Below are 57,671 nucleotides of genomic sequence, written 5' to 3'. Positions count from 1 at the left end.
ATCTGTAGTTCGTCTACAAGAAGTTTCTTTCGGATACACAGTTCCTAAGAAATGGCTAGAAAAAACACCATTTGGTTCACTATCAATTACAGCAAGTGGATTCAACCTTTGGTATGATGCTTACAACACTCCTGACGGAGCAAACTTTGACCCTAACGTAGCCGGTGTTGGTATTGGTAACGGACGTGGATTTGACTACATCAACGGTCCTTCATCAAGAAGATACGGACTTAGCGTTAAAGCATCATTCTAATTATAATCTCTTAATTTAGTTATGAAAACAATCTATAAAATCTTTTTACTTGCGTTAATCTCGAGTGGATCATTATTCTACTCTTGTGAGACAACCGAGTTGGAACAACTTGTAAGTCCGAACGCAATCTCGCCAGAACAGGCAGACCCAGATCTGTTACTTAACACCATTCAGCGTGCTTTTGTAACAAACGCTATCACGTTTAACGATAGATCTGCAGAATTGACACGTATCGACTACATGTTTGGACGTGACTACTTCAACAACTACAACTCTTCTACCTTTGATGGTGTATGGAGTCGTACCTACAGCAGCATCTTCGCTAACGTTCGTATTATTGAGCAACAAAACGAAGCTAACGGTGGAGGACTTGAATTTCACTTGGGAGTTTCTAAAGCTATCGAAGCTTATACATTGATGATGTTAGTAGACTTCTTAGGTGATATTCCACTTTCAGAAGCTCTTAACCCAGATGAGTTCCCTAATCCAACCCTAGATGACGACGCTACAGTTTACGCTGCTGCTCGTGCTCGCTTGGATGAGTCTAAAGCATTCTTATCTGGTGCTAGCGTTGGATCAGCTACTGACTTCTTTTACGAAGGAGACACAGACAACTGGACTCGTTTGGTTAACACATTGATCATGCGTCATTCATTGACTACTGGAAACCTAGCTGAATTCAACACGATCGCTTCTAGCGGTAACTTTATCGCTGATAGCTCTCAAGACTTTGAGTTCAAATATGGTACTCAGTTATTGAACCCGAACACTCGTCACCCAGACTATAATGCAGACTACACTGTATCTGGTGCTAACATTTACCAGTCAATGTGGTTGATGCGTCTTATGCAAGATGCTGATGCTGCTGATGGTTCTGATGATGACCCACGTATTCGTTACTATTTCTTCCGTCAGGCAGATTGTACTCCTGGTGCATCTTGTCAGCCTGAAGGAAATGGTGAGACACTTTCTTGTTCTCTTGAATCTGCTCCACCACAATACGCTGGTATCCCTTACTGCTTCTTAGAAGATGGATACTGGGGTCGTAACCACGGTGATGATGACGGTACTCCTCCAGATAACTTTACACGTACTGCTGTAGGTGTATATCCTGCTGGTGGATTATTTGATGACAACAGTTTTGGAGGACTTAACCAAGATGTTGGTGGACTAGGAGAAGGAATTGAGCCTATCATTCTTGCTTCTTACGTTGACTTCTGGAGAGCTGAAGTAGCTCTTGCTGGTGGATCTCCAACAGCTGCTGCTGGATTTGTTGAAGCTGGTTTAACTAAGTCTATCGCTAAAGTTCAATCTTTCGGTGCACTTGATACAAACCGCGACACGTCTTTCGAGCCAGACGCGACTACAGTATCTGACTTTATCGCTGCTAAATCAGGGATGATTACTGATACTTCTGACGACTCTTGGAATGCTCTTGCTGAGCAGTACTTCGTTACTATGTTTGGTGGTGCTGGTGATGCCTACAACTTCTACAGAAGAACAGGTTACCCAACTACACTTGATCCAAACGTAGAGCCAGATCCAGGTGTGTTCCCAAGAACTTTCTTGTACCCATCTGTAGAGGTTATTGCGAATCCAAACGTTACTCAACGACAAGACAACGCAACGCAGGTATTCTGGGATACTCAACCAGCTGGACCAGCTTTCCCACCTGCTAACTAATTGAAAAAAAATTGATAAGAATGAAAAATCTATTAAAATTTGCCGCACTAGGAGCTGTACTCGTTATGGGTACAACTTCTTGTGAGGAAGACTCAAACAATACGATTGATCAGGTATTTGACGGTGTAACTAATGGTGCTGTTCTTAGAACTATCGCTATTACTTCAAATGAACTTCCTTTAGGTTCTACTGACGCTGTATTCTCTGTTGAGATCGAAGAGCAAGACAATCAAGGTGGAGCACTTCTAGAAAGTGTTGACGCTTACTTGACTTTTGCTGATGGTTCTGCTGACGAAGGTGATTCTTCTGCAGCTACCACTGAGGAAGTATTTATCCGTAACATTCCAGCTAGCGAGTTCTCTCCAGGACCATTCGGTCTTCCAAGAACTACTTACACGCTTACTTTAACTGAAATGTTAGCGGCAGTAGGATTAACTGGTGATGCGATTTTTGGTGGTGACACCTTTACTACTCGTTTCGCACTTAACCTAACTGACGGACGTGTATTCTCTGTAAACAACGCTGGTGGTATCATTACCGGTGGTTTCTTTGCTTCTCCATTCCAGTACACTACTCCAGTAGTATGTCCTGTAGGTGAAGAAGAGTTCCTAGGACCATACCAAATCACAAACGGTGTTCCTGGAGTACTTGACTTCAACGTATTTGAAGAAGGAGTAATCGTAGAGATGTATTTCCCAGAAGGTGGTACTTCTGTAGATCGTGCTTTCGACTACGTATACCTTCCTGATGCTGGTGTAGGACAAGATCCTGTAGATTTCGCAATGCAGTTTATCTGTAACACAGTTGTGATTCCTCCAGGACAGAACTCTGGACTGCAGTGTTCTTCTGGTCTAACTATTGGCCCATCTCCAAACGGAGACTTGGGTGAGTACACAACTGGAGATGACTCTGTATTCATCATCCGCTTTACTGATAATGAAGGAAGCGATTGTGGTGAAGGACCAAGAGACGTGTTCGCTACACTTACTAAACAATAAGATTCTCACTTATTATATAGAAAAAGCTGCCTTTCGAGGCAGCTTTTTTATTTTTGCCCTATGGAAGAACAAGTCAGTCGTATCTACGGTATTCACGCTTTAGAAGAAGCGCTACAAGCCTCAATGAATATTTCTAAAGTATTTGCTCAAACCAATCAGCAACATCCAAAAGTAAAGGCCTTACTTAACGAATGCGCAAAACAAGGTGCGACGATCTCTTATGTTCCCATGGAGAAACTTCAAAAACTCTCCAAAGGACGCAATCACCAAGGAATCGTTGCTAACATTGCTCCGGTTTCTTTTGTGACCTTAGAAGAAATGGTCACTATGGCCAATGAGGCTTCTACCCCTCCCCTTTTCATCTTATTAGATCAGATCAGTGATGTCCGAAACTTTGGCGCTATTATTAGATCTGCGGTGGCAGCCGGCGCCCATGGTATCATCATTCAGAAAAAAGGTGGCGCACCTGTAAATGCAGATGCCGTTAAAACCTCTGCAGGTACTTTATTCAAAATCCCAATTTGTAAGGTTGATCATATCAAAGATGCCCTGTTCTATTTTCAAGCTGAAGGCATCCCATTGATTGCCGCTACCGAGAAGGGCGAACAATCGCTATACAATACTGATCTTAAAAATGGTTTTGCGCTAGTTATGGGTTCAGAAGGTCGTGGTATTAACCCTTCTGTACTTAAGATGATCGACACGCAAATACACATTCCTATTGCTGCAGAAGTAGATTCATTGAATGTAGCAGTTGCCAGTGCGGTCATTCTGTTTGAAGCCAAACGTCAACGCCTGTCTTAAACTTACTCACTGTCCTTTGAGGACGGCTTAAAATTGTATTTGATCTCGATCTTTTGCGGTTGATGATCTGTTTCATCCTCCGGCTCTGGTTCCGGCTCATCGGGTACAAAATTACCCTGTTCATCAAAACGTCTCATGAATGGATCCTTTGAAGGATCAAATTCTGGATGCTCCCAGGGGTAGTGATATTCTTGGGTCACTCCGCTTTTAACAACTCCAGCGAATACAAAACCCACAAAGAATCCGGATAAATGACCTTCCCAGGAGATCTTTGGATCGATCGGAAACACATACCACAAGAGTCCACCGTATAAGAATACCACTATTAGGGATAAAGCTATAAGTCTGTAGTAACCACTAAAGACTCCTTTAAAGAATAGAAAACTCACAAGCATGTAGACGATACCACTAGCGCCTATATGAAAAGCAGGTCTACCGATCAGCCAGGTCCCTAGTCCAGAAAGTATGGCGCCGTAAAGCAAGACCTTCCAGGCTGCTTTTGGATAAAAGTAAAACAGAAACCACAGCAGTGCTACTAGAGAAATACTGTTGTTGGTCAAGTGACTGAGGTCTTTGTGGATGAAAGGAGTAAACACAATTCCCTTTAAGCCTTCAAAAGTTCTTGGATAAACACCCCAGCTGCGCAAGTTTAGATCAAACCGGAGATCCGCCCATAGTGCAATCCACAACAACATGACCAAACCCACCGAAATAGCGATTCGGCGAAATTCAAAAACAGAAGGATATTCGATTTTTTGCATGCGCAACTAAAGTATCAAAAATTCGGCCAAGTGTTCTGACCTGATTATTTGGCAGTTTACGCAACCCTCTAGCCCCTCCGCAGTCTTAAAAGAAAAGATCACTATAAAAACACGCATCAACCGATTAACAATGCTATTCTTAGCGCTGCTCGCCTCAGCCTGCAGCAAGACAGATAACCTTGAGGGATCTGAACAACAAGCAGAAACCGGCCCGAGCAAGCAGGCTTCAATTCGCGTATCCCAACAAATTGAAAACAAACTGCCTTTTGAAAAACTGCTGACTCCGCTAGACGAAGACGAGTTCACCGGAGATTACTGGGTAAAACAGATCACACCCAGCATATTTGGTTATGACACCTTTGATCCTGACGGTGGCGGAGTTATGCTCACCTTACTCAACGATGCCATGGCATCAGGGATTACTGCAGAGGCTGTCAAATTAAATGAAATGCAACGCGCATTTGACGCCGTCTATTTGGCAGAACTCGGATTCGACATTCCGACAACTTTCATTATTGAATTCTTTTCAGAGAGAGCGTACTTCCCATATGAAGAATACACCGGATTGGCTTGCGGTGGCGAGAACATAACTCTTGGTTTTCCCTTAGGCGCTACTGGCCGCTTTGATGTCGCAAACGATTCCATTTTCACTTTGCGGTTTCTCGATGACGTTACCAACAGTTGTTCGGGGCAGCAAGTAGACGTTGAATTGCTCTTTACAAAACTCTAAGGAATTTGCTAAAAATAGTAGCAGTGCTTTTGGTTTAAAATCTTGTATTTTTAGGCCATGAATGCACCTTTGGCAGAACGGATCCGACCCAGAACGCTGGACAACTATATCAGTCAGCAACACTTAGTAGGGCCTGAAGGGTCACTGACCAATCAGATCAAACAAGGCATACTGCCCTCTTTGATCCTCTGGGGACCACCGGGAACGGGTAAGACAACTTTAGCTACCATCATTGCCAATACGGTAGAACGTCCCTTTTTTAAACTCAGTGCAATTAGCAGTGGTGTTAAAGATGTCCGAGAGGTGATCAATCGGGCTAAAAAAGAAGATGGACTTTTCACTACCAAAAACCCTTTGCTGTTCATAGATGAGATTCATCGCTTCAGTAAGTCTCAACAAGATTCTCTTTTAGAAGCCGTTGAAAAAGGTTGGGTTACCCTAATTGGCGCCACAACAGAAAATCCAAGTTTTGAGGTAATTCCCGCATTATTGTCACGCTGTCAGGTCTATGTGCTCAATGCCTTCTCTAAAAACGATTTAGAGGCACTTTTAAAGCGCGCAATTGCTCAGGATGACATACTGAGTAAAAAAGATATAAAACTGCAGGAAACAGAAGCTATGTTACGCATTTCTGGAGGTGACGCCAGAAAATTGCTCAATATCCTCGAATTGGTTGTTGCCACGGCAGATTCTGATAGTGTAACTATCACTGATGATCTGGTCACCCAAAAGGTACAACAGAACGTAGTGCGCTATGACAAAACCGGAGAACAGCATTATGATATTGTTTCTGCCTTTATTAAATCGATACGAGGAAGTGATCCTAACGCAGCAGTCTATTGGCTGGCCCGGATGATCGAAGGCGGCGAAGATGTAAAATTCATTGCGCGCAGACTTTTGATCCTAGCCTCTGAGGATATTGGCAATGCGAATCCGCAGGCGTTAATGGTTGCCAACAATACTTTTCAAGCCGTAAGTGTTATTGGTTATCCGGAAGCTCGAATCATACTTTCTCAATGCGCCATTTATTTAGCAACCTCAGCAAAGAGCAATGCCTCTTACGTGGCCATAAATGAAGCACAAGCGGCGGTAAAGGCGCAAGGTGATTTACCCGTACCTTTATCCATTCGCAATGCTCCTACTAAATTGATGAAAGAATTGGGTTATTCAGAAGGTTATCAATACGCCCATAATTATGAAGGCAATTTTGTACCGCATCAATTCTTACCGGAAGAACTCAGCAATTACAACTTTTACCGACCTGGGAATAACAAAAGAGAACGCGCCCTTAAAGACTACCTGAGTCAGCTTTGGAAAGACAAGTACAAATTCTAGCTTAGGATTTTACGAGCTCAAACACTGCCAGAGGCGCATTGTTCCTTCCAACAAGCACGAGTGTTTTGCCCGTCCCTTTGTGGTTTATTGCTGTTATGGATTTGGCGTCACCTTCTACGTAAAAAGTTGATGGCCCGCCACTAGCTTTGAACGAATCGTCTTGCCACTGCAATACCAATCCGGTTCCCATATCCATACGCGGGGTTTCTACCTCTGTATTGTAAATATTACCCACTGCCACAAACGCCGGAGAACCTTCCGTATCAACATCCAAAGTAATCCCGCCTAAAATAGGAGCAGTTTGTGCATAAGCTGGCAATTCGGTGAGATCGTGTCCACCAGAACTATTACTGAGTAGCACCATTGAGTGAAACTGATTGACCTCTCGTTGGTAGGCGCTGTTCAATTTGGCGCCGTAAATGTCTTGCAATGAAGCGTTCGCAAAGGCGGCATAAGTTTCAAATTTCTGAGCGATGAAGGGCATTTGCTGAGAAGAGCACTCTCTACCTCTAACCGGAACATCCCGACCGTTGTATTTACTACTCAAAACCAGATCAAAGGTTCCGTTATCATCAAAATCATATCCGTAAACCTTAAGTGGGGAACTCGCAGTAGCCTTGTACTTGCTATTCACGCCAAGATTGCCGAGGATGTAATCAGGTTTCCCGTCTTTATTGAGATCGGCTTGGTTGATGGAGAACCACCATCCTTTTTGGTCGGCCAGACCAGCTACGCCTTGATAGGCCTCAAAACTGCCTTGATTGTTGCGATACATTTTCACCGCATCCCATTCGGTAGCCAAGATAAGATCGGACCAACCGTCATTGTCAAAGTCAGTCACCAATAGATCGTTTACTAATCCTAGACCCGCAGCATCTGGAAATGCAGCACTTCCCGCCGGTGAAAATTGTCCACTACCGTCGTTCTTTAGCAAATAACTCGGCGCGGCTTGTGGGTATTGCTGTGGAAGCATACGATTCCCGACCATCAAATCCATATCGCCATCCTGGTCAAAATCTATTGCTGCAACAGCATGTCCACTTTGTTTAAAAGACGCTAAACCTGAGTTCTCACTTTTGGTAAAACCGCCCTGACCGTCATTGAGGTACAAGCGGTCGGTGTATTTAATGGATCCCTGAGCAAAAGCGTTTCCACCACTGACCACATACAGATCCATATCTGCATCACCATCGGCATCAAAGAAAACTGCTTTCATATCCTCAGCATCCGCATCTGTAGTAAAAGCTGGAACACGCACGCGGCTAAAACCGCTCTCCGTTTGTTTGAACAAATAAGCGCTCTGCCCTGCAGCACCGCCTACAAAGACATCTTCCAATCCGTCACCGTTAATATCCGCTGTGGCCATAAAAGGTCCCATGGTTGACTGTTTATAAGGCAGAAGTACCTCTAAGCTAAAGTCGTTGTAATCGTTTTCTTTATGCTCAAAATCCAAGCCCATTGCTGAAGCTGTGGCCTTAAGCATAGCCTTTGACGGATTTACATTACGGCCAGAATCTGTAGCATCTGCCTCTTTAAAGGTCAATGTGCTATTGGCTGTAATATTGTTTCTTATTTCTTGCTTTCCACTAGGCCAAACCACTTTTACCTCAGCAACTTCTGAATCTTTTCCTATTCCAAAAGAAGCAGTATTGGTCGTTGCAGAGAGGTATCCACGTACACGCTTGGCCTCAATGAGCTGGGTGTTGCCCGATTTTTGTGTCAAAAAGATCTGCGGAAAGGCTTCGGAAAGCTTCCCTTCTGTTTTGACTGTTATAAAATTATTCAGGCTGCGCTCCACGGCAGTGTTCTTATAAACAAACGCAGCTTCATCAATATTGTTCACTATCAGTTCCAGATCCCCGTCATTATCCAAATCTGCGTAAACGGCACCGTTGGAAAATGACGGATTGGCCAATCCCCACTGATAGGCTTGGTTCTCAAAGGCCAGATCTCCTTTGTTCCAAAACATAATGTTAGAGAGCTTCTCTGAGGGCATGGCGTCATAGAGTTGCTTCTTCACTTCAACAGGGACCTGCCCAGCATAAGCGCGTTGTACCTCGGCCACTTGACGGCGCAAATCGTTATCTAAAGCATACCGTCGGTAACCGTTGGTCACATAAATGTCTTTATTTCCGTCCAAATCGTAGTCCGTCATCAAGCCAGCCCAAGACCAATCTGTTTTGGCCATTTTGGTCTGTTGCGCCACATTGATGAACTTGGCGTCACCTTGATTGAGCTGTACCGAATTGTACATATACTGATACGGCATATCGTAAGTATCCACCAGCAAAGAAAAACGAGCTTCATTCATTGAGGCCATAAGGGTTTTAGATCTGATGTGATCACTAGAGGCCATATCGAGTACAAAGATGTCCTTGAGGCCATCGTTATTGAGATCGCCTATATCCACACCCATCCCATAAAAAGAGACTTGCTTGGTAGTTTCTTTAACCTGATTCTTAAAAGTTCCATCACCTTGATTGATGTAAAGCGCATCGGGCACGTAGTAATCGTTGGCAACGTAAATATCCAGCCAGCCATCTTGATTGATATCGCTAACGCTGAGTCCCAGTCCAAAAGAGGCGTTGAGAACACCAGCGCGTTTGGTCACATCCGTGAAACGCCCTCCATCATTGCGATACAAATGCGTACTGCTGTTGTATAGATTGGCGTCGCTTTTATCAATAGTCGCGAAGAAGCGCTGCGGATCCAAACCGTAAAATTCATTTTCATTGGAGACTACGCAGTCCAGGTCACCGTCCTTATCATAATCAAAGAAAGCCGCTTGAGTGCTGATCCCTCGGTCATTCAATCCGTAGGCTTTGGCGGACTCTTCGAACTCAAAATTTCCTTTATTGATGAACAGTAAATTCTCGCGGTCTTCCTTTTGCTTTGGCCCTCCTTGACTCACATAAATGTCGAGCAAACCATCGTTGTTGACATCGGCCACGGTCACTCCATTGGCCCAAACTTTCCCTTCATTGATCTTAGCGGCTTCACTGACATCTTCAAATTTCAGATCCCCGAGATTCTTGTAGAGTTTGTTGGGCTGCTGATTACCAGCAAAGAAAATGTCTTCTAGACCGTCACCGTTCAGATCAGCAACAGCTACTCCAGCTCCGTTATAGAAATAGTCGAAGTTGAATAGGTTCTCCATGGTAGAAACGTCATCTACCAAAGTATTGGAGAAATTGATCCCGGTCTGATCGACCGATAAAAGCTCAAATAAGGCTTTGCGCGCCTCTTTGGCTTCATCTTTGGGCTTTTTCGTACTTGCTTTAGCCGTTCGTTCTTCTTCTTTATTGGAGTCCTCACAAGCGACAATCATGACGCTGAGCACTGCCAAAAACAGCATTCCAATTCTGGTCATGGTCTATTGTTTAGGTTTGAACAACATGGTCACAGTCTGATCCATTCCCTCTATGGCGCGTTCTATCTTGAAGTTATCGCCTTCAACATATCCCTTGCCATTAAACTGCTTGGTTTTGATGTCATATACACCGTCTTCTTGTGATGCATAGGATTTTCCAATGACTTCTCCCTTGTACATGATCACATAAACATCGTCTTTGAAAAGAAGTTCATAGTCGTTATATACCAATGCCTTTTCTTTGATCTCCTCGACTTCTTCAATCACAGTGGAACCTGTAGCAGGGGTTGCATCCGTTTGTGTTTCAACGGTTTCAGCAACTTGCTCTTTTTCTTCTACAACTTCAATCTCAAGTGGTGGTGGAGGTGGGTCTAATTGATCTACAGTATCTTCAACAACTTGCTCTTCTTCTGTGGGCTCAGGAAGTGCAAATTGATTTACATTGAGCTCTGCAATAGAGATAAAGGCTTCTCTAACGGCGCCGTGAAACGCTTTACGGTAATCTTTGTCCTTGCTTTTTCCTTCTGCGGAGGTGAACAAGGTATTTCCTTCACAATCGTTGATGTTGATCACAATCTTGGAATGCATGAAGTTTTCCATCCCTTGCACATCGGCGTATAATCCTTTGCAGGGTTGCTCTTTCAAATAAAGCGGCAATTCATTCCCGATATACGCATTAAAACCGTGCTTCTTGAACAAAAAGCGAACCAGTGAATTCACTTGGTACTGATCCTTCCCTTTCAGGAATTCAAATTGGTCAGGTACAAAGATGTAATGGTAATCGTGAATGCTGCTTTGTGCAGTGGAAAGCGAAGTGAAAAGAACCGCTGCAATCAGCGCGAGGAAGCGTAATTTCATTCCGAAGATAATTTAAGATTTAGCCCTAATTGCAAAGATACATTTTTTGCCCTTGCAACATTGCCATATCTCAAAATGTTATCGACTGTAAAATAGAAGTTAACGGGGCCAATATCGGCGGCAAATCCCGCCCCCAAATTGCTGGCAGAATACTCATCGACTGTATAAGCAACCTTAGCTGACAAAAAACCTGTAAGTCTGCGATAATAAAAGGCAGACAAGGCCATATGAGGTCTTCTCGGTCTGATCACGCTGAAGAACTGCAATCCGAGTCTCTCGCGCCAGCGCGTGCTTTCTTTGTTTAAGCAGTTACAATCTTCTCCTTCTCCAAAGGTTCCAAAACCATAGGAAATGGCCGCATTGACCTTTGTAGGTCGCATTTGCAGATAGGCTGTGGTCAACGTATCTCTAGGGAATGCCTCGTCCAGATCATCAGTCAATCTGCGGTAGTAATCTACCGTGCGTTGTCCATCACTCAAGGGAGGAAAAATAAACTCGATCCCGTTAAGCACGTAATCGCCTCGAGCCGTATAACGCTTAACATCATTGCTGTGATAGACAAAGCCCAGATCCAAAATACTGGCGTCAAAGGTCCAGTTTCGGTTCCAGTCATAACTGATCCCCAAATCAACACCTACGCCTAAGTTTCCGCCAAGCATGGCGCGTTTAGCAACTTCACGCCCTGGGCTTCCCGCCTCTGATATTGCATCAATTCCGGAAGTTCTTAACTCGAGATCCGCATTGGTCACAATATGTTCGTAGATATTTACCGTTCCCGGGGTTTCTGTGGTGACAAAGGTTCCTTGGTTCCCGGTGGAACTTGCATGGGCAATATTGGAATACAACTTGGCGCGTGCTCCTACTCTTAAATTTTTATTGAACTGTCTGCTGATCCCGACATGATAAACCATCAGAACCTCAGAGGTCACACTGAGTTGTCCCAAATCAAAACTTCTGCCGATATAATTGCGGTTACCCTCCCAAGCTAAATCGGCTAAGTCTTCTGGAAAGTAAGCCAAGACATCCAATTCTTGATAAAGTCCAGCAGACCAATAATCCCCTTTTTTATTGCGCCAACCCGCACTGAGAATCTCCAACTGTTGATTCACAGTAAAAAAGTCTCTAAAACTCATTCCCGCAATGGCTTCTGTTATTCGTTGATTGATATCAACGGATGATTCTTGAAAGATGTCAAAAGCACTAACACCACTGGAACCTCCGTGCAAGTAAACCTGAGATAGTCCAGGCAGTCCTGCATGAAAATCCTGGGGCATATCCGCCGCCGGATTCACCAAAAGGGATTGAGGAATGTCCTCATACCCAAAAACAATCGTTTTGTTTTGGGCAAGCATCCCTGTTCCCATCAGCAGGACAAAAAGAAAAGCCAGTAAGTTGCGCATAGTCTAGTACTCCAAGAAGTAAGCAGATTTAGATTGTAGGTTCAAAGTTCCGTCCAGGGCTTCTACCGTTTCTGGACTCGACACACTGATCACCACGCGCGACGAGCTGGTTAAGGGGCCCAGTTCGGCAGCTGTGTCAAAGACTTCGAGGTGTTCAGTAATTACGGGGGCGGCTACAGTTCCCGCTGCAATTGGAATATCAAACTGATATTGTACTTCATTGGTCAAGGTCATAAATTCAACCTCGAGCTGAAAATCGCGGGGAATGCTATTGGTTAGTCTAAAGAAAACCTCTGCACGTACCAGAGATTCCTGAATAAAACTGTCGTCTAAAAATCGAACATTCGTGGTGTCAGTCACCTTGAATGCTTCCCCCAGTTCACCACTGGATTCGAACATAGAAGTATCTACCGTGAAGTACACGAGATCCAGTTCATATTCCGGACTAAGGGTGATTTGATCTGCTTGCTCAAAATCTGTATCCTTGATACAGGAGCTCAAACAAAAGACCAAAGCGAGAAGAAAAAGGGCTTTCAGTCGCATATTTTAGATTTGGGTTGGCTAAATATACAACGTTTTTAAAAAGGTCGTATTGCCTTAAAGGTAGTTTTTAATCGATGGAAGGTCATCGACTACAATACGTTGAGGATCAACTTGCTGCTTTCTATAATTAAAAAACACGGTATGTAAGCCTACCGCCTCAGCTCCGAGAATATCAGCCTCAAAACTGTCCCCGATCATTACAGCATGCTCCGCAGTTACTCCTGCCAGTTCTAAGGCGTGGTAAAAAACTTTGGGGTTTGGTTTTTTAACCCCGACGTCTTCTGAGGTCGTTACGGTACTAAAGAAGTGTGCAATCCCAGAGTTCTGCAATTTCTTGTGCTGCACTCCGTGAAATCCATTGGTAATCAAATGCAATTTGTATTTATCCTTAAGGTATTCCAAAAGATCTTCCGTACCGTCAAACAAGTAATTGTCCTTAGGCAACTCCTCAATATATTGAACCGCCATGGCATCTATGGTCTCCAAAGGATAACTCAGCTCAAATTTAGCAAAGGCATCGTTGAGCCGGCCGCGTCTTAAACCTTGCTTGTCTATTTGTTCCTCCCGATAGAGGCGCCAGTATTGTAGATTGATCGGTTCGTATACCTCCAAAAAATCAGCGAGCTTCAACGGAATAGAAAAAGTCTTAAACACGCGCTCAAAGGCCAAGCCTGAGTTCTTATCAAAGTCCCAAAGGGTGTGATCCAGGTCAAGGAAGATGTCCGTAATTTGCTCTTTATTCATGCGTTAAATGCTGGGTGTAAAGGGTTCTCCAAAATCGATTGTCAAAACTCAATGCAAAGGTATCATTGCGCATCAGCATTACCAAAGAACCACCGACATTCATCAAACCAGATTTATATTCCTTGACCAAAGTCTCAATTTCTTCTGTGGTAAGATTCTCCAGAGCTGTTTGAGCAATGGAATACGGCACCAATCGCAGCGGAGTTTGCACCTCAAAATCGAGATCGTAAAAATAAAACGGTCTGCTGGTCCCTGCTCTAAAACCCGGAGTATCACTGTATCCCATGGAATAATTCTCATCCACTTCTAGATCTACCAAAGCTCTGAGAATATCAGGGATGTTCAGCACTCCTGAGGCATTTATACTGCAGGCCACAGGTCTGTTGGTAATGGCCTCCAAACGGCGTTTCTCTTCTTTGAGCTGTTTGAGATCTGTCAATGCGCGGTGCGATATACGCAAACCTACTGGGGCGTAATCTGCTGCGGATTTGATCAATCTTCGGTACGCCTTTTTGTGATGCGAGATGTTGTAATCGTCTCTGGAATAATCTCCCACTTGAAAGAAACAACGGTAATTAACCTGATGCTCCTTGCCTACCTCAGCCAACCAATCAAAGGTGTTGTGCGGATCCTTGCTGAGCAACAGCAGCACCCGTGTCCGGTGCGCAATGGCCCTAAATCGGAAGCGAAAAAGATCAGAGAAGTATCCGAAGAAACTCCTCAAAAAGCCTTTACTCTTATACTCAAAGGCCTGAGGCACATCAATTAGGTTTTGAATCTCAAATTCTGGTAGTTGATACTTAATTTCTGGATAGGTTTCTCGCAGTGCTTCTAAAAACTTATGGGCCCAAATATCCACCACAGCTTGGTTCAAAAAATTTGAAGTCGCAGCCAAACTCTCTGCCGCTGGGTAGCGCCCCATAGCATCTTTTACATGTGGCAAATACTCCTCGTAACGGCTGAGCAAATAAAAGCTAGCCGCAAAAATATCAAAGGGCAAACTACTGTCTGGGGAGGTCGCAAAAAAGCCAACGGTCTGTTCCCAAGGACGCACTCGGATCTCAATATCTGTGATTCCTTGCTGAAACAGCAATTCACGACTTTTAATATAAAAGGTGTTGTTTCCCTGCCCGCTAGGCCCGTACCAGATCTTTGGCCCTCCATGAGCCACAAAGACAGGAATCTCTGTGGTAAAAGCAATAGGCATACCCAAGAGCCTCGTACAAATATGTTTAAAAACATAAGTGAGTCTCGGCGTGTTCTTAGGGCTGTAAATTAGCAGTGAATCCAAGGGCTACAACAGGTGTTTGTCTGCAAAGCTAAAGTACGCTTTTTCAGTCACAATGAGGTGATCCAAAACGGTGATATCAATTGCCTTAGCAGCTTTGACGATCTTTTGCGTTAAGGTAATATCGGCCTGACTAGGTTTTAAGGTTCCCGAGGGATGATTGTGTACCAAGATCATCCCAACGGCCTTGGCTAAAAGGGCTTTTTTAAGTATGATCCGTACATCGACCAAAGTCCCGGTATAGCCGCCGCTACTGATCCTTGCTCGTGACAAAACCCCATGCGCATTGTTTAGAAAGAGCACCCAAAACTCTTCGTGATCCAAATGCCCAAGCAAGGGCTCCATACAGGTGTAGGCAGCAGCACTGCTGTTGATTCGCTTAGTTTTTTCTGCGGAGCTGTCTCGGCATCGCCGACCCAATTCAAAGGCGGCTACTATGGTTGTGGCCTTAGCCAAACCAATACCAGAGATCTCTAAGAGCTCCATCACTTCTGTTCTGGACAGCCGATCCAAACGATGATCTGCAGCTTTTAAAAGTTCACGCGCAAGCCCTAAGGCGGATAAGTCCTTATTTCCGGAACGCAGCAGAATAGCCAACAGTTCTTCTGCAGTCAAATGAGACGCTCCAGCGCTCATTAAACGCTCCCTGGGTCGCTCCCTATTTGGATTTTGTTTCAGGGAATCTTTCTGAGATGAATTTGTCAAACTTTAGGTATCTTGTGGGAAGAAACCACCTAAATGCAAGCTAATGAATTCTTTGTTTGAGGCAGAAGCCTATCAGGAAATAAAGGCACGAATTGATAAATTAACACCAGAAGCTGCCAATCAATGGGGCAAGATGAACTCAGCTCAAATGATGCATCATTGCCAGTTTCCCTTAAAGACCGCTTTAAAATCAGAATACCAAAAACCCAAGGTTTCCTTGATGGCGAGATTCTTTAAAAAATCACTCTACAGTGACAAGGCCTGGCGCAAGAATTTACCAACGCCCAAACGTTTTAAAGTCTTGGAGGAGAAAGATTTCAATGCAGAAAAGCAAACGCTCAACGAGCTTATTGACGCCTTTTACAACCGCAGAGACAATCAAGAGTGGAATCCACACCCGATGTTTGGCCACTTTACCCATGAACAGTGGGGAAAGATGCAATACAAGCATCTAGACCACCATTTGAAGTCTTTTGGAGTGTAGTACCTGAGAAGGCTGTTAGTATTGCGACTTTAATCTTTCAAAATCCAAGCCTCCGTAGTTACCGGAACTCATCAGCAATAAATTCTTGGCGCTGAGATCTTGACCAAATAGAAACTCTTGAAAAGCCTCAGGGTCTGTAAATATCTTGAGGTCACTACGCTGGAAGGCTTCTTCTATCTGAGCAGCCGATACTGGAGCCAGTTTCTTGATCACCACCGCGTGCGGACTGTAAAAGACCGCTGCCTCATCTGCGGCGTCCAACGCCCCTTTGTATTGGGCTAAAAATTCCGGAGTCAAACTGCTGTAGGTGTGCAATTCCACGCAGGCCAATAAGGTTCTGTCTGGATACTGTCCTTTTAAGGCTTTGGTGGTAGCCTCTACTTTAGAAGGCGAATGGGCAAAGTCTTTATAAGCGACTGCGGATTTGGATTTTGCAACCAACTCCAGGCGTTTACTCGCTCCTTTAAAAGTGGAAATGGCTTCGTAAAAATCTTCTGCATCCACACCCATCAATTGACAGATCCAACGGGCTCCTTCTAAATTGCTTAAGTTATGCTTTCCAAAGATCTGCAAAGGCATAGGCCCGTCTGGAGTATGCAACAGCGTTTCTCCGTCCTCAACCTCATAATTAGGAGTGCGGTATGGATACTTTTTAATGGGCTGACTGCAGGCTTCAACAACAGCTTTGACCTGCTCGTCTTCTTCATTATACACAATAGCACCACCAGGGGTGATCTGCTCTAAAAAGATGGCAAACTGCTCCACGTAATTCTCAAAGGTTGGAAATACGTTGATGTGATCCCAAGCAATACCGCTTAGCAAAGCGATATTGGGTTTATACAAGTGAAATTTGGGTCTCAAATCTAAAGCAGATGAAAGATACTCATCGCCTTCTAAGACCATAAAATCATTGTCAGGGTTGAGCGACACCATTCGGTCAAAGCCTTCCAGTTGCGCGCCTACCATAAAATCAACCTCTTTGTCCACATAGTCCAAAACATGCAAGATCATAGAAGTAATGGAGGTCTTTCCGTGAGATCCACCAATGACCACACGGGTCTTAAGTTTGGACTGCTCGTAGAGAAATTCGGGATAGGAATAGATCGAAAGGCCGAGTTCTTTGGCTCTTAAGAGCTCCGGATTGTCTCCTTTAGCATGCATCCCCAAAATAACCGCTTCAATATCGGCAGTAATTCGATCGGAATTCCAACCAAAAGAGTCTGGTAAGAGACCAGCGGCTTTCAATCGTGAATAAGAAGGTTCAAAGATCTCGTCGTCACTTCCGGTCACCTGATCACCTTGATGGTGTAGGGCTAGTGCGAGGTTGTGCATGGCGCTTCCGCCAATTGCTATAAAATGTACGCGCATCGGTTAAAATAAAAAGTAAAGATAAGAATCAGCAGCAACTCATTTGCCCTATGGCAACAGCTTCTTTTTTGGCCTCTTTGAAGTCGGGTCTGGAAGCTAGTGCCTTGTCGATCCACGTTTGTGCTTGCCCTTTGTCTCCCAAGTTTCTGTAGATCTGTGCCAACCGATAATAGGCCCAGTCTTTAGGTACGCCATCTTTGACAGTATAGTTCTCAATATACTTGACCAAACAGTTGATCCCCAGTTCTGGGTTGATATTATAAGTAGCCGCTATTTTCCCGATCTGATAGTGCAAACGGTTGTTGTCGTGAGCTGCCAAACAAGCCTGAGTGGTTTCTATGGCCTTCTCCCCTTCTCCGTGAGCCTCATAAAGATCAATAAGCTTGTTGTATGTCAATTCTGAACCACCAACCTCTATGGCCTTTTTATAGGCCGATTCGGCGTCTTTGAAATCTTCATTATACTCAGCGATATATCCCTTGGCCAACCAGCCATCTACGGGAGACAGTGCCAATAATTCATTGGCGTACTTCTGAGCTTTACGTTCGCTACCCCCAACTATTCCGGGCAATTGCATAAAGAATTCCACCAAGGCCCAACGCACCTCAATGTGTTTAGGGTCTAATTCCGCAGCGGTTAAAAAAGCAGATTTTATATCGCCCAACATGCCCAAAGCCTTGAACTTACTCACCGATAAGGCTTTCATCCCCATAGCTCCACCGTATTTATAATGATATTCTGCGTGTTTTGGTTTTGCAAGGGCTAGCTTTTCATAAACCACAATACTCTCATCCCATTTTTCTTGATATCCTAAAGCATCCCCGTAGAGTTCTTGGGCTTCCAGATTGTTAGGGTCTGATTGAAGGTAATTGTATAGGATTCTTTCTGATTGGGCGTAGTTCTTTTGTTCTATGAGCTTTTTAGCCTCTGTTAAAGAAGCCTGAGCATAAGTCAGGGTCGCACTAAAAATGAACAAAAGGAAAAGGGCGGTCTTTCGCATAGCAAAACAAATCTATTATAAGTTTTTAAAACCTCAGCTGTTTTTTACGTCACTTTAACGCCAGATCATTGTGGCGGAAACGATCTCAAGAGTTTTGCTGCTACTTTCAAATAGTGTTCCGCTTTTTGTTCAGGAGTGGATGTAGTAAAGTATTTCCGAACCGAAACCCCTTGCCAGATCAACTCGTCTTTAACAGGATCTACAAAGTCTAAAGTGAGTGTTTGAAGGATCTTATTTCCTCCTACGGGGATACTTCCACTGCCGCCAACGGCGATACCTTCGCCTCCGCTGCCAATACCAATTCCTATGGAATTTGCAGGAACGATCTCTTCTACCGCATAGAAATTGATCATAAAATCAGCAGCTTCACTTTCAATAAAACCTTGACTTTGCAACAAACTATCCACGCTGCGTTTTACACGACGGTTGTCTAATTCACTGAGTCCAGAATCTAGACTGGTAAACCATTTATAGGTCTTGTAGTTGGTAAAATTCGTAGCGGGATCAAAGTCAACCCGAGCCGTAGGGCCGCAACCCACAAGGAGTAAAAAAACCAATACAAAGCAGGGAACTACTCGACGGTTGAAGTATTTAACATTTTCCATAGCGCATCTTTTAAAGGCATCAAGCCCGTTTGCGCTACTGAAGATATGAAAAGATAAGGTACATCTGTAAATTGCTGATCCAATTCCTCTTGCATCTCTGCCTTGAGTTCATCGTCCAGCATATCGGATTTAGAAATGGCAATAAGGCGCTCTTTGTCTAACAGCTCCGGATTGTATCTGCGGAGCTCATCCAACAAGATCTCGTATTGCTTGTAGATATCGTCTGCATCCGCAGGAACTAAAAACAGCAAAACGGAATTGCGCTCAATATGACGTAAAAAACGGTGTCCGATCCCCTTGCCCTCTGCAGCTCCCTCAATGATTCCAGGGATATCTGCCATGACAAAGGTTTGGTAATCGCGGTATTCCACAATTCCCAAATTCGGCTTTAGGGTGGTGAATTCGTAGGCTGCAATCTTAGGCTTAGCAGCGGTAATTACAGAGAGCAAAGTAGATTTACCAGCGTTGGGGAAGCCGACCAAACCAACATCGGCTAAAACTTTAAGCTCAAGAGTAATATTCTTCTCCTCGCCTTCTAAACCGGGTTGAGCATAACGCGGGGTTTGGCGTGTAGCACTCTTAAAATGCCAGTTTCCAAGACCGCCTTTACCGCCTTCTGCAATGACCAATTCTTCATTGGCTTCTGTAAGCTCATGCAGGATCTCTTGATCTTCGGTCCTGCGAATCACCGTACCGCGCGGCACCTCAATGATCACATCTTTACCATTAGCTCCAGTGGAACGTTGTTTTCCGCCATTCTCACCGTGATCTGCTTTAAAATGCCTTTTGAATTTGAGGTGATAGAGCGTCCAAAAGTTCGGGTTTGCTCTAATGATCACGTGTCCGCCACGTCCGCCGTCACCGCCATCAGGACCTCCTTTGGCAATGTACTTTTCGCGGTGTAAATGCGCGCTTCCCTTACCACCTTTACCAGAAGTAACGTGTATCTTCACATAGTCTACAAAGTTGCCTTCTGTCATGGCTCTTGTTTTTTACTGCGGATTATAACTGATCGATCACAGACGTCAAGCGCCCAGTGATCTCGTCAATAGAACCAACACCGTCAATGGCGTGGAATTTATCTTGATTTTGATAGTACCCCTTTAAAACAGCAGTTTTTTCATTGTACTCTTCAAATCGGTTACGGATCTTAGACTCGTCCTGATCATCAGCACGGCCGCTGGTTTTTCCGCGTTCTAACAAACGCTCCACCAAGATCTCCGTATCTACCTCAAGAGCAACACATCCACTCACTGCAGAATTCATGCTTTCCAATAATTCATCTAAAGCAGCCGCTTGCGCTTCTGTTCTAGGGAATCCATCAAAAATAAAGCCTTTGGCCTGCGGGTTCTTCTCTACCTCTGCACGGAGCATATCAATGGTCAAAGAATCAGGCACTAAATCTCCACGATCCATATAGGCCTGTGCAGCTTGTCCGAGCTCTGTGTTATTCTTCATATTGTAACGGAATACATCTCCAGTAGAGATGTGTACCAGCTCGTAACGATCTTTGATCAATGCGGCTTGTGTTCCTTTTCCGGCTCCTGGAGGGCCAAACAATACGAGATTTGTCATTTGTTCTGCTTTTAAAATGTAAATGTCTTTTAAGTTTCTGCCCAAGCCGTTGTAGTCCAAACCGTATCCAACTATGAAACGGTCTTCAATCTCCATCCCCACATAGTCTAAGTGAAAGGATTTGAGATAAGCATCGGGTTTATAGAAAAGCGAGGCGATCGAATAACTGGCCACCTGCTCCTGGTTTAGTATTTGAACAATGGCCTCGATGGTGTTGCCGGAATCCACTATGTCTTCCACCACAATAACGTGACGGTCTTTCAATGAAGGTTCCGCGCCCATTACCGTAGAGATGTCTCCAGAACTGCTGAGTCCATCATAGCTCGCCACTTTAATAAAGCTGAGCTCACAAGGATAACTGAAGCGTTTGATCAAATCCGCAGCAAAGAAAAAGGCACCGTTAAGTACCACCAAAAAAACAGGATTCTTGGTTTTGTAATCATCCGCAACGCGCACAGCCACACCATTTACAGCATGCTGCACATCGGTTGCCGTTAAGTACTTTTCAAATTGCTTGTCTCCTAGAGTGATCAAAACGCTTGAGGCCTTTTAAATTCGGGGCAAAGATACGCTTTTAAGCTTTATTAGCAGTGAGTATTATGGTTCAATTCAAAAGCCTTATTTTTGTCTCTTATTTGGTATAATAATGACCGATTATTTCTCTACAAACTTCACTTTAGGTATTCTAGGCGGAGGACAACTGGGCAAAATGCTCCTGTACGACACCCGCAAATTCGACATCAAAACAAAAGTATTGGACCCCAGCGCTGAGGCGCCTTGCCGCATTTCTTGCGACACTTTTGTTCAAGGCGATCTGATGGATTTTGACACAGTTTACAACTTCGGAAAAGATGTGGACGTGCTTACCATTGAGATTGAAGGTGTGAATTTGGACGCTCTGGAAAAGCTAGAATCAGAAGGCGTTAAAACCTATCCGCAAGCAGCGACTCTGAGAAATATTCAGAACAAAGGCGTGCAAAAGGATTTTTATGCTAAGCATGAAATTCCAACAGCACCCTACCAGCGTTTTGAATCTACTGGGGAAGCAAAAGCATGGGTAGCAGCCAACAATTGGGAGCTGCCTTTTGTGTGGAAAAGCTGCGTAGGTGGTTATGACGGTATGGGAGTAAAGATTGTTCGTGAACTCAGCGATTTGGACGGCTTGGCCGATGTGCCTTGCATAGCTGAAAAGATGATCCCTTTCAAAAATGAACTCGCTGTGATCGTTGCGCGTTCTGCTAACGGAGAAGCTGTGAGCTATCCGGTAGTGGAGATGGAATTTCATCCGGAGGCCAACCAAGTAGAGTATGTGATTTGCCCTGCTCGTATTGACGATGCCGTTGCACAGAAGGCGCGTGAAGTTGCCCTAAAAGCATCCGCAGCCTTTAGTCATGTTGGGCTATTAGCTGTAGAACTCTTCCAAACAGAAGACGATCAGATCTTGGTTAATGAAGTGGCACCGCGTCCGCACAACAGCGGTCATTACAGCATTGAAGCCAGCTTTACCAATCAGTTTGAACAACACCTGCGTGCCGTGCTCGGTTTGCCTTTAGGGAATACAGACAGCAAGGTTGGTGGGATAATGGTTAACTTGGTAGGAGCCGAAGGGCATACCGGCCAGGTTCGCTATGAAAATATTGCAGAGATCATGAGTTTGCCAGGGGTAACGCCTCACATTTATGGCAAAAAGATGACCCGCCCTTTTAGAAAGATGGGCCATGTGACCATCACCAACGAGAATCTGGCAGAGGCCAGACGCATCGCTCAAGAAGTAAAAGAAAAAATACGCGTAATTAGTAGTCATGAGTAAAGTAGGAATCATAATGGGCAGCACCAGTGACCTGCCAGTAATGCAAGAAGCCATTGATATCTTGGCTGGATTTGATATTCAAACTGAGGTGGATATTGTATCGGCACACAGAACACCAGACAAACTTTTTGACTATGGAAAACACGCCCACGAGCGTGGCTTTTCAGTGATCATTGCCGGAGCTGGAGGTGCAGCGCACTTACCCGGGATGATCGCTTCTTTATCACCATTGCCTGTAATTGGCGTTCCTGTGAAATCAAGAAACTCCATTGACGGTTGGGATTCTGTGCTTTCCATCTTGCAAATGCCTGGCGGAGTGCCTGTTGCAACTGTAGCTCTAGACGGAGCCAAGAATGCAGGTATCCTTGCCGCACAGATCATTGGAGCTCACGACAAATGTGTGTTGGATAAGATCATCGCTTACAAAGAAGGCTTGAAGATAAAAGTAGAAGAAGGCGCCAAATCCTTGAAGGAAAAATAATCCATGAGTACAGTAAATCCATTGTTGCAGCCTTTTGACGCTGCTCCTTTTGATCAAATAAAACCCGAACATTTTAGCCCAGCCATTAAAACCTTGATCGCAGAAACGCATCAGGAGGTTAAGGCCATTACCGACCAAACGGAAGCTCCCACCTTTTTAAATACTGTGGTAGCTTTAGAACGTACCGGTCAGCAATTGGGTAAGGTGAGTTCTATTTTCTTCAACCTGAACAGCGCAGAGACCAATGAGCAGATTCAAGCAATAGCCCAAGAGATCTCTCCGCTTCTATCGGCTTTTAAAAACGATTTACTGCTTAACGAAGCTTTATTTAAAAGAGTAAAAGCGGTTTACGACAATAAAGCACAATTGGAATTGACTGCGGAGGACGCCATGCTTTTGGAGCGCCAATATCAAGGTTTTGCTCGTAATGGGGCAAACCTGAATGAAGCCGATCAGCAGGAACTCAGAAAAATTGACGCAGAACTCGCTCAAAAGACCTTGAAGTTTGGCGAGCATGTTTTAGCAGAGACCAACACATATGAGTTACACCTCACTGAAGAATCAGACCTGAACGGTTTACCAGAAACAGCCAAGGCCATGGCTGCCGCAGAGGCTAAAAACCGCGATAAAGACGGCTGGGTGATTACCCTGCAGTACCCGAGCTATATTCCGTTTATGACCTATGCGGACAACAGAGAGTTGCGTAAAGAATTATCCTTGGCCTTTGGTGCTAAGGCTTTCAAAGGCAATGAAAACGACAACCAACAATTGGTGTTGGATATTGCCAATTTGCGCCACAAACGCGCTCAATTGTTGGGCTATGACACCCACGCTCACTTTGTATTGGAAGACCGTATGGCCAAAACGCCAGCCGCGGTGACTAGTTTTTTAGAGGACCTAAAAGACAAGGCCAAACCAGCGGCGCAAGGGGAATACGATCGTTTGGAGCAATTTGCGAAAGAGCTGGACGGCATTGACCAATTGCAAAAATGGGACGGTGCCTATTACGGAGAAAAACTCAAGAAAAAACTCTTTGACTTTGATGAGGAAGAACTCAAGCCTTATTTTGAATTAGACAAGGTTATAGCCGGTTCTTTTGAAGTAGCTTCTCGTTTGTTCGATCTGAATTTTGAACCGATTGATGACGTCCCGGTTTATCATAAAGACGTAAAAACCTACAAGGTCACAGACAGCAAAGGGAATTATATTTCTTTGTTCTACGCGGATTTCCACCCGAGACCTGGAAAGCGCGGCGGAGCTTGGATGACCAGTTACCGTCCGCAGCAAACGGTAAATGGCAATAATGAAAGACCGCACGTATCCATAGTGTGTAATTTCACACCCTCAACAGCAGATAAGCCATCGCTTTTGACCTTTAACGAGGTGACTACCCTATTCCATGAATTTGGACATGCCTTGCACGGAATGCTTGCCAATACCACCTACAGCAGCTTGTCTGGAACCAGCGTGCTTTGGGACTTTGTAGAACTGCCCAGTCAGCTCATGGAGAACTGGTGTTACGAGCAAGAGGCCTTATCGCTTTTTGCAAAGCATTACGAGACCGGTGAAGACATTCCGATGGAACTTATTAAAAAGATCAAGGCCAGCGCTACCTTCAATGAAGGGATGCAGACCTTACGTCAATTGAGCTTTGGAATGCTAGACATGGCTTGGCACAGTGCAGATCCATCTGCTATTGAAGATGTAAAAGCTTTTGAAGAGGCTGCATTTGCTTCCACTAAACTTTATCCTGCTACTACGCAGACCTGCATGAGTACTTCTTTCAGTCATATTTTTCAAGGCGGATACTCTGCAGGCTATTACAGTTATAAGTGGGCAGAGGTTTTGGATGCTGATGCGTTCAGTTACTTTAAGGCTGAAGGAATCTTTGATCGAACCGTGGCAGATAAGTTCAAAGACTTTGTACTTTCCCAAGGAGGCACCCAAGATCCGATGGAGCTTTATGTAAAGTTCCGCGGTCAAAAACCAGACCCTAAGGCGCTTTTGGAGCGCGCCGGTTTACTTTAAATCAACAAAAAAAGGAATACACGTTTATTCCTTGGTTTTATTAATTTTCAATAATTATTGAAAGTTTAAAATATTTTTATATCTTTACACCGTGGAATTCAAAGAAGCAAAACAGAAATTTATCAGTACCTGGGGATCCTTAGGAACCCTTTGGGGAATCAATAAGGCCATGGCACAGATCCATGCCCTGCTGTTTATTGCTCCGGAGCCACTTTCTATGGAAGAGATCATGGAAGAACTGGAAATCTCCCGTGGAAACGCCAGCATGAATTTACGCGGACTCATTGATTGGGGTATTGTTTACAAGGTCACCAAACCTGGAGAACGTAAAGAGTTCTTTGCTAGTGAGAAAGACGTAAACGAGCTGGCGCGACAAATTGCCAAGGAGCGCAGTCGCCGAGAAATTGAGCCTACTATTAAGGTCTTGAAAGAGATCTCAAGCATTGAGTCTAATGGTAGCGCAGCTAATGAGGAGTTCATTAAGCAAACCAAAGCCATGCATGAATTGACCGAGAATGCCAATGCCCTTTTGGGACGCATAGTAAGCACAGAACAAAACTGGGTAACCAAAACGATCATCAAACTATTCAAATAAATTTTTTTCAATATATGTTTCAATATTTATTGAAAGTTTAAAATAAACAAAATGAAAACCACCTTATACTACGTTTTAATTGCTGCTGGAATTGGACAAATTTTTACTGCTTTGATCTACCCGTACATCAGACATAAAGTATTTGACTGGTACAACGATATCAAACAGCTCAAACCCTTGAACCAAGAAATAGCAAAGACTTATGGACACTATATTCAAGGACTTAATTTCTCTTTTGGATTATTGACAATACTGTTAATCGACCCTCTGCTTACGCCGTCTTTATTGAGTTTGGGTATTTCATTGATCATTGGGTCTTATTGGATTGGTAAAATCATCACTCAAATTGCTTACTATCCGATGTACAATATTCCACAAACCAAATTGTTCAAAATAGGAAGCTATGGCATGAACGGACTGTTCATCTTATTCGCTTTGGGTTATATCGCTTTAATTATCCACCATCTAATGCAACTATTATGAGAAACTTAATATTTCCGATAAACATCACGCTCATAATTTTCACTGTTGCAGGCTACCTGATCTTTTTGTGGCCAGGAATTATCTGTCACCTGCTTTTAGGGGGTTTTCAATTGAGTTGTATGCTGGGCTATTTAATCACACGTAAGGACAATACACAATTAGAAAATTTGCAGGTGTATATCTATGCAGGGATCACGCTTCCGCTCGTTTTAGCAGCAGTGATTTCATGGAATGAAGACCTCTTAACTATGATGGTAGTAGGTTCTGTTCCTTTGGCGATCTACTTCTCTGCTATCATTTATCAGATCGAAAAAAAATACAATCAAGCTGAAAACTGAACGTCATGGAACGATACTATCATTGGATATTCAAATACGCTTTTGGCCTTAATGTGCTTATGTTCGCGCTTGGGGCAGCGGGATACCTTTTACTTTTTCCAGGAGTTATAATTCACGTCCTTTTAGGAGGGGTTCAGGTGCTTTTGTTTCTGCATGCCATCTTAAAATTCAAGGATTATTCAAGAAGCTTACAAAGACAATTGGTTTTTTACTCCATACCCTGCGCAGCCGTACTGATAAACTCCTTTCTTATCCCGGGTCATCAAACGGTGGTATTCACGGTTTTGGCTTCAATACCCTTAGCGATCTTTTTTATCATCATTTAAAACAACTTCAAACACACTATCATGGAATTGAAGAATCTTAATATTACCATAGCTGGCGGCACCGGCTTTTTAGGTCAAGTGCTCATTGAATATTTCAAGACTCGCGTAAAGCATATTTACGTGCTAAGTAGAAAATTTAGACCCAACAACAAACAGGTTACCTATTTGATCTGGGACGGCGAGAATCAAGGTGATTGGACTCAAGCGTTGGCCTCAAGCGATGTATTGATCAATCTTGCGGGCAAGTCCGTGGACTGCCGTTATACAGCCGCTAACAAAAAAGCCATCATTGATTCCCGTGTGGACAGCACTAAGGCATTGGGTATAGCTATGCACAATTGCGAAACACCTCCAACGATATGGATCAATGCTTCAACTGGAACCATTTATGAGCACTCTGAATCTACTCCTATGGATGAAGAGCACGGACGATTGGGCAATACCTTCTCAGAAGAGGTAGCCAAGAAGTGGGAACGCGCTTTCTTTGACTTTTATCGCCGAGAAGTGCGTCAGGTCGCCGTGCGCATCGCAATAGTTTTAGGTAAGAAAGGAGGGGCTTTACAACCTATAAAAGCGATTAGCAAGTTGGGTTTTGGCGGCCAACAAGGCAATGGCAATCAACAGATCAGTTGGATGCATGAGGAGGATTTTGCCCGTGCTATCGCCTTTATAATAACTCATCCGGAGCAAGAAGGCATTTTCAATTTGGCTGCTCCCCTGCCCATACGCAATAGACACTTTATGCAGAACCTGAGAGCTGTACTCAAAGTGCCCTTGGGAATCAACTTGCCCAAACCGCTTTTAGAACTTGGCGCGCTACTGATCAAAACCGAGACGGAACTGATCTTAAAGAGCCGTTATGTACAACCAAAGCGCTTGTTAAATGCTGGTTTTAAACACAAATACACCAGCCCAGAACTCGCTTTAAAAGACCTATTATCATGACCAAAATAGAACTCACCACAGAAATTAAAGGAAGTATTGACACGGTCTTTGACCTATCGAGAGATATCAGTTTTCACATGGAATCGGCAAGTCATACGGGAGAAAAGGCCATTGAAGGCGTTACCTCTGGGCTCATCAACCTCAACGAGACTGTTCGTTGGAGGGGCAAGCATTTTGGCCTTTGGCTGCCCCATACCTCCAAGATCGTTATAATGGAGAAACCCCACTGTTTTGTGGATCTGATGATCCGCGGGCATTTCACTTACTTTGTGCACAAACACGAGTTTCAGCAGCGCGGAGATTGCGTTATCATGAAAGATGAACTCCTCTATAAAGTACCCTACGGTTGGTTTGGCAAGCTGTTCGACAAACTCCTGCTTAAGAATCATCTGAGACAATTTCTGAAACACAGAAACGCTCAGATCAAAAGTCGAATTGAAAACGAGGCCTTAAACTCTTTAGTTGATGACGAATTTCTTCGCCACGCTTCCGCCTCGGCTTGATTCAAAAACGGCAATATAAACTCCACTTTTAAGACTGCCTAAGGATAAGGTTCCCTGCGGATTGTCAATAGTAGCAGTAGTGATCTGCTGTCCGATCACATTAAAAACGCTCAATTTCTGAAACTCGCCTTGCGTACCGAGTTGGTAGCTCAATTGACTGTTACTTACGCCAATCTGAACCGCTTGTCTGCCAAAATCTCTCGTTGACAAAAGATCATTTTTGGCAGATTCTAAAATGTATTCCAACCCGAGCTTTGCAAATTTTAATGCGTGATTGGCCGTTCCAGAAACACTGTAAGTATCTCCTGAGGTGTGGATGTTTGGGTTTCTACCACTAAAGGAAGCCTCAAAAGGAAAGGCAACGTCAAAGCCGTTCTGCGCCCAACTAAAATGATCCGAACAGCCGTAGTTACAAATGGAAGTTCCATAGGAAATAGCGTGTTCTCCACTGGCGTTATAGGTATCCATAAGATCGAACATAAAATCGTTTAGTTCGCTACTTATGTAAGGATCGGTCATGAGATATATGTCATTGGCAGAACCGTTGTAATTGGTCATATCCATTTGCACATAGGCATAAACATCAGTCCCAGCATTGTTGTATTCTTGTGCGATCTCAAAGGAACCTACTAATCCTATTTCTTCTGCGGCAAAGGCCATGAATTCAACCGTACGCTTAGGACGGTAATCCATTTCTAGCAAGACACGGAAAACCTCCATGATTGTTGCAATACCTGAAGCATTATCATCGGCGCCGGGAGCATTGTCTCTATCTGGAGCAGTCGAATCGATATGCCCTCCGAGGATCACATACTCATCAGCCAGAGAAGCTCCAGGAATAGTAACCACTAAAGATGGCATGGGAGTTCCGGTATGATTAACAATACGCACGCTAATATCGTCACGTCCTGCCGCGGTAATCTCTGCTTCTAGTTCTGTCTTGAGGTCATAAACAGCATCTGTCGCGGCACCTCTATTGTGGTAGCGTGTACCGTAACTCTGCAAATTGAGGATACGGGCTTCAATATTCGCCGCAGAGGCCAAAGGCAAGGCTTGTTCAACTAAGCTAGATTCTGTCAGGGTGTAGGTGAAGCTACTTTTAGCTGCGGCTTGAAGCGGCTTGAGTTCTGACAAAGCTGCGGTGCGGCTTGGCATATAAACATAACCCGGACCGTGCGTTAAGATATTGTCGTGCAGCTTGTGCGCCGCAAAAGGACTCATATAAACAGCGGCTTGCCCAGAAACAGCACGTACTATAGTAATATCATCAGGAAATTCTTCGTAAAGTTCTTGGGCACTACCCAAATCCATGGTGGCGTAAAAAAAGTTGCTTTCTACTTGGCCAAACAGCGCAGACGCCGGTAGGGCCAGCAACAAAGCCAGCAGGGTAATTCTCTTAATCACAGCGTAGGTTTGCCTCAAAAGTACACAAATTGTACGATTTTACTTCCGACAAATTGCGCAAAACCAGCATAAAACCCTGTTAACGGGAAATGCTGCCCTGTTAAAGTTCTAGAACTTTTATATTTTTGGTAAAATCTACAAGGAGCCTTTTTATGGCGGACAATCAAATAGATGCAACCCAATGGGTCGCTCGATATTCAGACTACCTCTTTAATTACACCATTGCTCGGGTCAATGACCGCGACTTGGCTAAGGACCTCATCAGTGAGACCTTTTTAGCCGGCCTGAAGTCTATGGAGAATTTTAAAGGGGATGCCACGGAACGTACCTGGCTGGTCTCTATCCTCAAAAGAAAGATCATTGATCATTACCGCAAGATCAATTCAAACAAGGGAAAAGCAGAAGTTCGTATCAATTATGACGACAGCGAAACTGAAAGCGATTGGCTGGAAGAACGCATTGCAGACAAGTACGACCGAACCGCAGAAGATCAAATTGAAAATGAAGAATTGGGTACCGCCATTTATGATTGCATGGATGGATTGAATGATAAACAACGTACAATCTTCCGAATGAAAACGATGGAAAATTTTGATACCGAAGCAATTTGTAATGCTTTTGATATTACTCCGTCTAATCTATGGGTGATCATCCACAGAGCCAGAAAGGCTATGGCAGATTGCTTAGAAAATAATTGGTTATAGGAAATGGGAAAAATTAAACTTGAATGCCATGAAGCCAATCATATTTGTGACAAATCACAATATAAGGAAGCGACCTTTTGGGAAAAGGTCCGCTTGAACATTCACTTGATTTACTGCCGTGCTTGTCGCGAGTACACCAGACGCAACACCAAACTCACAAAGACGTATCAGGACCCACGGGTGAATACTGTGAGCAAGGAAGAAAAAGCGGATCTGCAAGAATTGCTCAACAAGCAATTGGCAGACAAATAGCTTAGAAAATTACCACATAAAGATATAGGAGACCTGCAACAGGGATCGCTTCTATCCAGAAAGCCGCCAAATAGGGCGGCTGTTCTGTTTTACTCCGCAGCAAACCGAGCACCGTCAATAGTGCTATCAGCAACCAATAGATATTGGAGTACCAAACAAAATCGTCTTTAAAACCTTCTAAGATCGCAGCTAAAAGAACTGCGGCAATGCCAAGATAACGGCTCTTTTGAACTCCAAACGCTTGCGGCAAAGTCTTTAGGTCGAGCCCATCCACCTGCAGATCTCGAATCTCAAAGGGAATGGTCAAGGCGAACACCGTTAAAAAGAGTTGCACAAACAACAGATAGCCGTCAGCAGTGGGTAACACGCCCGCATGCCACAATGGAATAACCACAGCAGTTGCCGCCCAAACCAGTGCAACTACAAAGATCTTTATCCCTGCCAAGGTTCTGAGTGTTTTAGCCTGAGGCAACATGGGCACCACATAAGCCATTGTAAGCAAGGACAATAATCCAAAGCCCGCCAAAGTGTTAAAGGGTAAAAAGAGTCCGCAGCCAATCAAAGCCAAAAAACAGACCAAGGAAAAGATCTGAATGGTTTTGAGTTCTGTTGGAAGACTTTTGTGATACCATCGTGCCCGCTCTGCATATTTGACAAAATTGTATCCGCTTACCGCTGCCAAAAAAGTAAAGAGCATCAAAACTGGGCTGAATTCCAAGCCCAGAAAAACCGTAGCAGCCCATTGCAACGCACAGACAGCTAGAGCAACGTGTACGCTACTTTTAAGGTAAAAATCAAACAGAGCTCTTAGAACGGCCATAGGGTAAGCTAAATTAATGAACAATTCGCTTTAAAACTGTCAATAAATAAATTTTCCACTACGGTCAAAACTGCTGTTTTTATAACCGATATGTCGTATTTTTGTGTACAAATTTTTACAACCCAATGAACACGGATTCTTTTGCGCTAAGACACATCGGTCCAAGACCATCGGACCTCCAAAGCATGCTAGCCACCATCGGTGCGGATAGCCTAGAACAATTGATCTCGGAAACCATTCCTGCAGAGATACGCCTGAATCAGAAATTACACCTGGACAAACCCATGAGCGAGGTGGAATTTGCCGATCATATCAACGCCCTTTCTGAGAACAATCAGGTTTATAAAAGTTTTATTGGATTGGGTTACCACCGATCCTCTACTCCAGCTCCTATCCAAAGGAACATTTTGGAAAATCCAGGTTGGTATACCGCTTACACTCCTTATCAAGCTGAGATTGCTCAAGGACGTTTGGAAGCGCTTTTGAACTACCAAACCATGGTCACTGACCTAACTGGGATGGAATTGGCTAATGCATCACTTTTGGATGAATCTACTGCGGCTGCAGAAGCCATGACCTTACTTTTTGCCGTTCGTGAACGCGCGCAGAAAAAAGCGAACGTGGTCAAGTTTTTTGTTTCTGAAGAAGTCCTACCGCAAACCAGAGCGCTTTTAGAAACCCGTGCGATTCCAATTGGGATTGAATTGGTTGTGGGAGATCATCGTGAGTTTGATTTCTCTACAGAATACTTTGGTGCCTTGTTGCAGTATCCTGGAACTAGCGGAATCACTTTTGACTTTAAGAGTTTTATCACCAGCGCTCACGCTATGGAGATCAAAGTAGCGGTAGCTGCTGATCCGTTGAGCTTAGTACTGCTAGAATCTCCTGGAGCTTTAGGAGCCGATGTGGTTGTGGGAACCACCCAGCGCTTTGGAATTCCTTTAGGATACGGAGGCCCGCACGCTGCGTACTTCGCTACTCGCGAGGCCTTTAAAAGACATATTCCTGGACGTATCATTGGGGTAACTCGTGACACCGACGGAAACCGCGCCCTACGCATGGCACTGCAAACCCGTGAGCAGCACATTAAGCGTGACAAAGCGACCTCTAACATTTGTACCGCTCAAGTACTCTTAGCAGTAATGGCAGGAATGTATGCTGTTTATCACGGACCAGAAGGCCTGAGAGATATCGCCACTAAAGTACACCGCGCTGCGGTAACTCTAGCGCATAATTTAGAAACCTTGGGTTACCAGCAGCTTAACGAAAGCTATTTTGATACCATCCGAATTAAAGCGGATGCCAATCACATCAAACTCATTGCGGAGGCCAAGAACCTGAACTTCTATTATCCAGATGCAGAAACTGTTTCTATCGCTTTGAATGAAACGGTGAATTTGGATGATCTGAATAACATCCTGTCGATCTTTGCTGAAGCAAACTTCAAGGAAGCGCCAACCGTAGAAAGACTCATTGAGAAATCGTCGCTGGCCACTTCACTGCAGCGCAATACGGAGTTTTTGACCCATGAGGTGTTTAACAGTTACCACAGTGAATCTGAGCTGATGCGTTACATCAAACGTTTGGAGCGCAAAGACCTTTCTTTGAATCACTCCATGATTCCTTTGGGAAGCTGCACAATGAAGCTCAACGCAGCTTCTGAGATGTTGCCTTTGAGTGACCCGAATTGGGTGAATATCCATCCGTTTGTTCCTGTTAAACAAGCCTTGGGGTACCAATTGGTATTGAAAAAATTAGAAGAACAGCTTACAGAGATCACTGGTTTTGCAGGGACTTCTTTGCAACCCAACTCTGGGGCCCAAGGAGAATTTGCAGGCCTGATGGTTATTAGAGCCTACCACCATTCTCGCGGCGATCACCACAGAGACATTTGTTTGATCCCATCTTCTGCACACGGAACCAATCCAGCATCTGCAGTAATGGCGGGAATGAAGGTTGTAGTGACCAAAGCTGATGAGCATGGAAACATTGATGTGGAAGATCTGCGTGAAAAGGCGATTGCTCACAAAGACAACTTAGCCGCACTCATGGTAACCTATCCGTCTACGCACGGTGTATACGAGTCTGCAATTCGCGAGATCACTGGTATCATTCACGAGTACGGCGGGCAAGTTTATATGGACGGAGCGAATATGAACGCTCAGGTAGCCTTGACCAATCCAGGTGCCATTGGCGCCGATGTTTGCCACTTGAACTTACACAAGACCTTTGCCATTCCTCACGGAGGTGGTGGACCGGGAGTTGGACCGATCTGCGTAGCAGAACAGTTGGTTCCTTTCTTACCGGGGAATCCATTAATTGAGACTGGCGGAACAGACGCGATCTCTCCAATCTCTGCAGCACCTTGGGGTTCTGCACTGGCGTGTTTGATCAGCTATGCGTATATCTCCATGCTTGGAGAAAGTGGTCTACGCAAATCTACGGAGTATGCCATCTTGAATGCGAACTACATTAAAGAGCGTTTGAGTGGGCACTACGAAACCCTTTACACAGGAGAGCAAGGACGCGCTGCACACGAAATGATCATTGACTGCCGCCCGTTTAAAGAGCACGGAATTGAGGTAACTGACATTGCTAAGCGTTTGATGGACTACGGATTCCATGCGCCAACGGTATCGTTCCCGGTAGCTGGTACGATTATGATTGAACCTACCGAGAGTGAGAGCAAAGCAGAGTTAGATCGTTTTTGTGATGCAATGATCTCGATTAGAAAGGAGATTGAAGCAGCAGCAAAAGACAATCCAAACAATCCGCTAAAGAACGCACCACACACCCTTCAAATGGTAACTGCAGATACTTGGGAATTCCCATACAGCAGACAAGTAGCAGCGTATCCATTGGACTACTTGAACGACAATAAATTTTGGCCAACCGTACGTCGTGTTGACGATGCCTACGGAGACCGAAATCTGATCTGTACTTGTGCTCCAATTGAAGAGTATATGGAAGCCTAAGGAATTTCAATAATTCCTTAAAAAAGTTTTATTTTTACAACACCAAGGCCGGTTTTTTGCAGATATGGCAAAAATTTCGGCCTTTTGCATAATTTTCAGGAATTGTGCGTTATATGTTTTAGTTTAGCCGAATTGCAAATCGCAACACAACCATAATGAGCATCAAAATCACAGGTACAGGCAGCTACATCCCGAGTAGCGTTGAGAAGAATGAAGACTTTGATAAACATGAGTTTCTAGATAGCAACGGAGCTCCCTTTTCACATCCTAACGAAGTCATAATTGAAAAATTTAAAGGCATCACTGGTATTGGTGAACGCCGCTATGTCAAGAATCATTTAACAGCTTCTGACATTGGATTCTTTGCGGCAGAAAAAGCCATTGAAGACGCCAAGATTGATCCAGAAACATTAGACTATATAATCGTTGCCCATAATTTCGGAGATGTAAAACACAACGCCATCCAAAGTGATATTTTGCCGAGTTTGGCTTCTCGCGTAAAGCACAGCTTGCGCATCAAAAATCCTAACTGTGTGGCTTACGATATTCTCTTTGGTTGCCCAGGATGGGTAGAAGGAATGATTCAAGCCCAAGCGTTTATTAGAGCGGGAATGGCCAAACGTTGTTTGGTTATTGGAGCAGAGACCCTTTCTCGCGTAGTTGACAAGCACGATAGAGATTCCATGATCTATTCGGATGGTGCCGGAGCTTCCATTGTAGAAGCAGACGACTCGGCCTCCGGAGGTATACTGGGGCATAAAACGGCTAGTTTTACCTATGACGAGGCTTATTTCTTATACTTCGGAAAGTCATACAACAAGGACCTCTGTCCAGATACACGTTACATTAAAATGGATGGACGCAAGATCTACGAATTTGCATTAACCAACGTTCCTAACGCCATGAAAGCCTGTTTGGATGAGGCGGGAGTTGGTATTGAGCAGGTCAAGAAGATATTTATTCACCAGGCCAATGAAAAGATGGATGAAGCCATCTTAAAACGTTTGTATCGCCTTTACAAAGCAGATATTCCAGAAGGAATTATGCCGATGAGCATTCACAAATTGGGCAACAGTTCTGTAGCAACGGTACCTACCCTTTTTGATATGGTTCGCAAAGGACAAATGGAAGAGCACCAACTCAACAACGGTGATGTGATCATGTTTGCCAGTGTGGGTGCCGGAATGCATATTAACGCAATCGCTTACCAAATCTAGTCTATGTACGACGGCAAGCTTCCCAAGAAGCGCTATCAGCTCACTTTAGATTTTTTAAAGGAAGTTGTCCCTACGGATAAAAGCATTTTAGACCTAGGGGTTACCAATCCGTTTACAGCATACATGACCGAGGCCGGTTACGATGTTGAGAACACTACCGGTGAAGATCTTGACCTGGATGTATCCGCAGTAAAGAATACGGAGCGCGAAGTGCTAACCGCCTTTGAGATCTTAGAACATTTAGTCGCACCCTTTACACTGCTGCAAGAATCTTCAGCCAACTACTTAGTGGCTTCTGTGCCGCTTAAACTGTGGTTTGCCAGTGCGTATCAAAGCAAGACTGATGAGCGTGACAGACACTACCACGAGTTTGAAGATTGGCAATTTGATTGGTTGCTAGAAAAAGCGGGCTGGCAGATCATCAAGCGCAAGAAATTCACTAACCCAACCAAAAAAATCGGGATACGACCGTTTCTTAGACGCTTTACTCCACGTTACTATTTGGTCTACGCTCAACGCCCTTCCAAAGGACAAGTCGGCAATTATTAAGCAGCAGTTGTTCTGCTTTTTCTTTACTTTCGCTTTCAGTAGTAAAAGCTACTTCTGATGAAATTTGGCATAATCATTCCTGCACATAACGAGGCCGATCACATTGGCCAGACTTTGGATTCACTTTTGAATCAAAGCTATGGCGCGGCACACATTATCGTGGTTGATGACGGTTCAACAGACGATACCACTGAGATCGTCTCCAGATATGCCGAATCCCATCCGCAGTTAAAACTCGTTCAAAAACCCAAAGTTGAAGAAGGACATTTGCCCGGTTCTAAAGTCATTGCCGCTTTTAATTTTGGACTGGAACACCTCAGTGAAGAAGTTGATATTATTTGTAAATACGACGCAGACCTGATTTTTCCTGAGAACTATTTAGAACTGCATAAAACCACTTTTGAATCGGACCCCGAGATTGGGATGGTTGGCGGTTTTTGTCATATTCTAGAAAACGGACAATGGGTTTTAGAAAATCTGACAAGTCAAGATCACATTCGCGGAGCTCTCAAAGCATATCGGAAGGCCTGCTTTGAGCAGAATGAAGGTTTGGTGGAAGCCATGGGCTGGGATACCGTTGATGAGCTTTTAACCAAATACCACGGCTGGCGGGTGGTCACCCTACCTGAGCTTGCCGTGAAGCATTTAAAGCCCACAGGGAAAACTTATAACCGAAAAGCCCGCTTTAAGCAAGGACAAGCCTTTTACCGCATGCGCTACCGCTTCTTTCTAACCACTATCGCCAGCTTAAAAATGGCCGTTCGAAAAAAGAGTGCAAGCTTCTTTTACTATACGATTATCGGCTATTTCAAGTCCTGGTTTAGCGGAGATACATTCCTACTGAGCAAGCCGCAAGGAGCTTTTATGCGCAAACAACGCTACCGCAGTATTACCCAAAAGTTAATTGGTCGCTAGGGATACTTCTAGCTGCCTGGGTATTTGTATTTTTACAAAAATCATAGATATGAAAATATTGGGCTCTCTGCTCCTAAGCGTACTGCTTTTGAGTTGTCAAAATCAATCCTCTGAAAAAGAAGTTACCACCACACCAGAATCAAAAGGACCAAAGAATGTGATCTTATTGATCGGTGATGGGATGGGTGTTAGCCAAATGTCAGCGGCGCAATTCTATGGGGAGAGTACTCCCAACTTAGAGCGCTTTCCGGTAGTTGGACTCATCAAAACATCTTCATCGGCTCAATTGATCACAGATTCTGCAGCTGGAGCTACGGCCTTTGCTTGTGGGGCAAAATCATACAACGGCGCCGTTGGCGTGGCCAGCGACAGCACAGTCATTGAGAATCTTCCAGAAATGCTCGTAAAACAGAACATGAGCAGCGGTGTTGTAGCTACCTCAACCATCACTCATGCTACACCAGCTAGTTTTTATGCGCACGTTGTTTCTAGAAACATGCAAGAAGACATTGCTTTAGATCTTGTTGAATCTGAGTTGAACTACTTTGCCGGAGGCGGACTCAAATATTTTAATCAGCGCAGTGATGAGAAAGACTTACTGAGCGAACTGCAAAACAAAGGTTTTGCCTTAGATACCACCGCTATTCCAACTACTACTGCAGAAAAGATGGGAATCTTTATGGCGGTAAATGCTTTACCTAAATTCATTGAAGGCCGTGGAGATTTCTTAACCCAGGCCAGTTTAAAAGGAATTGATTGCTTGTCTCAGAATGAGAACGGTTACTTTTTGATGATAGAAAGCTCTCAAATTGACTGGGGCGGGCATGACAATGACGCTGATTATTTGATTGGAGAGATGTTAGACTTTGACAAAACAATCGGCGCTGTTCTAGACTACGCTCAGAAAGATGGAGAAACCTTGGTTATAGTTACTGCAGACCATGAAACTGGTGGGTTTACTTTAGCAGCCAATGAGGGTGACTACAACAGCATTGCCTCGAGCTTTTCAACCGGAGGACATTCTGCTACCATGATTCCTGTTTTGGCCTTTGGCCCGGGAGCAGAAGCTTTTACGGGCATCTATGAAAACACCGGAATCTTCGATAAGATCGCTGCAGCGCTTAAATAGTATGTGACTGTCTTTACGCCTAAATAATTAGTACCTTCGCTTGTAGATGAATCCAAAGAAGCTTTTAGCAGACATCGGCTCGTATTTTATTATGCTACGCGGTGTATTTAGCAGACCTACTAAGGCCTCTGTACTGCGTGACCTTATTCTAAAAGAGGTAGACGAACTGGTGATCAACTCTTTGGGGATCGTTGGATTCATTTCCTTTTTTGTGGGTGGTGTAGTCGCTATCCAAACGGCATTGAACATCTCCAACCCTTTGATTCCCGCGTATTTGGTCGGTTTTGCAACGCGACAATCCATCATCTTAGAGTTCTCGCCTACTTTTATGGCCATCATTATGGCGGGTAAGGTAGGATCTGCAATAACCTCGAGTATTGGTTCTATGCGCGTTACTGAGCAGATAGACGCTTTGGAGGTTATGGGTATCAATTCCTTGAATTATTTGGTCTTCCCAAAGATCATCGCGTTGATGTTCTTCCCATTGGTTATTGGTATTTCTATGTTCATTGGAATTGTTGGTGGATGGGTTGCCGGAGTTTACGGCGGATTCAGCACTAGCGATGCTTTTATTCAAGGATTGCAGTCTGACTTTACGCCTTTCCACGTGACCTACGCCTTTATCAAGACCTTTGTATTTTCTTTCATACTGGCCACCGTGCCTTCCTGGCAAGGGTATTTTATGAAAGGGGGAGCTTTAGAAGTCGGTAAGGCCAATACAAACTCCTTTGTTTGGACCTCGGTATTGATCATTTTGATGAATTATTTAATCACCCAAATGTTACTCAGCTAATGATACGTGTAGAAGGATTACATAAGAGCTTTGGGGAAGAAGAAATTCTGAAAGGGATCACCACGACCTTTGAACAAGGGAAAACCAATTTAATCATTGGTTCGAGTGGTTCTGGAAAGACTGTTTTTCTAAAATGTCTATTGGGCTTATTCACTCCTGAGAAGGGTAAAATCTTCTTTCAAGACAAGGCCATTCAGGACATGAATGATGATGAAAAACGAGACCTCAGAGAAGATATCGGGATGGTCTTTCAAGGCAGTGCGCTTTTTGATTCCATGACTGTAGAAGAAAACGTGATGTTTCCCCTGCGCATGTTCAGCAACAAAAAGAAGGATGAACTCCTGGACCGCGTAAATACCGTACTGGCTCGTGTCAACTTGGAAAACGTCAACAAAAAATTTCCTTCAGAGATCTCAGGGGGAATGCAAAAACGCGTTGCCATTGCACGTGCTATTGTCAACAACCCAAAGTACCTTTTTTGTGATGAACCCAACTCTGGGCTAGATCCGCGTACTTCCATCCTCATTGACAACCTCATCCAAGAGATCACTCGGGAGTTCAATATCACCACCGTGATCAACTCGCACGACATGAACTCTGTAATGGAGATCGGTGAAAAGATCTGCTTTCTGCAATTTGGAAACCTGGTTTGGCAAGGCTCCAACAACGAAATCTTTAAAACCGATAACAAGGACGTGACCAATTTTGTGTATTCGTCCAACCTCTTCAAAAAGATCCGAGAAGTACAGCTCAAGGAAAATGCTCCCAGATAAACCGGAGTCAAGTTCCAGAAAAACAGTACATTTAAGCCTCTAAAAAGATAATATGAAAAAAATTACGCTCTGCGCAGCTGCTCTTTTGGCTGTTGCAACCATGTATTCTCAAACTGTTAGCTTTACCAATGAAGACGATCTGATCGCGTCTTACCCTACCTCAGGAACAGAGACCGCTGTTGATATGAACGGCGATAACCTAGACGATTATGTTCGTGTTTCTGGTGGAGGTGTTGGAATTGACTTCCAGAATCCTGACGGAACTTTTACATCACAGTTTTTCTCGATGAGTATTGCCTCTCCTCCAACTTGGAGTATTGCGGCTGGAGACATTGATGGAGACGGCTTTACCGACCTTGTTTTAGGAAACGGAAACCGTGCATCCTTCTTGTACGCGGATTCAACAGACGGAACCACGATTAGCGGATTCACATACGACAACAGTGATTCTACCTATATCTTCTCGCAGCGTTCTAATGTGATCGATATTGACAATGACGGAGACTTGGATGCCTTTGTTTGTCACGATGTTGATGAATCTCACCCGTACCGCAATGACGGCAGTAGAAACTTGGTAATGGATCAAACCTTGATAGTCACTTTGGACCGCCCAGGAAACTATGCTTCTCTTTGGGTAGACTACGACAATGACGGCGATACCGATATGTTCTTGACCAAGTGTAGAGGTGGTGCTAGTGCTGGAGATCCAGACAGAGATAATGCCATGTACACCAACAACGGTGATGGAACCTTCACGGAAAACGCTTTAGATATTGGAATGCGTGACAACGCACAAAGCTGGTCTACGGTATTCCAAGATTTTGACAATGACGGTGACTTTGATGCCTTTATTGTAAACCATACCAATCAGAACCGTTTTATGCAAAACGACGGAAACGGAAACTTTGTAGACATTATTGGATCTACAGGGATCAATCCAAATGATCTTGGTGCTTGGGAAAATCAAGCTGCCGATTTCAACAACGACGGTTTTGTAGATATCTTTTCTGAGCTTGCACGCGAACTATACCTCAACAACGGTGACGGTACCTTCACGGGTTACGATCTTCCTTTTGATGAAGGAGGAATTGGCGATATGAATAACGACGGATTCCTAGATGTGGTTCGCAACAACGACCTTTGGATCAACTCTGGAAACTCTAACAACTGGGTAAAAGCTAAACTCATCGGGGTAGAGAGTAATATTCAAGGAATTGGAGCCCGTATTGAGATCTACGGAGATTGGGGAATCCAAATTCGTGAGATCCGTTCTGGAACTGGCTTTAGCCACATGAGCAGTCTAACGGGTCACTTCGGATTGGGTACTGCCGGAAGCATTGACAAATTGATCATCAAATGGCCTAGTGGTAATGTTGACGAATACCTTAATCCAGACATCAATACTACGCATGAGTATACAGAAGGAGATTCTCCTTTGGCTGTAACCGATTTTGAGATCAACGGTTTACAGGTTTATCCAAACCCTGCTGTAAACAGCTTGAAGTTCTCTTTAGACAATCTTTCAGAAACTTCTGTAGCCGTTTATGACACCAACGGAAGACGCGTACTTGAAACAAGTATCGATCAAAACAACAGCATTGACGTTTCTGGATTGAATAAAGGAGTTTACCTAATTCAATTGGAGATTGAGGGACAAACGGTAAGCAAGCAGTTTATCAAACAATAAGTCCTCAACTTATAAAACAAGAAAAGCGCCGTAGAGGCGCTTTTTTTATTGCAGTTCTTGAACCACTAGGGTATCTGCTTTGAGTTTAAACTTCAACCAATTGGTAAGCCTTTTGGTATAAGCGGAACGTTGATCCAAAGGCAAGGAATCGTTCCAGCGTATCGCAAAGACATTTAAGGTGTCTATCTTTTTAAAGTCATTGACATAGGTCTTGGCGTATTGAATACTGGTCAGAGCATCGTAGTTGATGCGCGCCTCGTCACAGATATCCTGAAACGGAATCAGATCTCTTTCCAACATCCGCAGCTTGAGTAATTCCTGTTCGTAGTATTGGATCTTTTGAGACTGACTGAGTAAATCCAAGGAATCGCGCGTACGCAATTGTTCCATATAGCGGAGCTCATCTTCAAAACCATTTTGAAACTGCGATTGATTCACCTCAAACTTGGCATTAACCAACGGCTGATATGCCTGTAAACGACCTCTTAAGACTGCTTCTGTACTTTCAGGGATGTTGTCCTGCCCAAAGGTGGTGATCACAATAGAACCACCTTCGCCGTTGTTGTAATTATAGGTAGCGTTACGCTTTATATAATTAGCGTTGTCCAGACTGTTGAGTTCGTTATTGATAAAATTCTTGGCCGCCTCATTGAATCTGCTTTCCTTGATCACATTATAAAAGGTATAACCTGCCGGCAACATTACGATCAAAGCAGCCACAGAAGCAAAACGCGCAATGCGCTTGCGGCGCTTACTGTTGGCATAACGGATCATTGGGAAACCGAGCACCTTCACTACAATAAAGGTCGCCAAGGCGATAAATATGGTATTGATGCTGAAGAGATACAAAGCCCCCAAAGCAAACGAAAGGCCATTAGGATTTTCTTTAATAAACTCTGCCAAACCATATCCTACCGTACACAAAGGCGGCATCAAGGCGGTGGCAATGGCTACTCCAAAGATCACACTGGCAATGGTCCCTTTTTTAGTTCGGGCAATGATCAAGGCCAGACCCCCAAAGAAGGCTATAAGCACGTCCCTAAAATCCGGTCGGGTTCTCCCCAGAAGTTCCGAGGTCTCTTCCCGCAGCGGAAACAGCCAGAAAAACAGGAAGGCAGTGAGTACACTCAGCACCACCATCACTCCGAAGTTGATCAAAGACTTGCGCAGGGTATCGATATCATTGATAGCAATGGATAGTCCAATACCCAAAATAGGCCCCATTAACGGAGAGATAAGCATCGCTCCGATCACTACTGCCGTGGAGTTAGCATTCAGTCCCACAGAGGCCACAAAGATGGAACAGATCAAGATCCAGGCTGTAGCTCCCTTAAAGGGAATATCTGCCTTAACGGCTTCTACCGTAGATTCTCTATCTGTGTCACCTCTAAAGTCAAAGATGTCCACCACAAATTGGCGGACACTTTTGAAAAGCCCTTTGGCTTCTTTTCTAATATGTTCTTTTTGCACCTGCGTTTTAGCGTCGTCAGGTTGTTGTGATTGTTGCTCCATAAATTATGCGTAATCAGTTCCGAAGTTTTCTTTCACTTGGTTCAAGATACGCTTAATTTCTTGTTCTTTTGCTTTAGGCACTACTACAAGAACATCTTTCTTCTCCACGACGATAAAATCGTGCAGATCTTCGAGTACCACTACTTTCTCATCAGCCGTATAGATCATATTTCCTGTAGCATTGTTCAGTTGCGCTTTAGCACGAACCACTACGTTATTGTCCTTGTCTTTTGGGAGTTTGTCGTAGAGGGCACCCCAGGCTCCGAGGTCATTCCAGTCAAAGGTCGCAGGCAATACACGAACGTTATCGACTTGTTCCATGATACCGTAATCAATAGAGATATTCTTCGCCTCAGGGAAACGCGCTCCAACAAACTCAAATTCTTTATCGGTATTGTAAACCTCCATCCCTTGCATAAACAAGGCATACATGGCTGGCAATTTGGTTTCAAAAGCCTTTACAATGCTGGCTACACTCCAAATGAACATTCCAGAATTCCACACATAATTCCCTTCTGCTAAGAACGCTTTGGCCGTTTCGTAGTCGGGTTTTTCGGTAAAACGAATCACTGGTTTTACTGCGGATGCAACCTCGCCCTCATACTGAATATAACCGTAACCAGTATTCGGAAAGGTTGGATTGATTCCCAAGGTCATTAATATGTCCTCCTGGGCAGCAGCCTCAAAACAGGTCTTGATATTGTCTGTAAAAGCCTGCTCGTCCTCGATCCAATGATCAGACGGAGCTACTACCATCACCGCATCAGGGTTCTCTTTATAGATCTTTAAAGCCGCCATTAAAATACAAGGTGCTGTGTTTCGCATAACAGGCTCAAGAACCAATTGCGCATCACTCACCTGCGGTAATTGCTTTTGCACAAGATCTTTATAGCTGTCGTTGGTGGAGATCAAAATCTGATCTTCTGGCACCAAGTGCGACAGTCTTTTAAATGTTTTTTGAATTAAAGAATCTCCGGTACCCAACATATCGTGGAATTGTTTTGGATACGCTGAAGTACTCACTGGCCAGAATCTGGAACCTATTCCTCCGGCCATAATGACCGCATAATAATCACTGTTCATAATGTTTTAGCTGATCGGTTCAACTTTTGCGTTGGGGCTAAAAAGGTACATCCGTCCGGTAGCCAACTCCACGCATTCATAACGTTTTACCCTTCTGTTACCGCGTTTAAAGATCTTTCCATTGTACAATCTAAAAACGCCTCCAAAAGGAATCTCAAAAATAAATTTATCATCGCTTGGCGGATCGTATACACCGAGCGCCAAAGCCAATCTCGCATCCGTATCACTGCTGGCTTTCGGATTCTTGAAATGCAAGGCCAAAAGCGGCAACAATTCTGATGGAAACACTTGCGTGTTTATAAAGGGAAGCATTAACGATGTAAATGTACGCTTCCACTCCTTTCCGTGCGGTTTGATTCGACGAGAATACGTCTTAAATGCTACCAGATGCGCAATTTCATGAACCAACGTAATTAGGAATCTGTAGGGGTTTGTTCCTGCGTTGACCGTGATCTGATGACTCCCGTCCGGCATTTGACGATAGTCTCCATGTCTAGTAACGCGCTGATTCACAATCTTTAAATGTACGCCATTCTTTTTAATCAGCTCCACACAAAGCGGGACCGCGGCGCTCGGAATATACTTTTCTAAAACAGCGTCCATTAAGGAGTTGAAGAAGATACAGGCAATACTTTGCCGTTATACATGGTATTCCCGCTTAGGGCAAAGGTCTTGATATAGTCCGCCATCTGAGCAGCTGTTATCGGGGCTTGGTAACCTGGGAAAGCGGCTTCCAACATCTCTGTTTGTACGGCACCCAAGGCCAATACATTAAATGAAGGTCCGCTGTCTTTGAATTCTTCTGCAAGCACTTCGGTCATAGTGATCAACGCTCCTTTACTGGAGCTATAGGCCGTGAGACCTGGGAATTTCGCGCTCCCCATAATTCCTCCCATACTGCTTACGTTCACTACATGGCCATCTTTAGGCATTGCAGGCAATACTGCTTGAGTCAAGAGGGCAACTCCAAAGACATTAACGCTGTAGGATTGCAACCAATCTGTAGCGGTGAGCTCCCCAAAAGGTTTATTGACCAAAAATCCTGAGTTGTTGATCAAAATATCTATTTGATCTACTTCTGATAGGATCTTTGCCACGGAAGCTTTTATCTGATCTTCAACCGTTAGATCACAGGAAATGCTGGAACACCCAAGAATAGATGCTGTTGGAGCATCGTTTCTGGACAAGGCAAAAACCCGATGCCCTTCGGCAGTAAACTGTTTGACCAATTCCAAACCAATGCCGCGGCTGGTTCCCGTAATAATTATGTTTTTTCCCATGCTTTAAATTACAAAACCTGCTTGAACCCTAGGGGCCGCAAGCAGGTTTATTTTATTTACACGATGCTGATGTTCTTATACGAACATGGTTACCGGATTCTCAATATAAGTTCTCAAGGTTTGCAAGAAAGCGGCTCCCGTAGCTCCATCCACAGTTCTGTGGTCACAAGCAAGGGTAACGGTCATCACATTTCCAGGAACAATGGCTCCATCTTTCACAACCGGCTTTTGAACTATAGCCCCTACAGAAAGGATGGCCGAGTTCGGCTGATTGATGATGGATGTGAATTCTCGAATTCCAAACATACCTAAGTTAGAAACTGTGAAGGTACTGCCTTCCATTTCTTGAGGTGTCAACTTTTTATTTCTAGCCTTACCGGCGAGCTCTTTTACGTTGGCTCCGATCTGAGAGAAGGTCATTTGGTCTGCAAATTTCAATACAGGAACTAACAAGCCTTCATCCACTGCCACAGCAACACCAATGTGAATATGCTTCGCAATTCTAGTTACATCTCCAGCCCATTGTGTATTGACTTGCGGATGCTTTCTAAGGGCCATAGCACAAGCTTTCACCACCATATCGTTGAAAGAGATCTTCACATCTGGAGCAGTATTGATCGCTTTACGCGCTGCAATCGCGTGATCCATATCCAACTCAATGGTCAAGTAGTAATGAGGAGCTGTGAATTTAGATTCACCCAAACGCTTGGCAATGGTCTTGCGCATTTGCGAGTTCTTAACCTCTTCAAAGCTTTCTTCACCAACAGGTACATAGGCTTGAGCGCCTGCAGCAACTGGCTGGTAATTCTCAATATCTCGCTTAATGATACGCCCGTTCTCCCCGCTTCCTTTTACAGTCGCTAGGTTGATTCCGCGTTCCTCTGCTAATTTCTTCGCTAAAGGCGAAACAAAGATGCGTCCACCGTCATTAGCTACAGCAGGAGCTGCTGGCGCAGCAGTTGGTGCCGGAGCAGCGGCCGGTTTAGGAGCCTCAACTTTCTTTTCTGGTGCAGGGGCTGGTGCCTCTTGCTTTGCAGCCGGCTGACTACCAGACTTTCCGTAGTTCTCTATAATTCCGCTTACATCAGTTCCTTTTGGACCGATGATAGCAAGAACCTCATCTACTGGAGCGGTTCCCCCTTCTTGGATCCCGATCTTCAAAAGGGTTCCAGCGTAGAATGACTCGAATTCCATGGTTGCCTTATCAGTTTCGATCTCCGCAAGGATATCTCCTTCAGATACGGAATCTCCAACCTGCTTCAACCACTTTGCAACAACACCTTCTTCCATGGTGTCGCTCAATCTAGGCATGTTAATTACTGTAGCCATTGTTATAGTTTATGCGGTAAAAAAGGATAATCTTCTTGTTCGTAAACAACGTCGTACATTACGTTCTTATCTGGATACGGCGAATCTTCTGCGAACTTCTCGCATTCAGCAACCTTATCCTTAACGCGCTTATCAATTTTCGCGATTTCGTCTTCTGTAGCGTATTTTTTCTTGTAGATGATATCCAACACATAGGAGATTGGATCCTCATCACGCATGCGCTCTACTTCTTCCTTGGTTCTGTAGTGCTGCGCATCACTCATGGAGTGACCGCGGTAACGGTATGTTCTGATCTCTAAGAAAGTTGGACCTCCACCACTACGTGCGCGCTCAATGGCTTCATCCATTTCACGGGCAACTACGTCTGGCTTCATACCGTCAATAGCCTTACACGGCATTTCATATCCCAATCCGAGCTTCCAGATCTCTGAGTGATTAGCGGTACGCTCTACGGAAGTACCCATGGCGTATCCATTGTTCTCTACACAGAAAACCACAGGCAGATTCCAAAGCATCGCCAGGTTGAAGGTTTCGTGCAAAGAACCTTGACGTGTCGCACCATCACCCATATAGGTCAATACAACTCCGCCTTTATCAAAATACTTTTCTGCAAAGGCCAAACCGGCTCCAAGTGGAATCTGTCCCCCCACAATACCGTGTCCGCCGTAGAATCCTTTATCCGGAGAGAAAATATGCATGGATCCACCCAAACCTTGAGAGGTACCCGTTGCCTTTCCGTAAAGTTCTGCCATAACGCGTTTAGGATCTTCTCCCATCCCGATAGGCTGAACGTGGTTTCTGTATGCAGTGATCATTTTGTCCTTGCTCAGATCCATGGCGTGAAGCGCTCCTGCTAAGACAGCTTCCTGTCCGTTGTAAAGGTGCAAGAACCCTCTAACTTTTTGTTGGATGTAAACCTGTGCAAGCTTATCCTCGAACTTTCTCCAGAAAAGCATGTTTTCGTACCAGTCGAGGTATGTTTTTTTGGTGATTTTTTTCATTGGTCGCTCTGAATTATTCAGTACAATTTTTCAGTAACAGAATAACAAAAATACGGTTTTCCCAAGGATAAGAAAAACCCCTAAAATTAATTTTCACAACGAAAACGTTTTAGAGAAAAGAACTGTTGAAATTTAATGGCAAAAGATTGGCTACCGACTTGGTTTTTACCACGCTACCCGAGGCTCCCATAAAGAAAATTTCAATCTCGGATTCCTGCTTATACTCGTATTCAAGCATAGCTTGTCTACAGGCTCCGCAAGAGGTAACGGGTTCCTTTAATTCATAGTCAGGAGCCGTGGCTGTAATGGCAATTTGCGTTATGGCCACACCGGGATGATTCGCTCCCGCACTAAAGATCGCGACCCGCTCTGCGCAAAGTCCGCTTGGATAAGCAGCATTCTCTTGATTGCTGCCGATTACATAGACTCCATTTTCCAAAGCGACCGCCGCACCTACCTTAAATTTAGAATAAGGAGCATAGGCATCTTCTCGAGCCGCTATGGCTTTTTGCATGAGAAACTTGGCCTCAACCGGAAGGGCTTCCAAGTCGGGATATACTTCAAAACTGGTTGTGATCTTCTGTTCTTTCATGCGGACTGAATTGTTTAGAGACAAAAAAGGCTACCCATAAGGTAGCCTTTTTAAATGTTTTTGTTTTTCTAGTATTCGTCGTAGGTATCTCCAAAGTTGAAGGTCAAACCAAAACGAAGCGTTCCTTCCAAAGGACTAACAGAACGAGAAGTTGAGAATAAGTAAGACACATCAAAAGCCAAGGAAGTGTATTTGAAACCTGCTCCTAAAGAGAAGAACTTACGGAAACCTTTGTCTTCACTTTCATTGAAGTAACCGGCTCTAAAAGCAAATACATCTTGGTACCAGTATTCCGCACCTAAAGCCCACTGCATTTCTTTCAATTCTTCTGAGAATCCATCAGGAGCATCTCCGAATGACTCAAAGATTCCAGAAAGGAAGCTGATGTCTTCATATTCTTGCGCATCTTCCTGATCGATCACACCGTCTCCGTTGAAATCACGAGGAGTTGGCACTAATAGCTTGTCGATCTCTGCCATCACCTGAATACGGTTGTATTCATCTAAGATGAAATCAAATCCACCACCAATAGAAAGGTTGGTTGGAATGTTGTTGTCAGGTGCATCATCTCCGTAGCTCAACTTAGGACCGATGTTAGAGATATTGAAACCAGCTCTCCAACGTCCGTCAAAGCTGTTGTATGCAATTTCCTCACTCTGATAGTAACCAGCAATATCTACTGCGAAAGTACTTGCAGCACTTGCGTCATTTACCTGATCAAAACGCAGGTTAGAGTTGATGAAGCGTCCGGCAACTGCCATAGAGAATCGCTCACTCAAACGCAAGGAATAAGACAGGTCCAATGCAAATTCGTTAGGACGAACGATCAATGGCTCTTGTCCTGCCGTTTCACGAAGCTCGATCTCACCATTACTAAAGTAACGGAAAGAAGCACCTACGGCTGAGTTTTCATTGATACGGTTGTAATAGGTCACGTTACCCAAGAAGATATCGTTTACCAATTGACTTAGATAAGGTGTATAGGTCACACCAATCGCCTGCTTAGAAAGCGAAAAGGCATATTTGGCCGGATTCCACTGTTGTGAGAAAACGTCCGCTCCAGTAGCCACACCCATATCGGCAAGACCAGCGGCACGAGCATCAGCAGCAATTAATAAAAAAGGAACACCTGTGGTGATCACTCGTTGTTCTGCCGTTTCCTGGGCCATTGATTTCCCTGCGATCATTAACATCACTAGGGCTATACATATTTTCTTCATGAGATTTCGTCGTTTGAGCAAATATAAATTTATTTTTCGAAGTCATTTGAACTTTTTCAAGGACTTCATTGTTCCGTTTTATAAGACGACCAGTTTTTCGAATTTTTCTACTTGCTGATTCGTCAAAGTTGATTTTACCGTTAGCTTATATACGTAGACTCCCTTTCCGATGCGATCTCCAAAATCATCGCGTCCGTCCCACACGATATCGCGCGATAGGAACCCATCAGTAGTGACCACTTGATTCTTAGTCCAAACCACTTTTCCGCTCACGGTAAAGACCTGAACTTGAACCTCTAATGGCTCAAAAGGCCTGTTGTGATTGAACCAAAATTCAGTGTAGTTCACAAAAGGGTTCGGGTAATTGAGCACCCGCTCCAAGCGGAGTTCATCATCTCCCGCCACTACAAACTGAATGTCTGCAGTACTGGAATTATTGTAAGTATCCCACGCTTTTAGTGTGAGCGTATGCGGTCCTTCTTCTAAATTTCTCAAACGATAATTGGCTGTTCCTTCTGTGAAATCATCAACGCCGGCCAGATAATAATCGTTTAAAATAATTGGATTGGCCTCATCACCATCCAAGATGGCAAGCATATCGTGACCAATACCACTGGCGGTATTGATCCCGTGTTCGTCCATCAACTTGGCAATAAGGATAGGAGAATCGTTGGTGATGCCTCCGTTGACAAAACTCTCATCGTTCATAAAAAGTTGGATCTCTGGTCCGAGGTTGTCATCTGGGGCATTCTCATCGAGCCCACCCACACGAATATCTTCATTGAATCCGGTTTGATCTTCAAAGGCGTTGTCTTTTTCCGCATAAAAACTCACGCGCCCATTTCCAACCGGTTGCGCAATATCTCGCGGCACGACAAACTCAATTTCAAACTGTCCATTGGTAACCGTGGCCTGTCCATTGAACAGTCCCGATCCTAAAGTCTGATAGTCCAAAATCAAAAGTGTCCCGTCTGTCGCAGTCACTCCGTCATTACCTAAAGTCTGTCGCTGAACGTTCTTGTCAAATACTTTGATCTGTGCCACTCCATTATAATCTGGCAGCGGCGCTCCTGTAGGGGACAGTACTTCTCCTCCGAGTTTAACACGACTCAAAGCCTTTAAGGTATCTGTGGCCGTAGTGATTGGAATTCCATTTACGGTATTGAGACGAATTTGTTGCTTTGGGAAAGCCAGTTGCATGGCTGGATCTCCAACATAGAATACTACACGTCTACGTTCATCAGATATAATAAGGTTCTTGGCCTTTCTGAGTGATTCTGAAGGTGCGTCAAAATTATCAGATCCAAAAGCAAAAAGAAGTGGCGCCAAGATATTATTGAAATCTACTCCCAAACCAACACTAATGGTCCGTGTTGTTGTGATCAAGGCTACAGCACCACCGTTCTCATTCCAATAGGTAAATTCCCCAGCCGTTGGCCTGAGCGGATTGTCAAATCGTGAGAATTCACAAGTTACCGTGACAATGAGCGGGTATCTATTGGTGTTTTGCAAGCCTTCTGCATCGTCCTTAGTGAATATAAATTCCTTGGCCAATCCGTCTTCCCCACCGTGTCCCAAATAGGTCAAAACCAAAGTTCCCACATCAATAGAATTCACAATGGCTTCATTCACATCCGGATAACGGTTACCCCCAGCAGAAGTTTCCTGCAAAAAGGCATCGGTGTGGATCTTCTTTACGTTAATAAAGGGTTTGTTGGAGGCGATATCGTCTCCCAAATTATCCAAACTCACCTCTAAGGTGTTGTACTCAAAGGCTTCATCCACATCATCAGAAACCAAAACAAAATTATTCCTCCAGTTTCCGAATGCCGGTTTGTTGTCATAACGAATCAACTTATCCACCATGGTATTGGCCAGTGCCACATCGTCTGCAACGATACGCCCAACAGCAATATCCAATAGGTTGGTTGATTCCATACGCCCCTCTGTTGGGTCCATCATGCCGTAAAAATCGTCAGACATATACCCTGCGAGCGTATTAAAACTATTAAAGGTATGATAGGTTGGAACAATATTATTGTTATTCGACAGGCGGTCCTTGTAATCTACTGAGGCATCTCCAAACAAGCAGAGATACTTAATGCGATTGGCGGAACTAGAAGCATTGTCGTAAACGTATTTAACCAGGTTTCTTATGGCACCAATGTCTTGTGCCCCGGAACTGAATTCCTCATAAATACGGTCCGTGGAAACTACTTTTACGCGTAAGCCATCACGGTCCGCACGGTGCGCAGCGAGTCTCAGCGCAGGCTGCATCATAAATGGCGGCGCAACGATCAGATAATCTATGTCTTGAAAATCTCCATTGGCATCTCGCATCAAAGTCCCTTTCAGATTTTGATTGGCCACAAAGGTCTCTGCAGCTCGAATCGGGGAGAAATAGTCACTTGGTGTCACCGCGACATACTGTCTCAATTGCCCCAAATTCGCCTTCAAATCTACGGTGGCTTCCCCTTGGGTTGCTTTAGCCAATGGATTCCGAGGATCCGTTACGTCCCAGATCTGGGTATAATCATTGGCATTGCTGAGGCTGTATTGTCCAATTCCAGTCATGCCAGCAGCGTCATTGTACTGGAAGGGGAATTGCCCATCAACACCGGTTAACTGTCTTCTAGCAGTAATACCTATATAATCAAGAAATGCAAAACTGGCCGGATTCCCCGCGTTGTTGTAGGTAAGGGTTACCGTTACTTCTTCTCCGCTAGCCGGAACAACTCCTATATAATTATCACCTGATGCTAGGGCAACTTCTCCAATGGCAACAAAGCTCAAAACATCTTGAGGCGAACCGTTCACCGAAACATCCATGGTAGTTACCGATTCTGATGCCGCGGCTGTTTTGACGGTCATGGCCATGTCTGTTCCCCCTACGATATTTGGAAAGGTAAACTCAAAGGTTTGTTCGCTTTCAATTTCAAAAGGGTTACCAAACCATCGGCGGCCAACGTTGACGATACTAAAGTCATCCTCTTCAAAGAATTGATAATCGTCAAATTGTGTGATCACCACTGTGGGTGCTCCATCAGGTTCGGTTAGGGTAGCGATTCGACGCCCTGGTGTTCCTCCCGCAGTGACGTAATAATAAGCTTCATCGCTGTATGGGTTGATGTTGGTGTCTAAATCTTCTATATATCCGCGTGTCCCAACTCCGTAGAACAGGATCTCATCGCCTGAATCAAAACTTCCATCATCTCCTCCTACAACTTGAATAGCCACCTCGGGAAGATCAAATGCGTCGTTTTGATTGTTTCGTCGCGGAAGCGGTTTCCCGCCGTGCCCGTATATTTTTATGGTGTTAGGGTCGATTCCATCCAAATTCATCCCCAAAGAAGCCAAGAAACTTCTTGAGATACGATAGACCCCAGTTTGGTCAATTTGAAATTTATACCAAGTTCCGGTCGCCAATACGGAGTTGGTTATGGGCAATGAAGTGCTCTTGACTCCAGCCGTTGCTTGATAACTGTAATCTGCAGTAAAGGAGATCAACTTTTCATAACGTCCAGACCGCTTGACTATGGGTGTAATACCAATAACTGAGTATTGTTTGTCCCGAGCGCGAGCCGTCTCTATAGTCGCAGAGACTGTGTTTGGAACCAAATCGGCAACCAAACCTTCCTGTTCTGCAGCCGTCAGCGGTATGAATCTCAAATTGGAGATCTGCAGAGAATTCGGATTCACTATTTGACCATCTTCCCATTGCTTGTAATACACATAACCCTGAGCACCGGCCAATTGGTCAACATTGCGTAAAGGTATCTCGGTGGCTTCTGGACTGAATTGATTTTGCGATTGCCAAGGCAGCACTACAGCATTTTGCTGCGCAATACCTAAAAAGGGCAATAGCAGAAATAGAAAAGCAATTTTTTTGGTCATCACATTCAAAACGTCGTAAATGACGTATTAGTATTTACAAAAATAAGGCTTCGATGTATTTTTTTTTAAGATAGTATACTAAAGTTGCAAATACTGCGTTATCCTATGGCCTACGGGCCATTGCGAGTATCAATAAAGAAATAATGTTGAAGATATAACGTTATTTACTATATTGCGAACCCATTTCTTAACAGAACTAAAACATGAAACGACCAACAATACTTAAGCTATTAGCTGTTGTATTCCTGAGCACGATCATCTTTAGCTGTAGTAAATCCCGCGACTACAAAAGTAGTTCGCGCGCTACAGGTTGGAAGATGAATTCCAAAGAAGGTGGCTTTCAGTACAATCCCCAAGCCAAAGAACAAGAGACCGGTCCTGGTCTAGTTTTTATTGAAGGAGGTACTTTCACCATGGGACGTGTTCAAGACGATCCGATGCACGATTGGAACAACTCACCAAATCAGCAACACGTTCAGTCTTTCTACATGGACGAAACTGAGGTGACCAACCTAATGTACCTCGAGTACTTAGATTGGATCAAGAGCGTATTCCCACCGGAAAACGACAATTACAAGAAAATTTATGACGGAGCACTTCCAGACACACTTGTTTGGAGAAACCGACTTGGTTTTAACGAAGTTATGACCAACAACTACCTGAGACACCCTGCTTACGCAGATTATCCAGTAGTTGGTGTTAGTTGGGTTCAAGCTACCGAATTCAGCAACTGGAGAACTGACCGTGTTAATGAATTGATCTTAGAGCAAGAAGGCTTTACTGCCCGTGGTGCTAAGACTAACATTACAGAAGGACAGGCTTTCAGCACCCAAACCTATTTGAATGCGCCATCTCAAGCCTACGGAGGTAACGATTCAATCACACGTGGTGGAAAGCGTTCTGCTTCATTGCTTAAAAGAAATACAGACAGTACCAACCTTTACGTTCAGCGTAAAGACGGATTGCTATTGCCAGCTTACCGCTTGCCTACTGAAGCGGAATGGGAATACGCCGCCTTAGGTTTGGTTGGATTGCGTTCATACAACGTTTACCGTGGTCGTAAGAAATACCCATGGGACGGACAATACACACGCTCTGGAAATCGCAGAAGCCGCGGTGATCAATTGGCCAACTTTAAGCAAGGAGATGGTGATTACGGTGGAATTGCTGGATGGAGTGATGATGGTGCAGACATCACTGCTGAGGTGAAGTCTTACCAGCCTAACGATTATGGTCTTTACGACATGGCCGGTAACGTAGCCGAATGGGTTGCTGATATCTACCGTCCGATTGTAGATGACGAATTCAACGACTTCAACTACTACCGTGGTAATGTTTACACCAAGAACTACATTGGTGAAGACGGTAAAGTGAAGATCGTAACTGCAGATTCTATTGTTTGGGATACCCTAAACAACGGTAAGATCGTTGCTCGTAACCTACCAGGAGAGATTCTTCAGGTTCCAGTTGATGAAGACGAGACTTACCTAAGAACAAACTTTGATCAGAGTGACAACCGTGATTACCGCGATGGTGACAGACGTTCAACGCGTTACTTCGAATCGTTTAACGACGATGCTGAGTACGACGATGAAAAGCGTATGTACAACTCGCCGAAGCACTTGGTTGGAACAGATGACTCCACTGGTAATATGGACCGTCAATACGACGAGTCTAACAAGCGTACTTCACTTATCAACAATGAGGTTCGTGTTTACAAGGGTGGTTCATGGAGAGATCGTGACTACTGGTTGGATCCGGCACAACGCCGCTTCTTCCCTCAGGACATGGCAACTGATTATATCGGTTTCCGTTGTGCGATGTCTCGCGTAGGATCAAAATCTAAAGACAGAAAGCGTCCTAGAAATTAGGAAATGGAAATATTAAAAAAGCCCTGTATGATTCATGCAGGGCTTTTTTTTTGACCGCCGCTTCCCTTATTTTTGTGAGTGATGAATCTAGAGCAACTTTATCAGGCCTTTCTAAAAAGTGATGGCGTTTGTACTGACACCCGGAAATTAGAACCCAATCAGATCTTCTTTGCCCTCAGTGGGCCTAACTTTAACGGCAATAAGTTTGCGGCACCAGCATTACACGATGGCGCTTTGGCTGTGGTCATTGACCAAGCCGAATACGAGCATCCTGTGGAAGGCACTTACTTTTTAGTAGACGATTGCCTAAAAGCGCTTCAAGAGCTTGCAACTTATCATCGCAGACAACTAGGCCTACCTATACTTTCTTTAACGGGAAGCAACGGAAAGACCACCACCAAAGAACTCATCGCTGCGGTCTTGTCTCAAAAATTCAATCTAAAAGCAACTCGGGGGAATTACAACAATCACATCGGAGTACCGCTTACCTTGCTCAGCTTTACATCAGAAAATGACTTTGGGATCGTAGAAATGGGTGCCAATCACCAAGGAGAGATTGCGGAACTATCCGCTATTGCAGAACCGGATTATGGCTTTATTACCAACTTTGGGAAAGCACACTTAGAAGGCTTTGGTGGAATTGAAGGCGTGATCAAAGGCAAGTCAGAATTATACCGAAACATCGCAGCCCGTGACAAAATGGTCTTTGTAAACCAGGACGACGCCAAGCAGATGGAGTTGACCCAAGAAATGAAACGGTTGCTCATTGGGCCAGAGATGGAGGGCAATAGTTTGGAGCTCTTAGGCACAAATCCTCGCGTGATCTTTAAACTCAATAATACAGAAATACAAAGCCATTTGATCGGTGAGCACAACGCTAAGAACATCCGAGCGGCCATTGGAATAGGATTGCACTTTGGATTGAGTGAGGAGCAGATCAAAAAAGGTGTGGAAAGCTACAATCCGGAGAACAACCGTTCCCAATGGATCAGCAAACCGAGAAACAAGATCCTTTTAGACGCCTATAATGCCAATCCAAGCAGCATGGAAGCCACTTTAACGAGTTTTAAGGACTTAGACAGTGAAGCTGCTAAAACAGTCATTCTGGGTGATATGTTTGAGTTGGGCGAAACAGCCGCTTCAGAACATCAAGCAATCGCCGATCTTGCAGATTCACTCAACTTTGACCGTGTCTTTTTGGTAGGCGCAAACTTTTACGCTGTAAATGCCCATGACGGGCAGATCAAATGCAGTGAGTATGAAGATCTGGTTGTCGCATTGCAGCAAAAAGATGTGGAAGGTCACCTACTTCTTATAAAAGGCTCCCGAGGCATGGCTTTGGAACGTATTTTGGATATCTTGTAAACCATGCGTTTACATCTTTTTCTTTTTACCAGTTTGCTAACTTTTAGCGCCATTGCGCAAAACAGTTACAAGTACAACCAACCCGAACAACTCAATGACGGCTGGCAAACGGCAGATCTGCGCACACAAGGCTTAGACACCACCAAATTGTATCAGCTTTTTGCGCAGTTACCAGAAGCGGAGCACGAACTGCACAGCATTCTTGCAGTGCAAGGTGGCGAACTCTTATTGGAAGAATACTTTGACGATCAGCAACGAGATGATCAACACGATTTGCGATCGGCCTCAAAAAGCATCCGTTCTTTACTTATTGGTATTGCAATTGATCAAGGATTTATCGGCAGTATAGATGATCCCATTCAAAAATACCTCCGCCCGCTAGAGGCTAAAAAGAATCTGGATTATCGCAAAGAAAAAATCACCATAAGGCACCTTTTGACCATGTCTCCTGGCTGGGACTGCAACGATCGCGACAAAGGCTCCGCAGGACAAGAAGATCGTATTTACCGCAAAAAAGACTGGCTGCAATACGCATTGGACCTCTCTATAATCAACGAACCAGGCGCCGTGAGTAGCTATTGCTCCATTGGAACAGTAATGCTTATGGAAGTACTGGAACGCGCTTCTGGGATGTCTCTAGACGGCTTTGCTAAAAAGTATTTGTTAGACCCTTTAGGGATTAGCAACTACCGCTGGGACCATACCTCTAAAAAAGAGGTGATCTCTGCTGCAAAGCGACTTTATATGACCCCTAGAGATATGGCTAAGATCGGGCAATTGGTGTTACAAAACGGAAATTGGAACGGCCAGCTGTTGGTTTCTGAAGCTTGGATTGCGCAGTCCACGAATCAGCACACGTTTATTGATGAGAGCGGCTATGGGTTTTTGTGGTGGATGAACGCCTTTCCCTATGAAGGAAAAGCAATTCCCGGATTCGCGGCGAGTGGAAACGGCGGACAATACATTGTGGTGTTCCCGGAGATCGATGCAGTTTTCGTGTTTACTGGCGGAGCGTACAATTCACCCAAAGCACAACTGCCCCTATTTGTGATCCGCGATATATTGATCCCTACCTTTGGCGCACGTAACTAATTGATCCTTTCTGCGTCCAACAAGCAAAACGTATGAAATGAAAAAAGAAGAAGCACTGTCCATGGGTGTTGCATTAGGAGTTTGTTTTAGAACCACCATAGGTGCAATCACAGGTAATATTGGACTCTGGTTATCTCTAGGAATCGCTATTGGAGGAGCATTTGGCGGTGCTTTTGCAGTTGCCGCTAAGAAGAAAGAGGG

At 44.3% G+C, this 57,671-nt stretch carries 52 protein-coding genes and 1 pseudogene (1 of these 53 running past the window's edge); 29 read left to right on the top strand and 24 right to left on the bottom strand.

The window, feature by feature from the left end; translation table 11 throughout:
* The 4 genes from HRT75_RS03560 to rlmB form a co-directional block, all read left to right on the top strand.
* On the top strand, positions 1–253 hold the end of the coding sequence (locus HRT75_RS03560) for a SusC/RagA family TonB-linked outer membrane protein (RefSeq protein WP_291182766.1). It extends 3,017 nt beyond the left edge of the window; 253 of the gene's 3,270 nt are visible here — the last part of the coding sequence; the start codon falls outside the window, past its left edge; its stop codon occupies positions 251–253.
* A 99-nt stretch (positions 254–352) separates the two neighbouring features.
* Positions 353–1,936, top strand: a complete 1,584-nt coding sequence (locus HRT75_RS03555) for a SusD/RagB family nutrient-binding outer membrane lipoprotein (protein WP_291182764.1) — start codon at positions 353–355, stop codon at positions 1,934–1,936.
* 20 nt (positions 1,937–1,956) lie between these two features.
* Positions 1,957–2,934, top strand: coding sequence for a hypothetical protein (locus HRT75_RS03550; protein WP_291182762.1), 978 nt, complete (start codon positions 1,957–1,959; stop codon positions 2,932–2,934).
* A gap of 60 nt (positions 2,935–2,994) precedes the next feature.
* Positions 2,995–3,738 (top strand): 23S rRNA (guanosine(2251)-2'-O)-methyltransferase RlmB, encoded by a 744-nt coding sequence (gene rlmB / locus HRT75_RS03545; protein ID WP_291182760.1) that lies wholly within the window; start codon positions 2,995–2,997, stop codon positions 3,736–3,738.
* A 2-nt stretch (positions 3,739–3,740) separates the two neighbouring features.
* On the opposite strand, the gene HRT75_RS03540 is transcribed toward rlmB, so the two are convergent.
* The gene (locus tag HRT75_RS03540) at positions 3,741–4,499 is read right to left on the bottom strand and encodes a rhomboid family intramembrane serine protease (protein WP_291182757.1); all 759 of its coding nucleotides are present in this window, start codon (positions 4,497–4,499) and stop codon (positions 3,741–3,743) included.
* Positions 4,500–4,629: 130 nt separating this feature from the next.
* Here HRT75_RS03540 and HRT75_RS03535 point away from each other — a divergent pair, with 130 nt between their 5' ends.
* Positions 4,630–5,229, top strand: a complete 600-nt coding sequence (locus tag HRT75_RS03535) for a hypothetical protein (protein ID WP_291182754.1) — start codon at positions 4,630–4,632, stop codon at positions 5,227–5,229.
* Between the two features lie 57 nt (positions 5,230–5,286).
* Entirely contained in the window at positions 5,287–6,564 is a 1,278-nt protein-coding gene (locus HRT75_RS03530) for a replication-associated recombination protein A (protein ID WP_291182752.1), read from the top strand.
* A gap of 1 nt (position 6,565) precedes the next feature.
* On the opposite strand, the gene HRT75_RS03525 is transcribed toward HRT75_RS03530, so the two are convergent.
* The 7 genes from HRT75_RS03525 to radC are packed head-to-tail and all read right to left on the bottom strand — an operon-like array spanning position 6,566 to position 15,472.
* Entirely contained in the window at positions 6,566–9,934 is a 3,369-nt protein-coding gene (locus tag HRT75_RS03525) for a VCBS repeat-containing protein (RefSeq protein ID WP_291182750.1), read from the bottom strand.
* Between the two features lie 3 nt (positions 9,935–9,937).
* Positions 9,938–10,792, bottom strand: a complete 855-nt coding sequence (locus HRT75_RS03520) for a hypothetical protein (RefSeq protein WP_291182748.1) — start codon at positions 10,790–10,792, stop codon at positions 9,938–9,940.
* A complete protein-coding gene (locus tag HRT75_RS03515) occupies positions 10,789–12,192 on the bottom strand; it encodes a DUF5723 family protein (protein WP_291182746.1) in 1,404 nt (467 codons plus the stop codon). The genes HRT75_RS03520 and HRT75_RS03515 overlap by 4 nt, the downstream gene beginning before the upstream one ends.
* Positions 12,193–12,195: 3 nt before the next feature.
* Complete coding sequence (locus tag HRT75_RS03510; RefSeq protein WP_291182744.1) at positions 12,196–12,735, bottom strand: hypothetical protein; 540 nt, start codon at positions 12,733–12,735, stop codon at positions 12,196–12,198.
* 54 nt (positions 12,736–12,789) lie between these two features.
* Complete coding sequence (locus HRT75_RS03505) at positions 12,790–13,479, bottom strand: YjjG family noncanonical pyrimidine nucleotidase (protein ID WP_291182741.1); 690 nt, start codon at positions 13,477–13,479, stop codon at positions 12,790–12,792.
* Entirely contained in the window at positions 13,472–14,770 is a 1,299-nt protein-coding gene (locus HRT75_RS03500) for a polysaccharide deacetylase family protein (RefSeq protein WP_291182739.1), read from the bottom strand. The genes HRT75_RS03505 and HRT75_RS03500 overlap by 8 nt, the downstream gene beginning before the upstream one ends.
* A gap of 3 nt (positions 14,771–14,773) precedes the next feature.
* Positions 14,774–15,472: a DNA repair protein RadC gene (gene radC / locus HRT75_RS03495; protein ID WP_291182737.1), complete on the bottom strand. Its 699-nt coding sequence runs from the start codon at positions 15,470–15,472 to the stop codon at positions 14,774–14,776.
* Positions 15,473–15,515: 43 nt separating this feature from the next.
* Between radC and HRT75_RS03490 the strand changes: the two genes are divergently transcribed.
* Positions 15,516–15,956: a DUF1569 domain-containing protein gene (locus tag HRT75_RS03490; RefSeq protein WP_291182735.1), complete on the top strand. Its 441-nt coding sequence runs from the start codon at positions 15,516–15,518 to the stop codon at positions 15,954–15,956.
* Positions 15,957–15,971: 15 nt separating this feature from the next.
* Here the strand turns inward: HRT75_RS03490 and HRT75_RS03485 are convergent, their stop codons facing one another.
* The 5 genes from HRT75_RS03485 to HRT75_RS03465 all read right to left on the bottom strand — a co-directional run bounded on the left by HRT75_RS03485 (position 15,972) and on the right by HRT75_RS03465 (position 21,038).
* Positions 15,972–17,324, bottom strand: coding sequence for a Mur ligase family protein (locus HRT75_RS03485; protein ID WP_291182733.1), 1,353 nt, complete (start codon positions 17,322–17,324; stop codon positions 15,972–15,974).
* A 28-nt stretch (positions 17,325–17,352) separates the two neighbouring features.
* A complete protein-coding gene (locus tag HRT75_RS03480) occupies positions 17,353–18,324 on the bottom strand; it encodes a hypothetical protein (protein ID WP_291182731.1) in 972 nt (323 codons plus the stop codon).
* 65 nt (positions 18,325–18,389) lie between these two features.
* Entirely contained in the window at positions 18,390–18,929 is a 540-nt protein-coding gene (locus tag HRT75_RS03475) for a DUF4136 domain-containing protein (RefSeq protein ID WP_291182729.1), read from the bottom strand.
* Positions 18,896–19,909 (bottom strand): GTPase ObgE, encoded by a 1,014-nt coding sequence (gene obgE, locus HRT75_RS03470; protein ID WP_291182727.1) that lies wholly within the window; start codon positions 19,907–19,909, stop codon positions 18,896–18,898. The genes HRT75_RS03475 and obgE overlap by 34 nt, the downstream gene beginning before the upstream one ends.
* A gap of 22 nt (positions 19,910–19,931) precedes the next feature.
* A complete protein-coding gene (locus tag HRT75_RS03465; RefSeq protein ID WP_291182725.1) occupies positions 19,932–21,038 on the bottom strand; it encodes an adenylate kinase in 1,107 nt (368 codons plus the stop codon).
* Between the two features lie 112 nt (positions 21,039–21,150).
* On the opposite strand from HRT75_RS03465, the gene purK reads away from it, so the two are divergent.
* The 9 genes from purK to HRT75_RS03420 all read left to right on the top strand — a co-directional run bounded on the left by purK (position 21,151) and on the right by HRT75_RS03420 (position 28,013).
* Positions 21,151–22,314, top strand: a complete 1,164-nt coding sequence (gene purK, locus HRT75_RS03460) for a 5-(carboxyamino)imidazole ribonucleotide synthase (RefSeq protein ID WP_291182723.1) — start codon at positions 21,151–21,153, stop codon at positions 22,312–22,314.
* Complete coding sequence (purE, locus tag HRT75_RS03455) at positions 22,307–22,795, top strand: 5-(carboxyamino)imidazole ribonucleotide mutase (RefSeq protein WP_291182721.1); 489 nt, start codon at positions 22,307–22,309, stop codon at positions 22,793–22,795. The genes purK and purE overlap by 8 nt, the downstream gene beginning before the upstream one ends.
* Positions 22,796–22,798: 3 nt before the next feature.
* Positions 22,799–24,823 carry a M3 family metallopeptidase gene (locus HRT75_RS03450; RefSeq protein WP_291182719.1) on the top strand — a complete coding sequence of 675 codons (2,025 nt, stop codon included), beginning with the start codon at positions 22,799–22,801 and terminating at the stop codon, positions 24,821–24,823.
* 91 nt (positions 24,824–24,914) lie between these two features.
* Positions 24,915–25,418: a MarR family transcriptional regulator gene (locus HRT75_RS03445; RefSeq protein ID WP_272831747.1), complete on the top strand. Its 504-nt coding sequence runs from the start codon at positions 24,915–24,917 to the stop codon at positions 25,416–25,418.
* A 51-nt stretch (positions 25,419–25,469) separates the two neighbouring features.
* A complete protein-coding gene (locus HRT75_RS03440; RefSeq protein WP_291182716.1) occupies positions 25,470–25,901 on the top strand; it encodes a hypothetical protein in 432 nt (143 codons plus the stop codon).
* A complete protein-coding gene (locus HRT75_RS03435; protein ID WP_291182714.1) occupies positions 25,898–26,239 on the top strand; it encodes a hypothetical protein in 342 nt (113 codons plus the stop codon). The genes HRT75_RS03440 and HRT75_RS03435 overlap by 4 nt, the downstream gene beginning before the upstream one ends.
* Before the next feature lie 5 nt (positions 26,240–26,244).
* Positions 26,245–26,565 (top strand): hypothetical protein, encoded by a 321-nt coding sequence (locus tag HRT75_RS03430; protein WP_291182712.1) that lies wholly within the window; start codon positions 26,245–26,247, stop codon positions 26,563–26,565.
* 21 nt (positions 26,566–26,586) lie between these two features.
* On the top strand, positions 26,587–27,510 hold the full coding sequence (locus HRT75_RS03425; RefSeq protein ID WP_291182710.1) for a TIGR01777 family oxidoreductase: 924 nt from the start codon (positions 26,587–26,589) through the stop codon (positions 27,508–27,510).
* A complete protein-coding gene (locus HRT75_RS03420) occupies positions 27,507–28,013 on the top strand; it encodes an SRPBCC family protein (RefSeq protein ID WP_291182708.1) in 507 nt (168 codons plus the stop codon). Before HRT75_RS03425 ends, HRT75_RS03420 begins: the two co-directional genes overlap by 4 nt.
* On the opposite strand, the gene HRT75_RS03415 is transcribed toward HRT75_RS03420, so the two are convergent.
* Positions 27,969–29,417, bottom strand: coding sequence for a M20/M25/M40 family metallo-hydrolase (locus tag HRT75_RS03415; protein WP_291182706.1), 1,449 nt, complete (start codon positions 29,415–29,417; stop codon positions 27,969–27,971). The two genes, HRT75_RS03420 and HRT75_RS03415, sit on opposite strands and share 45 nt — an antisense overlap.
* A gap of 152 nt (positions 29,418–29,569) precedes the next feature.
* On the opposite strand from HRT75_RS03415, the gene HRT75_RS03410 reads away from it, so the two are divergent.
* On the top strand, positions 29,570–30,121 hold the full coding sequence (locus HRT75_RS03410; RefSeq protein WP_291182704.1) for a sigma-70 family RNA polymerase sigma factor: 552 nt from the start codon (positions 29,570–29,572) through the stop codon (positions 30,119–30,121).
* Between the two features lie 3 nt (positions 30,122–30,124).
* A complete protein-coding gene (locus HRT75_RS03405; RefSeq protein WP_291182702.1) occupies positions 30,125–30,373 on the top strand; it encodes a hypothetical protein in 249 nt (82 codons plus the stop codon).
* A 1-nt stretch (position 30,374) separates the two neighbouring features.
* Here HRT75_RS03405 and HRT75_RS03400 read toward each other — a convergent pair whose 3' ends face one another.
* Positions 30,375–31,193 carry a hypothetical protein gene (locus HRT75_RS03400; RefSeq protein WP_291182700.1) on the bottom strand — a complete coding sequence of 273 codons (819 nt, stop codon included), beginning with the start codon at positions 31,191–31,193 and terminating at the stop codon, positions 30,375–30,377.
* 125 nt (positions 31,194–31,318) lie between these two features.
* Between HRT75_RS03400 and gcvP the strand changes: the two genes are divergently transcribed.
* From gcvP to HRT75_RS03360, 8 genes are all read left to right on the top strand, one after another.
* Complete coding sequence (gcvP, locus tag HRT75_RS03395) at positions 31,319–34,168, top strand: aminomethyl-transferring glycine dehydrogenase (RefSeq protein ID WP_291182698.1); 2,850 nt, start codon at positions 31,319–31,321, stop codon at positions 34,166–34,168.
* Positions 34,169–34,323: 155 nt separating this feature from the next.
* Positions 34,324–35,385 carry a 3-oxoacyl-ACP synthase III family protein gene (locus HRT75_RS03390; RefSeq protein ID WP_291182696.1) on the top strand — a complete coding sequence of 354 codons (1,062 nt, stop codon included), beginning with the start codon at positions 34,324–34,326 and terminating at the stop codon, positions 35,383–35,385.
* Between the two features lie 3 nt (positions 35,386–35,388).
* Complete coding sequence (locus HRT75_RS03385; RefSeq protein ID WP_291182693.1) at positions 35,389–35,934, top strand: methyltransferase; 546 nt, start codon at positions 35,389–35,391, stop codon at positions 35,932–35,934.
* Positions 35,935–35,991: 57 nt separating this feature from the next.
* Positions 35,992–36,849 carry a glycosyltransferase family 2 protein gene (locus HRT75_RS03380; RefSeq protein ID WP_291182691.1) on the top strand — a complete coding sequence of 286 codons (858 nt, stop codon included), beginning with the start codon at positions 35,992–35,994 and terminating at the stop codon, positions 36,847–36,849.
* A gap of 49 nt (positions 36,850–36,898) precedes the next feature.
* Positions 36,899–37,978, top strand: a complete 1,080-nt coding sequence (locus tag HRT75_RS03375) for an alkaline phosphatase (protein ID WP_291182689.1) — start codon at positions 36,899–36,901, stop codon at positions 37,976–37,978.
* Positions 37,979–38,024: 46 nt separating this feature from the next.
* Positions 38,025–38,771 carry an ABC transporter permease gene (locus HRT75_RS03370; RefSeq protein ID WP_291182687.1) on the top strand — a complete coding sequence of 249 codons (747 nt, stop codon included), beginning with the start codon at positions 38,025–38,027 and terminating at the stop codon, positions 38,769–38,771.
* On the top strand, positions 38,771–39,544 hold the full coding sequence (locus HRT75_RS03365) for an ATP-binding cassette domain-containing protein (protein ID WP_291182684.1): 774 nt from the start codon (positions 38,771–38,773) through the stop codon (positions 39,542–39,544). Before HRT75_RS03370 ends, HRT75_RS03365 begins: the two co-directional genes overlap by 1 nt.
* 52 nt (positions 39,545–39,596) lie before the next feature.
* Complete coding sequence (locus HRT75_RS03360; RefSeq protein ID WP_291182682.1) at positions 39,597–41,231, top strand: FG-GAP-like repeat-containing protein; 1,635 nt, start codon at positions 39,597–39,599, stop codon at positions 41,229–41,231.
* 45 nt (positions 41,232–41,276) lie between these two features.
* On the opposite strand, the gene HRT75_RS03355 is transcribed toward HRT75_RS03360, so the two are convergent.
* The 9 genes and pseudogenes from HRT75_RS03355 to porU all read right to left on the bottom strand — a co-directional run bounded on the left by HRT75_RS03355 (position 41,277) and on the right by porU (position 53,142).
* A complete protein-coding gene (locus tag HRT75_RS03355) occupies positions 41,277–42,743 on the bottom strand; it encodes a DUF389 domain-containing protein (RefSeq protein WP_291182680.1) in 1,467 nt (488 codons plus the stop codon).
* Positions 42,744–42,746: 3 nt separating this feature from the next.
* Positions 42,747–43,826, bottom strand: coding sequence for a mannose-1-phosphate guanylyltransferase (locus HRT75_RS03350; RefSeq protein WP_291182678.1), 1,080 nt, complete (start codon positions 43,824–43,826; stop codon positions 42,747–42,749).
* Between the two features lie 6 nt (positions 43,827–43,832).
* Positions 43,833–44,429 (bottom strand): SprT-like domain-containing protein, encoded by a 597-nt coding sequence (locus HRT75_RS03345; protein WP_291182676.1) that lies wholly within the window; start codon positions 44,427–44,429, stop codon positions 43,833–43,835.
* Positions 44,429–45,106 carry an SDR family oxidoreductase gene (locus HRT75_RS03340; protein ID WP_291182674.1) on the bottom strand — a complete coding sequence of 226 codons (678 nt, stop codon included), beginning with the start codon at positions 45,104–45,106 and terminating at the stop codon, positions 44,429–44,431. The genes HRT75_RS03345 and HRT75_RS03340 overlap by 1 nt, the downstream gene beginning before the upstream one ends.
* A 75-nt stretch (positions 45,107–45,181) precedes the next feature.
* Positions 45,182–46,426: pseudogene (locus tag HRT75_RS03335) on the bottom strand (pyruvate dehydrogenase complex dihydrolipoamide acetyltransferase); the annotation flags it as partial.
* Between the two features lie 11 nt (positions 46,427–46,437).
* Positions 46,438–47,436, bottom strand: coding sequence for a pyruvate dehydrogenase (acetyl-transferring) E1 component subunit alpha (gene pdhA / locus HRT75_RS03330; RefSeq protein WP_291182672.1), 999 nt, complete (start codon positions 47,434–47,436; stop codon positions 46,438–46,440).
* A 109-nt stretch (positions 47,437–47,545) separates the two neighbouring features.
* Positions 47,546–48,028 carry a cytidine deaminase gene (cdd, locus tag HRT75_RS03325; protein ID WP_291182670.1) on the bottom strand — a complete coding sequence of 161 codons (483 nt, stop codon included), beginning with the start codon at positions 48,026–48,028 and terminating at the stop codon, positions 47,546–47,548.
* 68 nt (positions 48,029–48,096) lie between these two features.
* Positions 48,097–49,248: a type IX secretion system outer membrane channel protein PorV gene (porV, locus tag HRT75_RS03320; RefSeq protein WP_291182667.1), complete on the bottom strand. Its 1,152-nt coding sequence runs from the start codon at positions 49,246–49,248 to the stop codon at positions 48,097–48,099.
* Between the two features lie 78 nt (positions 49,249–49,326).
* On the bottom strand, positions 49,327–53,142 hold the full coding sequence (gene porU, locus HRT75_RS03315) for a type IX secretion system sortase PorU (RefSeq protein ID WP_291182665.1): 3,816 nt from the start codon (positions 53,140–53,142) through the stop codon (positions 49,327–49,329).
* 203 nt (positions 53,143–53,345) lie between these two features.
* Between porU and gldJ the strand changes: the two genes are divergently transcribed.
* The 3 genes from gldJ (at position 53,346) to HRT75_RS03300 (ending at position 57,470) form a co-directional block, all read left to right on the top strand.
* Positions 53,346–55,013 carry a gliding motility lipoprotein GldJ gene (gene gldJ, locus HRT75_RS03310; protein WP_291182663.1) on the top strand — a complete coding sequence of 556 codons (1,668 nt, stop codon included), beginning with the start codon at positions 53,346–53,348 and terminating at the stop codon, positions 55,011–55,013.
* An 81-nt stretch (positions 55,014–55,094) separates the two neighbouring features.
* Complete coding sequence (gene murF, locus HRT75_RS03305) at positions 55,095–56,378, top strand: UDP-N-acetylmuramoyl-tripeptide--D-alanyl-D-alanine ligase (RefSeq protein ID WP_291182660.1); 1,284 nt, start codon at positions 55,095–55,097, stop codon at positions 56,376–56,378.
* A gap of 3 nt (positions 56,379–56,381) precedes the next feature.
* Positions 56,382–57,470 carry a serine hydrolase gene (locus HRT75_RS03300; RefSeq protein WP_291182658.1) on the top strand — a complete coding sequence of 363 codons (1,089 nt, stop codon included), beginning with the start codon at positions 56,382–56,384 and terminating at the stop codon, positions 57,468–57,470.
* Positions 57,471–57,671: the final 201 nt, after the last annotated feature.

Source organism: Gilvibacter sp., assembly GCF_013214815.1.
In the GTDB taxonomy this organism is placed as follows: domain Bacteria; phylum Bacteroidota; class Bacteroidia; order Flavobacteriales; family Flavobacteriaceae; genus Gilvibacter.
This window is presented reverse-complemented; position numbering and strand designations above follow the sequence as displayed.

Bases quoted from the DNA above. Each gene is read 5' to 3' on its own strand.
- HRT75_RS03550 (WP_291182762.1), top strand. From the start codon at position 1,957: ATGAAAAATCTATTAAAATTTGCCGCACTAGGAGCTGTACTCGTTATG.
- rlmB (WP_291182760.1), top strand. From the start codon at position 2,995: ATGGAAGAACAAGTCAGTCGTATCTACGGTATTCACGCTTTAGAAGAA.
- HRT75_RS03540 (WP_291182757.1), bottom strand. From the start codon at position 4,499: ATGCAAAAAATCGAATATCCTTCTGTTTTTGAATTTCGCCGAATCGCT.
- HRT75_RS03535 (WP_291182754.1), top strand. From the start codon at position 4,630: ATGCTATTCTTAGCGCTGCTCGCCTCAGCCTGCAGCAAGACAGATAAC.
- HRT75_RS03530 (WP_291182752.1), top strand. From the start codon at position 5,287: ATGAATGCACCTTTGGCAGAACGGATCCGACCCAGAACGCTGGACAAC.
- HRT75_RS03525 (WP_291182750.1), bottom strand. From the start codon at position 9,934: ATGACCAGAATTGGAATGCTGTTTTTGGCAGTGCTCAGCGTCATGATT.
- HRT75_RS03520 (WP_291182748.1), bottom strand. From the start codon at position 10,792: ATGAAATTACGCTTCCTCGCGCTGATTGCAGCGGTTCTTTTCACTTCG.
- HRT75_RS03515 (WP_291182746.1), bottom strand. From the start codon at position 12,192: ATGCGCAACTTACTGGCTTTTCTTTTTGTCCTGCTGATGGGAACAGGG.
- HRT75_RS03510 (WP_291182744.1), bottom strand. From the start codon at position 12,735: ATGCGACTGAAAGCCCTTTTTCTTCTCGCTTTGGTCTTTTGTTTGAGC.
- HRT75_RS03505 (WP_291182741.1), bottom strand. From the start codon at position 13,479: ATGAATAAAGAGCAAATTACGGACATCTTCCTTGACCTGGATCACACC.
- HRT75_RS03490 (WP_291182735.1), top strand. From the start codon at position 15,516: ATGAATTCTTTGTTTGAGGCAGAAGCCTATCAGGAAATAAAGGCACGA.
- HRT75_RS03485 (WP_291182733.1), bottom strand. From the start codon at position 17,324: ATGCGCGTACATTTTATAGCAATTGGCGGAAGCGCCATGCACAACCTC.
- HRT75_RS03480 (WP_291182731.1), bottom strand. From the start codon at position 18,324: ATGCGAAAGACCGCCCTTTTCCTTTTGTTCATTTTTAGTGCGACCCTG.
- HRT75_RS03475 (WP_291182729.1), bottom strand. From the start codon at position 18,929: ATGGAAAATGTTAAATACTTCAACCGTCGAGTAGTTCCCTGCTTTGTA.
- obgE (WP_291182727.1), bottom strand. From the start codon at position 19,909: ATGACAGAAGGCAACTTTGTAGACTATGTGAAGATACACGTTACTTCT.
- purK (WP_291182723.1), top strand. From the start codon at position 21,151: ATGACCGATTATTTCTCTACAAACTTCACTTTAGGTATTCTAGGCGGA.
- purE (WP_291182721.1), top strand. From the start codon at position 22,307: ATGAGTAAAGTAGGAATCATAATGGGCAGCACCAGTGACCTGCCAGTA.
- HRT75_RS03450 (WP_291182719.1), top strand. From the start codon at position 22,799: ATGAGTACAGTAAATCCATTGTTGCAGCCTTTTGACGCTGCTCCTTTT.
- HRT75_RS03440 (WP_291182716.1), top strand. From the start codon at position 25,470: ATGAAAACCACCTTATACTACGTTTTAATTGCTGCTGGAATTGGACAA.
- HRT75_RS03435 (WP_291182714.1), top strand. From the start codon at position 25,898: ATGAGAAACTTAATATTTCCGATAAACATCACGCTCATAATTTTCACT.
- HRT75_RS03430 (WP_291182712.1), top strand. From the start codon at position 26,245: ATGGAACGATACTATCATTGGATATTCAAATACGCTTTTGGCCTTAAT.
- HRT75_RS03425 (WP_291182710.1), top strand. From the start codon at position 26,587: ATGGAATTGAAGAATCTTAATATTACCATAGCTGGCGGCACCGGCTTT.
- HRT75_RS03420 (WP_291182708.1), top strand. From the start codon at position 27,507: ATGACCAAAATAGAACTCACCACAGAAATTAAAGGAAGTATTGACACG.
- HRT75_RS03410 (WP_291182704.1), top strand. From the start codon at position 29,570: ATGGCGGACAATCAAATAGATGCAACCCAATGGGTCGCTCGATATTCA.
- HRT75_RS03405 (WP_291182702.1), top strand. From the start codon at position 30,125: ATGGGAAAAATTAAACTTGAATGCCATGAAGCCAATCATATTTGTGAC.
- HRT75_RS03400 (WP_291182700.1), bottom strand. From the start codon at position 31,193: ATGGCCGTTCTAAGAGCTCTGTTTGATTTTTACCTTAAAAGTAGCGTA.
- gcvP (WP_291182698.1), top strand. From the start codon at position 31,319: ATGAACACGGATTCTTTTGCGCTAAGACACATCGGTCCAAGACCATCG.
- HRT75_RS03390 (WP_291182696.1), top strand. From the start codon at position 34,324: ATGAGCATCAAAATCACAGGTACAGGCAGCTACATCCCGAGTAGCGTT.
- HRT75_RS03385 (WP_291182693.1), top strand. From the start codon at position 35,389: ATGTACGACGGCAAGCTTCCCAAGAAGCGCTATCAGCTCACTTTAGAT.
- HRT75_RS03380 (WP_291182691.1), top strand. From the start codon at position 35,992: ATGAAATTTGGCATAATCATTCCTGCACATAACGAGGCCGATCACATT.
- HRT75_RS03375 (WP_291182689.1), top strand. From the start codon at position 36,899: ATGAAAATATTGGGCTCTCTGCTCCTAAGCGTACTGCTTTTGAGTTGT.
- HRT75_RS03370 (WP_291182687.1), top strand. From the start codon at position 38,025: ATGAATCCAAAGAAGCTTTTAGCAGACATCGGCTCGTATTTTATTATG.
- HRT75_RS03365 (WP_291182684.1), top strand. From the start codon at position 38,771: ATGATACGTGTAGAAGGATTACATAAGAGCTTTGGGGAAGAAGAAATT.
- HRT75_RS03360 (WP_291182682.1), top strand. From the start codon at position 39,597: ATGAAAAAAATTACGCTCTGCGCAGCTGCTCTTTTGGCTGTTGCAACC.
- HRT75_RS03355 (WP_291182680.1), bottom strand. From the start codon at position 42,743: ATGGAGCAACAATCACAACAACCTGACGACGCTAAAACGCAGGTGCAA.
- HRT75_RS03350 (WP_291182678.1), bottom strand. From the start codon at position 43,826: ATGAACAGTGATTATTATGCGGTCATTATGGCCGGAGGAATAGGTTCC.
- HRT75_RS03345 (WP_291182676.1), bottom strand. From the start codon at position 44,429: ATGGACGCTGTTTTAGAAAAGTATATTCCGAGCGCCGCGGTCCCGCTT.
- HRT75_RS03340 (WP_291182674.1), bottom strand. From the start codon at position 45,106: ATGGGAAAAAACATAATTATTACGGGAACCAGCCGCGGCATTGGTTTG.
- pdhA (WP_291182672.1), bottom strand. From the start codon at position 47,436: ATGAAAAAAATCACCAAAAAAACATACCTCGACTGGTACGAAAACATG.
- cdd (WP_291182670.1), bottom strand. From the start codon at position 48,028: ATGAAAGAACAGAAGATCACAACCAGTTTTGAAGTATATCCCGACTTG.
- porV (WP_291182667.1), bottom strand. From the start codon at position 49,248: ATGAAGAAAATATGTATAGCCCTAGTGATGTTAATGATCGCAGGGAAA.
- porU (WP_291182665.1), bottom strand. From the start codon at position 53,142: ATGACCAAAAAAATTGCTTTTCTATTTCTGCTATTGCCCTTTTTAGGT.
- gldJ (WP_291182663.1), top strand. From the start codon at position 53,346: ATGAAACGACCAACAATACTTAAGCTATTAGCTGTTGTATTCCTGAGC.
- murF (WP_291182660.1), top strand. From the start codon at position 55,095: ATGAATCTAGAGCAACTTTATCAGGCCTTTCTAAAAAGTGATGGCGTT.
- HRT75_RS03300 (WP_291182658.1), top strand. From the start codon at position 56,382: ATGCGTTTACATCTTTTTCTTTTTACCAGTTTGCTAACTTTTAGCGCC.